This window comes from Salinimicrobium sp. WS361 (genome assembly GCF_050750585.1).
Classification (GTDB): Bacteria; Bacteroidota; Bacteroidia; order Flavobacteriales; family Flavobacteriaceae; genus Salinimicrobium.
In genome coordinates this window covers 227,587-285,257 of sequence record NZ_JBOJLM010000005.1, presented here as the reverse complement: position 1 = coordinate 285,257, position 57,671 = coordinate 227,587, and the positions used below count along the sequence as shown (strand labels likewise).

At 40.7% G+C, this 57,671-nt stretch carries 54 protein-coding genes (1 of these 54 running past the window's edge); 39 read left to right on the top strand and 15 right to left on the bottom strand.

Annotation, left to right across the window (positions count from 1 at the left end; translation table 11 throughout):
• Positions 1–27 precede the first annotated feature (27 nt).
• From ACQ93I_RS07375 to ACQ93I_RS07350, 6 genes are all read right to left on the bottom strand, one after another.
• A complete protein-coding gene (locus tag ACQ93I_RS07375; protein WP_189602849.1) occupies positions 28–660 on the bottom strand; it encodes a cation diffusion facilitator family transporter in 633 nt (210 codons plus the stop codon).
• Positions 661–670: 10 nt separating this feature from the next.
• Positions 671–2,674, bottom strand: coding sequence for a heavy metal translocating P-type ATPase (locus ACQ93I_RS07370; protein WP_189602850.1), 2,004 nt, complete (start codon positions 2,672–2,674; stop codon positions 671–673).
• Between the two features lie 164 nt (positions 2,675–2,838).
• Positions 2,839–3,255: a Fur family transcriptional regulator gene (locus ACQ93I_RS07365; RefSeq protein ID WP_189602851.1), complete on the bottom strand. Its 417-nt coding sequence runs from the start codon at positions 3,253–3,255 to the stop codon at positions 2,839–2,841.
• Positions 3,256–3,258: 3 nt separating this feature from the next.
• On the bottom strand, positions 3,259–4,461 hold the full coding sequence (locus ACQ93I_RS07360) for an efflux RND transporter periplasmic adaptor subunit (RefSeq protein ID WP_311499744.1): 1,203 nt from the start codon (positions 4,459–4,461) through the stop codon (positions 3,259–3,261).
• 29 nt (positions 4,462–4,490) lie between these two features.
• Positions 4,491–8,969 (bottom strand): CusA/CzcA family heavy metal efflux RND transporter, encoded by a 4,479-nt coding sequence (locus ACQ93I_RS07355; RefSeq protein ID WP_431697875.1) that lies wholly within the window; start codon positions 8,967–8,969, stop codon positions 4,491–4,493.
• Positions 8,970–9,062: 93 nt separating this feature from the next.
• Positions 9,063–9,383, bottom strand: a complete 321-nt coding sequence (locus ACQ93I_RS07350) for a DUF6660 family protein (protein WP_311686710.1) — start codon at positions 9,381–9,383, stop codon at positions 9,063–9,065.
• Between the two features lie 565 nt (positions 9,384–9,948).
• On the opposite strand from ACQ93I_RS07350, the gene ACQ93I_RS07345 reads away from it, so the two are divergent.
• From ACQ93I_RS07345 to ACQ93I_RS07155, 39 genes are all read left to right on the top strand, one after another.
• The gene (locus ACQ93I_RS07345) at positions 9,949–10,317 is read left to right on the top strand and encodes an ArsR/SmtB family transcription factor (RefSeq protein WP_189602855.1); all 369 of its coding nucleotides are present in this window, start codon (positions 9,949–9,951) and stop codon (positions 10,315–10,317) included.
• A complete protein-coding gene (gene merTP, locus ACQ93I_RS07340) occupies positions 10,314–10,913 on the top strand; it encodes a mercuric transport protein MerTP (protein WP_189602856.1) in 600 nt (199 codons plus the stop codon). Before ACQ93I_RS07345 ends, merTP begins: the two co-directional genes overlap by 4 nt.
• Positions 10,910–12,256, top strand: a complete 1,347-nt coding sequence (locus tag ACQ93I_RS07335) for a dihydrolipoyl dehydrogenase family protein (protein WP_266069612.1) — start codon at positions 10,910–10,912, stop codon at positions 12,254–12,256. Before merTP ends, ACQ93I_RS07335 begins: the two co-directional genes overlap by 4 nt.
• Positions 12,257–12,264: 8 nt before the next feature.
• Positions 12,265–12,471 (top strand): GDCCVxC domain-containing (seleno)protein, encoded by a 207-nt coding sequence (locus tag ACQ93I_RS07330; RefSeq protein ID WP_229793613.1) that lies wholly within the window; start codon positions 12,265–12,267, stop codon positions 12,469–12,471.
• Positions 12,472–12,979: 508 nt separating this feature from the next.
• Complete coding sequence (locus ACQ93I_RS07325) at positions 12,980–13,417, top strand: HYC_CC_PP family protein (protein ID WP_265164204.1); 438 nt, start codon at positions 12,980–12,982, stop codon at positions 13,415–13,417.
• Between the two features lie 148 nt (positions 13,418–13,565).
• A complete protein-coding gene (locus ACQ93I_RS07320) occupies positions 13,566–15,938 on the top strand; it encodes a multicopper oxidase domain-containing protein (RefSeq protein ID WP_431697874.1) in 2,373 nt (790 codons plus the stop codon).
• Positions 15,939–15,982: 44 nt separating this feature from the next.
• Entirely contained in the window at positions 15,983–16,603 is a 621-nt protein-coding gene (locus ACQ93I_RS07315; protein WP_431697873.1) for a DUF3347 domain-containing protein, read from the top strand.
• 3 nt (positions 16,604–16,606) lie between these two features.
• Entirely contained in the window at positions 16,607–17,062 is a 456-nt protein-coding gene (locus ACQ93I_RS07310) for a heme-binding domain-containing protein (protein WP_431697871.1), read from the top strand.
• Positions 17,063–17,260: 198 nt separating this feature from the next.
• Positions 17,261–18,046: a DUF6503 family protein gene (locus ACQ93I_RS07305; protein ID WP_266069610.1), complete on the top strand. Its 786-nt coding sequence runs from the start codon at positions 17,261–17,263 to the stop codon at positions 18,044–18,046.
• A gap of 18 nt (positions 18,047–18,064) precedes the next feature.
• Complete coding sequence (locus ACQ93I_RS07300) at positions 18,065–18,655, top strand: DUF2911 domain-containing protein (RefSeq protein WP_189602862.1); 591 nt, start codon at positions 18,065–18,067, stop codon at positions 18,653–18,655.
• Between the two features lie 34 nt (positions 18,656–18,689).
• Positions 18,690–19,301, top strand: a complete 612-nt coding sequence (locus tag ACQ93I_RS07295) for a helix-turn-helix domain-containing protein (protein WP_431697870.1) — start codon at positions 18,690–18,692, stop codon at positions 19,299–19,301.
• Positions 19,302–19,777: 476 nt separating this feature from the next.
• Positions 19,778–20,173: an HYC_CC_PP family protein gene (locus ACQ93I_RS07290; protein ID WP_431697869.1), complete on the top strand. Its 396-nt coding sequence runs from the start codon at positions 19,778–19,780 to the stop codon at positions 20,171–20,173.
• A gap of 105 nt (positions 20,174–20,278) precedes the next feature.
• Positions 20,279–24,115: an efflux RND transporter permease subunit gene (locus ACQ93I_RS07285; protein ID WP_431697868.1), complete on the top strand. Its 3,837-nt coding sequence runs from the start codon at positions 20,279–20,281 to the stop codon at positions 24,113–24,115.
• A complete protein-coding gene (locus tag ACQ93I_RS07280) occupies positions 24,115–25,407 on the top strand; it encodes a TolC family protein (protein WP_431697867.1) in 1,293 nt (430 codons plus the stop codon). Before ACQ93I_RS07285 ends, ACQ93I_RS07280 begins: the two co-directional genes overlap by 1 nt.
• Entirely contained in the window at positions 25,400–27,223 is a 1,824-nt protein-coding gene (locus ACQ93I_RS07275) for an efflux RND transporter periplasmic adaptor subunit (protein ID WP_431697866.1), read from the top strand. The genes ACQ93I_RS07280 and ACQ93I_RS07275 overlap by 8 nt, the downstream gene beginning before the upstream one ends.
• Before the next feature lie 43 nt (positions 27,224–27,266).
• Positions 27,267–27,806: a DUF3347 domain-containing protein gene (locus ACQ93I_RS07270; RefSeq protein WP_189602867.1), complete on the top strand. Its 540-nt coding sequence runs from the start codon at positions 27,267–27,269 to the stop codon at positions 27,804–27,806.
• Positions 27,807–27,888: 82 nt separating this feature from the next.
• Positions 27,889–28,329 (top strand): hypothetical protein, encoded by a 441-nt coding sequence (locus ACQ93I_RS07265; protein WP_431697864.1) that lies wholly within the window; start codon positions 27,889–27,891, stop codon positions 28,327–28,329.
• A gap of 374 nt (positions 28,330–28,703) precedes the next feature.
• Positions 28,704–29,078 carry a YHS domain-containing protein gene (locus ACQ93I_RS07260; protein WP_431697863.1) on the top strand — a complete coding sequence of 125 codons (375 nt, stop codon included), beginning with the start codon at positions 28,704–28,706 and terminating at the stop codon, positions 29,076–29,078.
• Positions 29,079–29,248: 170 nt separating this feature from the next.
• Entirely contained in the window at positions 29,249–31,648 is a 2,400-nt protein-coding gene (locus tag ACQ93I_RS07255; RefSeq protein ID WP_431697862.1) for a glycoside hydrolase family 65 protein, read from the top strand.
• Between the two features lie 150 nt (positions 31,649–31,798).
• Positions 31,799–32,035, top strand: a complete 237-nt coding sequence (locus ACQ93I_RS07250) for a hypothetical protein (protein WP_189602871.1) — start codon at positions 31,799–31,801, stop codon at positions 32,033–32,035.
• 4 nt (positions 32,036–32,039) lie between these two features.
• Positions 32,040–32,252: an SHOCT domain-containing protein gene (locus tag ACQ93I_RS07245; RefSeq protein ID WP_189602872.1), complete on the top strand. Its 213-nt coding sequence runs from the start codon at positions 32,040–32,042 to the stop codon at positions 32,250–32,252.
• 17 nt (positions 32,253–32,269) lie between these two features.
• Positions 32,270–32,542 carry a DUF5676 family membrane protein gene (locus tag ACQ93I_RS07240; protein ID WP_189602873.1) on the top strand — a complete coding sequence of 91 codons (273 nt, stop codon included), beginning with the start codon at positions 32,270–32,272 and terminating at the stop codon, positions 32,540–32,542.
• Between the two features lie 165 nt (positions 32,543–32,707).
• Positions 32,708–33,718, top strand: a complete 1,011-nt coding sequence (locus tag ACQ93I_RS07235) for a type II glyceraldehyde-3-phosphate dehydrogenase (RefSeq protein ID WP_189602874.1) — start codon at positions 32,708–32,710, stop codon at positions 33,716–33,718.
• A 27-nt stretch (positions 33,719–33,745) separates the two neighbouring features.
• Positions 33,746–34,081, top strand: a complete 336-nt coding sequence (locus ACQ93I_RS07230) for a P-II family nitrogen regulator (RefSeq protein WP_189602875.1) — start codon at positions 33,746–33,748, stop codon at positions 34,079–34,081.
• A gap of 16 nt (positions 34,082–34,097) precedes the next feature.
• Positions 34,098–34,928, top strand: a complete 831-nt coding sequence (locus tag ACQ93I_RS07225) for a universal stress protein (protein WP_189602876.1) — start codon at positions 34,098–34,100, stop codon at positions 34,926–34,928.
• A 2-nt stretch (positions 34,929–34,930) separates the two neighbouring features.
• On the top strand, positions 34,931–35,770 hold the full coding sequence (locus ACQ93I_RS07220) for an ATP cone domain-containing protein (RefSeq protein ID WP_189602877.1): 840 nt from the start codon (positions 34,931–34,933) through the stop codon (positions 35,768–35,770).
• Positions 35,771–35,784: 14 nt separating this feature from the next.
• Positions 35,785–37,161, top strand: coding sequence for an MBL fold metallo-hydrolase RNA specificity domain-containing protein (locus ACQ93I_RS07215; RefSeq protein ID WP_431697878.1), 1,377 nt, complete (start codon positions 35,785–35,787; stop codon positions 37,159–37,161).
• 21 nt (positions 37,162–37,182) lie between these two features.
• Positions 37,183–38,685, top strand: coding sequence for a thymidine phosphorylase family protein (locus ACQ93I_RS07210; RefSeq protein ID WP_431697860.1), 1,503 nt, complete (start codon positions 37,183–37,185; stop codon positions 38,683–38,685).
• Positions 38,686–38,694: 9 nt separating this feature from the next.
• Positions 38,695–39,588: a ribose-phosphate pyrophosphokinase gene (locus ACQ93I_RS07205; protein ID WP_431697859.1), complete on the top strand. Its 894-nt coding sequence runs from the start codon at positions 38,695–38,697 to the stop codon at positions 39,586–39,588.
• A complete protein-coding gene (locus tag ACQ93I_RS07200; RefSeq protein WP_189602881.1) occupies positions 39,585–40,229 on the top strand; it encodes a hypothetical protein in 645 nt (214 codons plus the stop codon). Before ACQ93I_RS07205 ends, ACQ93I_RS07200 begins: the two co-directional genes overlap by 4 nt.
• A gap of 6 nt (positions 40,230–40,235) precedes the next feature.
• Positions 40,236–40,541, top strand: coding sequence for a phosphoribosylpyrophosphate synthetase (locus ACQ93I_RS07195; RefSeq protein WP_189602882.1), 306 nt, complete (start codon positions 40,236–40,238; stop codon positions 40,539–40,541).
• An 11-nt stretch (positions 40,542–40,552) separates the two neighbouring features.
• Positions 40,553–42,697: a copper-translocating P-type ATPase gene (locus ACQ93I_RS07190; protein WP_189602883.1), complete on the top strand. Its 2,145-nt coding sequence runs from the start codon at positions 40,553–40,555 to the stop codon at positions 42,695–42,697.
• A gap of 197 nt (positions 42,698–42,894) precedes the next feature.
• On the top strand, positions 42,895–43,446 hold the full coding sequence (locus ACQ93I_RS07185) for a PRC-barrel domain-containing protein (RefSeq protein ID WP_189602884.1): 552 nt from the start codon (positions 42,895–42,897) through the stop codon (positions 43,444–43,446).
• 112 nt (positions 43,447–43,558) lie between these two features.
• On the top strand, positions 43,559–44,881 hold the full coding sequence (locus tag ACQ93I_RS07180) for an APC family permease (protein ID WP_189602885.1): 1,323 nt from the start codon (positions 43,559–43,561) through the stop codon (positions 44,879–44,881).
• Between the two features lie 60 nt (positions 44,882–44,941).
• Positions 44,942–45,184, top strand: a complete 243-nt coding sequence (locus ACQ93I_RS07175) for a heavy-metal-associated domain-containing protein (RefSeq protein WP_189602886.1) — start codon at positions 44,942–44,944, stop codon at positions 45,182–45,184.
• On the top strand, positions 45,181–45,429 hold the full coding sequence (locus ACQ93I_RS07170; protein ID WP_189602887.1) for a heavy-metal-associated domain-containing protein: 249 nt from the start codon (positions 45,181–45,183) through the stop codon (positions 45,427–45,429). The genes ACQ93I_RS07175 and ACQ93I_RS07170 overlap by 4 nt, the downstream gene beginning before the upstream one ends.
• A gap of 150 nt (positions 45,430–45,579) precedes the next feature.
• The gene (locus ACQ93I_RS07165; RefSeq protein ID WP_265164187.1) at positions 45,580–45,681 is read left to right on the top strand and encodes a heavy metal-binding domain-containing protein; all 102 of its coding nucleotides are present in this window, start codon (positions 45,580–45,582) and stop codon (positions 45,679–45,681) included.
• A 745-nt stretch (positions 45,682–46,426) separates the two neighbouring features.
• A complete protein-coding gene (locus tag ACQ93I_RS07160) occupies positions 46,427–47,404 on the top strand; it encodes an ion channel (RefSeq protein WP_189602888.1) in 978 nt (325 codons plus the stop codon).
• Positions 47,405–47,771: 367 nt separating this feature from the next.
• On the top strand, positions 47,772–49,085 hold the full coding sequence (locus ACQ93I_RS07155; protein WP_265164186.1) for a PQQ-dependent sugar dehydrogenase: 1,314 nt from the start codon (positions 47,772–47,774) through the stop codon (positions 49,083–49,085).
• 29 nt (positions 49,086–49,114) lie between these two features.
• Here the strand turns inward: ACQ93I_RS07155 and ACQ93I_RS07150 are convergent, their stop codons facing one another.
• The 9 genes from ACQ93I_RS07150 to ACQ93I_RS07110 all read right to left on the bottom strand — a co-directional run.
• Positions 49,115–50,485 carry an alkaline phosphatase family protein gene (locus tag ACQ93I_RS07150; RefSeq protein ID WP_311687356.1) on the bottom strand — a complete coding sequence of 457 codons (1,371 nt, stop codon included), beginning with the start codon at positions 50,483–50,485 and terminating at the stop codon, positions 49,115–49,117.
• 4 nt (positions 50,486–50,489) lie between these two features.
• A complete protein-coding gene (gene eboE / locus ACQ93I_RS07145; protein ID WP_431697857.1) occupies positions 50,490–51,695 on the bottom strand; it encodes a metabolite traffic protein EboE in 1,206 nt (401 codons plus the stop codon).
• A complete protein-coding gene (locus ACQ93I_RS07140) occupies positions 51,692–52,879 on the bottom strand; it encodes a 3-dehydroquinate synthase (protein ID WP_265164183.1) in 1,188 nt (395 codons plus the stop codon). Before ACQ93I_RS07140 ends, eboE begins: the two co-directional genes overlap by 4 nt.
• A 9-nt stretch (positions 52,880–52,888) precedes the next feature.
• Entirely contained in the window at positions 52,889–53,764 is an 876-nt protein-coding gene (gene eboC / locus ACQ93I_RS07135; RefSeq protein WP_265164182.1) for a UbiA-like protein EboC, read from the bottom strand.
• A gap of 5 nt (positions 53,765–53,769) precedes the next feature.
• Complete coding sequence (locus ACQ93I_RS07130) at positions 53,770–54,681, bottom strand: TatD family hydrolase (protein WP_265164181.1); 912 nt, start codon at positions 54,679–54,681, stop codon at positions 53,770–53,772.
• A gap of 10 nt (positions 54,682–54,691) precedes the next feature.
• Positions 54,692–55,531, bottom strand: a complete 840-nt coding sequence (locus tag ACQ93I_RS07125; protein ID WP_265164180.1) for an EboA domain-containing protein — start codon at positions 55,529–55,531, stop codon at positions 54,692–54,694.
• Between the two features lie 91 nt (positions 55,532–55,622).
• Complete coding sequence (locus ACQ93I_RS07120) at positions 55,623–56,015, bottom strand: transmembrane 220 family protein (protein ID WP_265164179.1); 393 nt, start codon at positions 56,013–56,015, stop codon at positions 55,623–55,625.
• A 110-nt stretch (positions 56,016–56,125) separates the two neighbouring features.
• Positions 56,126–56,641 carry a DUF305 domain-containing protein gene (locus ACQ93I_RS07115; RefSeq protein WP_311687350.1) on the bottom strand — a complete coding sequence of 172 codons (516 nt, stop codon included), beginning with the start codon at positions 56,639–56,641 and terminating at the stop codon, positions 56,126–56,128.
• A 255-nt stretch (positions 56,642–56,896) separates the two neighbouring features.
• Positions 56,897–57,671, bottom strand: partial view of a formate/nitrite transporter family protein gene (locus tag ACQ93I_RS07110; RefSeq protein WP_265164177.1) — the 3' portion only. The gene runs 35 nt beyond the window's last position; only the last 775 of its 810 coding nucleotides appear in the window; the start codon falls outside the window, past its right edge — the gene reads right to left on this strand; the stop codon is at positions 56,897–56,899.

Sequence of the window (57,671 nt, the reverse complement as noted above, 5' to 3'; positions counted from 1 at the left end):
CCTCTAAATAAACTAATAACAACCTATTCATGTGTCCGAACTAATATTTCTTCCATTTTTAAACGCCCCCCAACCTTCTTTTAAGGCATATGGTACAATAAGAAGAGCCGCCACAGGGTCAGCCCACCACCAACCTAAATATCGAACAGCTAATAAACCACCTAATACTGCCACTGTTTGGTAAAGGCATATGAAGGTGTCTTTTGAATCGGCAAGCAATTCTTTGCTGTCCAATTTTTTACCGTACTTTCGTTTGTAGTATATTAAAATAGGATTAACCACTAAAGAGACCAACAAAATAATTATTCCAAGGGTGCTCCAGTTGGGGGTATTTTCATTTATCAACTTGGTGATTGAATCGTAAGTAATATAACCACTTACAAGGAGAAAAGATCCTGCGATTACAAACAAAGTGATTTTTTCCCTTTTCCTGACTTTATTGTCCTCAATTCCCTCTATTTCACCATTTAGACGCCACCATAAAGTACTGGCAGAAACAACTTCAATTACACTATCCAGACCCCAACCAATAAGGGCTGCACTTCCAGAGGTAAATCCTGCAATTAAAGAAACTACGACTTCTATAATATCATAAATAATATTATAAACCTGAATTTTCCTGGCTATTTTTAAATCCTTTTTCCGGTGCTGATTTTTCATTTCGCTGGTTTTAGAATTTTATCCTTTGTAGTCTCACAGCATTCAAAATGGCTAAGAATGCCACTCCCACGTCAGCAAAAACTGCTTCCCATAAAGATGCTACCCCAAATGCGCCAAAAATTAGCACCAGTGCCTTTACTCCAAAGGCAAGGCCAATATTCTGCCATACAATCTGTCGCGTTTTTTTGCCGATCTTAATGGCCGTGCCGATTTTGCCCGGCTGATCTGTTTGTATCACCACATCTGCGGTCTCTATTGCTGCGTCAGAGCCTAAGGCTCCCATGGCCATTCCTACATCGGCTAAGGTGATCACCGGGGCATCATTTATACCGTCTCCTACGAATGCCACCTTTTTCCCCTGTTTCTTTAGTTCCTCGACCTTAGCCACCTTGTCCTGAGGCAGTAGTCCACCGTATGCTTTGTCGATCTTTAACTGTCGCGCTACTTTTTGAACAATAGAATCTTTATCGCCAGAGAGCATTACAATATTATCAATACCATACTCCCGAAGTTGCTTTATGGCTAACGCCGCATCTTCTTTAATTTGATCGGCAATAGTTATGTAACCTTCATATTTACCATCCATTGCTACCACAACAATCGTTTCCACTATTTCCTCTATCTCCGGGGCATAGGAGATGTTGAACTTTCGCAACAATTTCGCGTTCCCGACCAAAAGTTCTTTCCCGTCTACCGTTCCTTTTAATCCGTGTCCGGCAATTTCTTCTACGTTCTGCACTTTCAGCTGTTTGAAAGCGTTCCCGGAGTGTTCTACAACTGCCGAAGCAATAGGATGGGTGGACTTGCTCTCCAATGCCGCTGTCAGAGCCAAAAACCGGTCCTTTTCCAGACTTTGGACTTTTACCTCCTGTACTTTAAACACTCCTTCAGTGAGTGTTCCGGTTTTGTCCATTACCACGGTATCTACCTTTGTAATGAGGTCGAGAAAATTGGAGCCTTTAAAAAGAAGACCGTTGCGGGAAGCGGCGCCTATACCTCCAAAATATCCCAGGGGAATGGAGATTACCAGGGCACAGGGACAGGAGATCACCAAAAATACCAGGGCCCGGTATAGCCAATCCTCAAAAATATAAGCGTCGACAAAGAAATAGGGCAGCAACGCCAGACCTATGGCGAAGAAAACCACGATCGGAGTATAAATTTTTGCAAAGCGGGTGATGAATTTTTGGGTTTTTGCTTTCCTCCCACCTGCTTCTTCAACGAGTTTGAGAATTTTTGATAAAGCACTGTCTTCATAACCGGAAGTTACTTTTAGCTCAACCAGCTTATCTAGGTTTATCATCCCTGCAAGCACTGTCTCTCCTTTTTTCTTGGTATCAGGTTTTGATTCTCCTGTAAGGGCGGCAGTATTAAAGGAGGAGCTTTCACTAAGCATTTCTCCGTCAAGCGCTACTTTCTCCCCGGGTTTGATCTGGATGATTTCCCCAATGTTCACATTCTTCGGATTAACAATTGAAACTTGTCCATTCTTGATCAATGTAACCTCCTCGGGACGATTATCAATAAGAGCTTTTATTGAGCGACGGGATCGTGCAACCGCTGCTTCCTGAAAATGTTCTCCAATCACGTAAAACAACATTACGGCAACTCCTTCTGCATATTCTCCAATATAAAATGCCCCGAGAGTGGCAATGGTCATAAGAAAAAATTCATTGAAGATATTTCCTTTTGCGATGTTGGTCACAGCATGTTGTACAACTTTCCCGCCAACGAGAACATAAGCAACACCAAAAACAATTAAGCGCAGATATCCTTGAAACCATTCCACATCAAAAAAGTCCAGCCCAATACCAAACAGTAAAAGTATCAAGCTTACTATAGTCGGAATAAAGGAAGATCTTTCTTCCTCATTTTTACCTGCTCCATTATGCTGAGGTGGACAACAGCTATCTTCACCTTTTTCAGGTTTTGGTCCGGGTTCTTCAGCCGTTCTGGGAGAAGTAATTGTTGGATCTTGTAATTCTGCGTCTTTATAGTCCTTGTCTTTCGCCATAACTTCTTATTAAAGGTCTTTCAATAGAAAAAGCCAATCCATTAAAACTGGCATTTTCCTATCTAATAATTAATTACAGGAACGAAATTAATCTATATAGTCCTGCAACGGAAGTGCATTTTTTCCTGATGGATGTGCTTTAGAATCGCAAAGTTTAAAAATGCTTATTCCTTATTGCATTTGTCACAGGTTCCTTTGACTACCAAACTGGCGTCAGTTGCTGTAAAACCCGGCGGAAGGTTAATATGCGGAATCTTAGTTTCAGTTAAACATTGGGTTTCTTTACAAATTTCACAGTGAAAGTGAAGATGAAGATCGCTGTCGAGCTCACAATTACAGCCCGCCTCACAAAGTGCATACTTAGATACTCCACTTCCATCTTCTATGACGTGAACAATTCCGCTATTTTCAAAAGTTTTAATGGTACGGTAAATAGTTGTTCTTTCACTTTTTTCAAAAGCTATCTCTATATCAGCTAATGTTACAGCCACTTGTTTCTGTGCCAAAAACTTGAATATAAGCATTCGCATAGCAGTGGGTCTCACATGCTTCTCTTCTAAAAATTTTTCTATAGCTTTCATAGTTTAATCGTCATGACCTGTTTCCCCTTTCTTCATTTCTGCAATAAGGTAATAAGCATTGTTCCACGCCACCTTTGCATCTTCAGGTAAAGGCTGCAGTAACTTAATTTCTACCCAGCCTTCATTTTCTTCTCCTGTGATCACTTCCACCGGTTTAAACGACCATTCGGTTTCCCCGTTCTCCTCGTGCTTTTCAGCGGTGAAGATGTAGAATTTTCCTTCTTCCTCAATAATGGCCTCCTCCGGCAAAGCCGTCACCTCCGTACCGGTGCCTGTAATAATCCTGCCGTTGATATACATACCGGGAACAAGGTTTTCTGTTTCCTCCTGTATCTCTGCATGGACGTGAATAGCTTTGGGATTTTGCTCGAACTTTTTACCGACGGAATATATCTCAGCAGTATAAGATCTTCCTGGTATGGATTCCATTTGAAGTAAAACTTTTTGCCCTTCTTTAATCTTGTATACATCTTTTGCAAATACCATTAAATCGGCATGTACATGTTCGGTATTAATCACTTCGAATAGCTCGGTTTGAGGATCAACATATTGTCCTATCTTCACACTAACATCTTCAATGTTCCCCTGGATTGGACTTACCACAGGTATATTCTCATTAATATTTCCTTCTCGTATCGACGTAACATTTAGGTTTAACCGTCTTAGCTGTGACTCCAACCCCTTGACCTCTGCCTGTACCACCTGATAATCGGCCTGTGCCTGTTGAAATAATTTACCCGAACCAACTTCCTGTTCGTACAGCCTTTGCTGGCGATTAAATTCTTGTTCCAGGTTCTGCATACGACTGTAAGTTGTCATATAATCAGTCTGTAAACTTGTGAGGTTAGGGTGGGAAAGATACGCCAGGGTTTGGCCTTTTCTAACTTCATCGCCCTCAATAACTTCAATAGAAGTAACGTTGGCACCTAAAATTGCAGTTACTGTCGCCTCATATTGTGGCGGTACTTCCAGTTGCCCGGTCGCTTCCACTATCTCGGAAAGCGGACGGGTGGGCAGAGTGTCCACTTTTATGCCCAGACTATTAAACTTGAGTTCGGAGAGATGCACTTCTCCCATACCGCCTTCTTCTAGAGCCTGCTCTTCCTGAGCTGCAGTTTCCCCTTCTTCGCCTCCTCCATTATTACAAGCAACAAAAAAGCTTGTTGCAATAAATAGGGTGAACAATTTTATAAAATGTTTTTTCATTTTTTTATTCTTTAGCTATTAGTACCGATTTATTCTGAAGTGTTCATAAAATACTCAAGTTGGGAGCGGCTGTTGAGATAATTTGCTAATGCCTCCCAGGCATCAATCTCTATTCGTACAGCATCCCTTATATTTTGTAGAAAAGTGACATAATCAATTGCTCCTTCCCTATAGGCAATGATTGCTCCTTCCCGCTGTTCGACGGCTAATGGAAGCGCCTCCTCCTGATAATATCTCCAGGAGTTAAGCCATTTAAGGTATTCCTCGCGCGCTCTGGTGTAAGTTGTTTTAAGCTCCAGTTGGGTTTGTTGTAAATTTGCATCAGCTATCTCACGATTTAATCTGGCAGATTGTGTTCTCCCTAGCTCAGGTCCAAAGAACAAGGGAATACTGATGCCCACCTGATATTGATAAAAGCCCGTTTGGCCGTCAATTTTCTGCCTACCGTACTGCGCCTGAAATTTTGGAAGAAACTGCGCCCGCCTTTCCTTAAAAGTTGCATCAGCCACTTCTACTCGTTGCTCAAATACATCCAGGAGGGGATGATTGCCGAGAGGTTGTAATAATTCGGAAATGGGCTCATCAATCTCTTCGGTAGGAACGTTAGGTACCGTATAAAGAGTGTCACTGGCAAACCACAGGTTGAATCGCTGTAAGGCTTTAAGATAATCCCTGTATGCCTGCTCTTTTTGAATTTCAACCTCATTGCCCTGGTTTACGGTGGCCAAATATTCCAACCTTGAGATTGTTTCTGTTTCCAGCCTTATTTGTGCAGCCCTTTCGATATCGGTAAATGAGGAATCCAGGCTCCGCAGTGTTTCATATGCATTTTTAGCAGCATATACCGAAGCCCAGGCCCGACTTACCTCCAGTTCTACTTCAAGAATGGAAAGATCAAGGGCTTCTTCTGCCAGGGCCACTCTTTCTTTCTGCAACTTCAGGCGCGGGGCAATTACGAAGATGTCAATATTCTGTTGCTGAACTCCAATTTGTGTATAAACCCCGAGGTCAGCATTATCCGAACCACTACTAATTTCTTCCGCACCGGTAAATAACTGGGTATTACCAAAGTCCCATGCCGTTTTCTTTAAGGCCTGCTGACTTTCTATCTCCAGGGCAGCGGCTCTTATTCTCGGAAAAACTTCAATTGCCCGCTTCTGGGCCTCTTCTAAGGTTAAGGTTTGTAGTGAATCCTGCTGCTGAACTGTCTCAGACTGCACCGGAATATTTTTCTGTAAAAAATTATTTTCCTGTGCCCCTGCACGGGTGCTAAAACCTAAAAGGCTTCCGACAGAAAGCAATGCCACCAATATTGCCGGAGCTGGTGCAAAGCCATTACTATTATTACTACTTCTTCTTCTGTTTTTCATATTTTCTATTAAAGTATAAAGCACAGGTAACACCACCAGGGTAAGGAGGGTAGCTGTGAGCATACCACCTATAACCACCGTTGCTAATGGCTGCTGCACCTCTGCTCCTGCTGATGTGGAAAATGCCATAGGCATGAACCCTAAAATATCGGTTGTAGCCGTGAGCATGATCGGCCTGATTCGTTCTTTGGTACCTATTAATATCCGATCCTTAATACTTGTTACTCCTTCTTCTTTTAATGAATTGAAGCGATTCACCAGCACAAGTCCGTTTAATACTGCAACTCCAAAGAGCACGATAAATCCTACACCTGCCGAAATACTAAAAGGCATGTCCCGAAGCCAGAGGGCAAAAATACCCCCAATGGCAGCTAATGGGATGGCCATATAGATCATGATAGATTGCGAAAAAGATTTAAGTGCAAAATAAAGTAGTACAAAAATCAGGAAGAGGGCGATAGGAACAACAATGGAGAGTCGGCTTTTTGCACTTTGAAGATTTTCAAATTCTCCACCATATTCAATGTAGTATCCCGGGGGTAAATCCAGTTCGGCATCCAGTTTTGCCTGAATGTCATTGACAACAGACTCGACATCGCGCCCCCGGGTGTTCACCCCAACATAAGTTCTTCGATAGGTGTCGTCACGTGATATCTGCATCGGTCCGGGCACATAACGTATATCGGCTATTTCATTGATAGGAATTTGAGTACCATCGTCAAGATCAATGTATAAAGTTCTTAAATCTTCAATACTTTGTCGGTGTGCTTCATCAAAGCGAACCACCAGGTCGAAACGCCTTTCTCCTTCAAAAACAACCCCGGCTACTCCGCCTGCAAATGCAGTGCTTATGTACTCATTGATTTTTTGAATATCCAGATCGTATTGAGCGAGTTTATCCCGGTTATAACGCACCGTCATTTGTGGGAGACCAGACGTTCTTTCCGCATTCACATCTCCGGCTCCGGGAACGGTTTGAATAATCTCTGCCATTTCCTGGACCTTTGTAGAAAGTACCTCTAAATCCTCCCCATAGAGCTTTACTGCAATATCTTCTCTTACCCCTTCCAGAAGTTCATTAAACCTCAGCTCTACCGGCTGAGTGAAAACAAAGTTGACACCGGTAAGGTTTTTATTGAGTAGTTCTTCGATTTGTTCAATGAGTTCCTCTTTGGTTTCAGCAGATACCCATTTGTCCCTGTCCTTATCGAGAATTAGATACATGTCTGCTATATCCATCGGCATGGGATCTGTAGGAATATCGGCCACCCCGATACGGGCTGTTACCGTTTCAATTTCAGGGAAGTTTTCCAGTAGCAAAGTTTCTATTTTTTTGGAGACTTCTATGGATTCAGTCAGCGAACTACCGGGTCTGATCAAAGCCTGCATGGCAATGTCCCCTTCATCTAACTGAGGAATAAATTCTCCCCCCATCGTGGAAAAAACATAACCTGCAGCCCCTAATAAAACAATAGATCCTATGATTACCGCTGCTCTAAGGCGAAGGGAAACTTTTAAAATCGGAAGGTAGGCACGATGGATACCACCAATGATTTTATCACTAACTTTTTCCAGCCAGCGCTCCAACTTGCCATACCAGTTTTTCTTGTTTTGAATCGGCTTCATAAATAATGCAGTCATCATAGGAACGTAGGTAAGGCACAAGATGATGGCACCTATCATTGCAAAACCAAAAGTGTAAGCCATTGGTTTGAACATTTTGCCTTCCACCCCGGTAAGGAATAAAATAGGTGCAAACACAATCAGGATAATAATTTGACCAAAAAATGCCGACCTCATCATAGTGCTTCCGGAGTCGTAAGCTACCTCGTCCATTACAGTCTGATTAAACTTGGCTTTTCCGGCTTTAATCCTTTTATGGATTTCATAAACGGCACCTTCTATGATAATAACCGCACCATCAATGATTATCCCGAAGTCGATGGCACCCAGGCTCATCAGGTTTGCCCAAACGCCAAACTGCTTCATAAGAATAAAAGCAAAAAGCAGAGAAAGAGGAATGGTGGTAGCAGTAATTAAACCTCCGCGCAAGCTACCAAGAAGAAAAACCAAAGCAAAAATTACAATTAAGGCTCCTTCCAACAGGTTTTTAGTCACAGTATCGGTTGTTCTGCCAATTAGCATACTTCTGTCAATGATGGGCCTGATTTCAAGTCCTTCCGGCAAGGATTCTTCCACCTCTGCCATCCTGTCTTTTACATTCTGTATCACTGCATTAGGATTGGAACCTTTCAGCATCATAATAATACCCCCCACAGCTTCCTCTCCATCCTGGGTAAAAGCACCATAACGCACCTGACTTCCAAAATTCACTTCTTCGGCTATATCTCCAATCGTAACAGGAGTATTATTTTCATGGGTAACCACTATTTTCCTGATGTCATCTAAGGACTGGATCAGGCCTTCTCCCCGAATGAAGTTGGACATTCTGTTCCTCTCAATGTAGGCTCCACCGGTATTTACATTATTCCGGGCCAGGGCCTCATACACCTGAGAGATACTTACATCCAGCGCGTTTAATTTTTCAGGGTTGATGGCTACTTCGTACTGCTTGATTGATCCACCAAACGAATTGACTTCCACAACCCCTTCCAGCAGGGTTAACTGCCTTTTTACAATCCAGTCCTGAATACTGCGAAGCTCAACAGGAGTATATTGCGTCTCAAAACCGGGTTGCGGCTGAATGGTATATTCATAAATCTGTCCTAGCCCGGTAGAAATTGGACCCATCGATGGGCTACCAAAGTTTTCCGGAATGGTTTCCTGCAGTTCGGTCAATTTTTCCTGAACCAGCTGTCGGGGTAAATAAGTGCCCATGTCATCTTCAAAAACGATAGTTACCACCGAGAGTCCGAAGCGGGAAATAGACCGTAATTCAGTCACCCCAGGAAGATTACCCATTGCCAGTTCGACCGGATAAGTGACAAACTGTTCAATATCTTCAGTACCTAAGCTGGGAGATTGGGTAATAACCTGCACCTGATTATTTGTAATATCAGGAACCGAACCCAGGTTTACGGTCATCATAGACCATACTCCGGCTCCAATAAGTGCCAATGTTAGCAAACCTATTATAAACTTATTGTTTATAGAGAATGCTATAATTTTGTTAATCATTAATAATAGAATTTAATTCAACATAAATAGATGAGATGGCCATTAATGAAGTCAATGGCGTAAGGATATAATTATCCTATCACAAAAGTTGAATTAAACGCGGGGTGGTTGAAAGTGAGAAAAGGCAATTTCTTTGCCGACACGCTCTCCAAACAAAGGTGTCAAAAAAGGTATTTTTGGTTCAAAAATTTCGAAGGCACTGGGAGTGCTTCTCACCAAATGGATATGACAGCAGTGACACTGGCAAAAAGGAGGACAGTCATCAGAAGTCCCCTGCTGGTCTCCCGGCTGATCCTGGTATATTTCCATACTAACGGAGACAGTATCCTGATTTTCAGACACGGCTGTATCATCACAGGGTATAAAGTTTAGCCCCAGGAAATAAACGGATAATATGACTGCGAAAAATTTCACATTGCAAAGGTATTAAAATATGAATGCACAGGAAGTGCAATTAATAGATAGATGAGCTAATGAAAGGTTACTTAACCTAAGTTTAGAAACGGTGGCAGGCTTGTACATATTAATGTTGTGTTTAAAATGGCAATTACGGGAGGGAGAAGCCTAATTTTGAAATTCCTTCAGTAATAAAGATTGCCCCATCTAAGTTTTCCATCTAACCACTTTAGCGATGGTTTTACGGAAATTTCATTATTGAGTACTTTCTTTTACATCACAGTAACGGCATTGAGAATGGAAAACAAAGGGATTTATATACCAGCCATCCAGAAAGATATTTTCTATCTCAATGGGAATTTATTCTACATCCTATCCTACTTTTTTATTTTAATTATCAGCGACAAAAATGATTCAGCGATTTTCTTTATTTTTTCCTCCAGATAACTGATTAGTTGAATTAAAATGATGCCATTTGTAAAATAAAAAATAGTCCTACACCCTCGGATGTCAAAAATAATTAGCCGAACAAAATATTTCATGTATTTAAGTACTTGCTTAAATAATTTTTTACCTTTGTTTTATGGAAGAAAATAGTTGCATACGGAAAGAGGCCGATTTGAACCAAATCAAACGGTGTAAAGAACAAATATCAGAAGTTGAAGAGGCAGTAGGTGCCTTAACCAATAAGCTCTCTTTAGTAAGTAATAGCGTAAGATTAAAGATTCTTTATGTCCTTCAGGCAGAGGAAAGGTTATGTGTTTGTGATTTAAGTGATATTCTGAACATGACCATACCAGCAGTTTCGCAACACTTGCGAAAGTTGAAGGACAGGGATTTTGTAAAATCGGAAAAGGAAGGTCAAACAATCTTTTACTCGCTACGGGATGACCATCGGGAACTTCTTGCTCCTTTTTTTAATTTGTTGAATCGGCAACCTGAAGCCATATGAATGCTAAAAACAGTTTACTTGGAGTGGGAATTTTAACTGGTATCTCCAGTTCCCTTTGTTGCATAACTCCCTTACTTACTATAGTAGCAGGAACGGGAACCATGGCAGGTGCATTTGAATGGTTGGAGCCTTTTAGATGGCCTCTTGTCGTGATTTCCCTTTTTGCTTTGGCTGTTGCCTGGTATCTTAAGATTAAACCTGTCAAGGTTGAGGATTGCGGTTGCGACACAGAATCTCGAACATCATTCTTCCAATCCAGAACATTTTTGGGTGGAGTGACTGTTTTTGTTGCCTTGAGTTTAGCATTTCCTTACTACGCAGAAGCTTTTTATCCTTCCAATGAAAGAGAAGTTGTGTTCGTGCAGGAGAAAAACATTCAAACCATGGAATTCTTAGTGAGCGGTATGACCTGCGCAGGATGTGAGGGTCATGTAAAATCCGAAGTTAACAAGCTGAATGGTATTGTTTCCTGCAAAGTATCTTACGAAGATGGTAACACGGTTGTCGAATTCGATAATACACGTACTAATGTTCAAGAGGTAAAAACGGCTATTGCACGAACAGGATATAAAGTAACAGAAATTAGAAAACAATGAAACAATATGATGTTATAGTAATAGGTTCAGGTATGTCGGGTATGACCGTTGCGAACAAGTGTGCTTCCAAAGGATTAAAAGTAGCTGTGACAGATGAGCTACCCTATGGTGGAACTTGTGCTCTTCGTGGTTGTGACCCAAAAAAGATAATTATTGGTGCTACCGAAGTGAGAGACTTCGCTCAACGTCTGGTAGGAAAGGGTATTAATACGGTTCCTCAAGTAGAATGGAAGGACATTATGGCCTTTAAACAGGAATTTGTAGATGCAATGCCTGAAAAAATTGAAAAAGGATATAAACACAATGATATCGACACCTATCATGGTGCCGCTCGCTTCATCGGCAGTGATGCAGTCGAAATTGCATCGGAAGTTTTAAAGGGAAGCAAGATTGTTATTGCAACTGGAGCACGTCCACGCCAGTTGAAATTTGACGGTGGTCACCTTGCATTGACAAGTACAGATTTTTTAAATCTTCAGGAACTTCCTAACTCATTAATCTTTATAGGTGGTGGATACATTGCCTTTGAGTTTGCACATATAGCTAAGCGATGTGGAGCAGAAGTTACCATCATACATCGGGGACCTCAGCCTTTGGAGAATTTTGATAAGGATATAGTTCACCATTTGTCGGAGGCCACCAGAAAACTTGGAGTAAGATTGATGCTCGAAACAAACGTCACGGGAATCAAGCAAGATGCAAAAGGTTATACGGTAATTGGTGAAACAAATGGTTCCGAAACAGAGTTTACAGCTGAAGCTGTTTTCAACAGTGCGGGAAGAGTACCCCATATTGATGACTTGAACTTGAAGAAGGCTTCTGTAAATTATAACAAGAAAGGAATTGAGGTCAATAAGTACTTACAAAGTACCTCCAATCCATCCATATATGCTGCTGGTGACGCTGCCGATACTGATGGGCTTCCATTAACCCCGGTAGCTGTTTATGAAGGTAATATCATTGCTTCCAACATATTAAAGGGTAAAAATAAGAAACCGGAATATCCACCTATGCCGTCAGTTGTCTTTACCCTACCACCTATGGCTTCGGTAGGTCTGACTGAAGTGGAAGCGGAGAAAGCTGGGTTAAATATCAAAGTGAACACCAAGGCAGTTCCAGGGTGGTTCAATGCTAAACGTCTTAACGTTCAGGAATATGCTTATAAAACCATAATAGACACTGATAAAAGTACTTTGGTGGGAGCTCATCTCATTGGTCCGGGGGTAGAAGAAACGATTAACTTTTTCTCACTTGCGATGTACAAAGAGGTGCCAGTACGAGACTTAAAGAAAATGATTTATGCCTATCCGACAATGGGCTCGGATATCACATCAATGTTATAAACATACCTATGGAAACTATTTTAAAATCTGTTTTGACGTGTTCTAATTGCGGCCACTCCAAGCAAGAAGAAATGCCAACAGATGCCTGCCAGTTTTTTTATCAATGTGAGCAATGTAAAGAGGTTTTAAGGCCCAAAGAGGGTGATTGTTGTGTGTTCTGTTCATTTGGAAGTATTCCCTGTCCTCCTATTCAGGAGAATAAAAGTTGCTGTTAAATTCCCTTTTATAATTTGATTTCCACCCGGGGATATGTTTTTAAAATTAATAGTCTCCGGTAAAAAATCAAGATCGTTCCGCCAAAGGCAAAACGGCAAGAGAGAGGAAGTAAGACTAGGTTTTAATTATCTGATAAACAGATGGTTATAGCGTAAATATTTTTTACAACAGGCTAATTATCAGCAGAATTTATAATGCTTTAAAAGCAAGCTGTATAATTGAAAATACTCTTCAATGCCTCATTCATCAGGGATTTTAGCTGTTACCCAAAAAAACCCGGCTACAGAGCATTAATATAGTTCTTAAGAGGGAGAAGAATTGTCGTAGTCTTGACGGTATATTGAGGTTCGCCGAGATGCCGCTCAAAAGAGTTTTATATAATGAAATTAAGAAAGCTTATTTCGCTTAGCCAATTAGTACAACATTTTTCCATAATAGTATAACACTAGCTGCTATTTTATATTTAATTTCGCTTTTTAAGCGAAAAAATTAGGAGATCATTCTATTATGGGAATGTTTTCTCCATTGACGATGAAAAGTACATTGCGTAATATTGTCTCTATTTTGATGGCACTTGTGGTGTTGTTGTCTACTTTATCTTTTACTGTAGAAAAACATTTCTGTGGAGGTCTTTTAATGGATCTGGCTGTCTTTTCTGAAGCTAAAAGTTGCGTAATGGGAATTCATGATCATTACAATATGGCCACTTCCATGAAGAAGGATCATTGTTGTAGTAATGAAAAAATTTTAGTTGAAGGTCAGGACGAGTTGAAAAATTCGTTTTTATCGCTGGATTTTAAACAACAGGTGTTTTTAGGTGCTTTTGCGAATTCCTATGTGTCTCTATTTAATTATATACCTCGGCAGGTGCCGGCTTACACATTTTATTCTCCTCCTTTGCTGATCCATAGTATTTATCTTCGGGATCAGGTGTTTCTTATTTGATTTAATATTTTTGTCAATACCAGTTACTTACTACTGGTAAGGTATATCTGTTTTAGGAGTGAATTAAAATATTCATTGAGATTATACTTTATTTGAAATAGCCACTACAAATGACTTCATGTTCAAATATTAATTAAATTAATAGGAAATGGAAAAACATCTTTTTGCAGTATTATTAATAGTTGTATCAATAAATCTTACTAATGCCCAACAAACCCCCTCATTAGAAGGGAATGTGGATAATTTACCTGTACGGGAGTACCATTTAACCCTAGATGAAGAAATGGTCCATATTGCAGGAGAGGAAAGCATGGGCATGACGATTAACGGCAGCATTCCCGGTCCAACTTTAAACTTTAAAGAGGGGGAATATGCCGTTATATACGTTAAGAATGAAATGGAAGAGGAAACTTCAATTCATTGGCACGGCCTCCTGCTACCCAATTTTTACGACGGAGTGCCTTACCTCACTACACCACCCATAGAGCCCGGTAAGATACAGAAGTATGAATTTCCCCTCATTCAGGCTGGGACTTACTGGTATCACTCTCACACCATGCTGCAGGAACAAAGTGGCGTATACGGTTCAATTGTCATAGAACCACAAATACCATCGGCCGCTTATAATTATGATCACGACGAAGTACTGGTTCTATCGGATTGGACTTTTGAGAAACCGCGGAATGTCCTGCGGAACCTAAAGCGCGGCAACGAATGGTACAGCATTAAAAAAGGAACTGCGACTCCCTTGAACCGTGTAATTGCCAGGGGCGCTTTGGGTGCCCAGCTGGATTTCTGGCGTCAGCGCATGGAAGGTGCAGATATCGCGGACATATATTATCCTGCTTTTTTGACTAACGGGGATACAGTACAACATTACACCAAATATGAAGCCGGGGATAAGGTAAGGCTACGCATTATAAATGCAGCCGCATCAACGCAATTTTGGCTTACCTTCGGAGGCACTCCGCCTCTTTTAGTTTCGGCCGATGGCCTGGATGTGGTCCCGGTGAACAAAGAAAAACTTTTTATTTCCATCGCAGAAACCTATGACCTAATCATTACCATTCCTGAAAACGGACAGATTGAAATGCGGGCCGTAGCCCAGGATGGTTCAGGGGCTACACATGCCTATTTCGGAAGTGGAGACATACTACCGGCAGAGGTGCTGCCAAGGCCGGATAAAATAGGTATGATGATGCAGATGGCAGAAATGGACATGCGTATGGGAGCTCCCGCCATGAAATTCAATCCGGGCAAAGTCGAGCCCTACGAGTTTATGAAAGAATGGGGAATGGACATGGAACATGGTGAAAAAATGGAGGGGGATATGGGTATGGACCACGATAAAAAAATGGGGAATATGGACAGGCAGAGAATGCCCGAGATGGATCATGACGCACATGAACCGATGACTGACAGCCTTCGGGCAGAGCGTTCCTCTTCAGAGAAGACCCAAACTTCAGAAAAAGGACAGCAGAGGGGGGGATCCAATATGTCAAAAATGGGAATGTTTGCAGATTATAATTATGATTTTCTACAGGCTCCTGTCCCTACTACTATTGATGAGACGAAATCCGAAAGAGAGATTTTGCTGAACCTTACCGGCAATATGTGGCGCTACATCTGGAGTATGAATGGAGTACCCCTGGCCGAAGCCGATATGATTAAAATTGAAAAAGGTGAAAAAGTGCGAATAATATTCAACAACCTCACCATGATGCACCACCCCATGCATTTTCACGGCCATTTCTTTCGTGTTCTTAATAAGCATGGAGCCTATTCTCCGCTCAAGCACACAGTGAATGTAGCACCTATGCAAAAGACCATCATTGAATTTGAGGCCAATGAGGACAGTGATTGGTTTTTACACTGCCATGTGCTGTATCACATGGTTGGGGGCATGGCCAGGGCAGTAACCTACCAGACCGAGCGCAATCCACTAATGAAAGAACATCCCAGAGAAATTCTCTTTCAGGAAGGGAATCACTTTTTTACCTGGGGCTTAGCAGATGTAGCCTCTCACATGACCGAAGTGAATGTGGTTTCCAGCAATATCAGGAACCAGTTCAATTTAATTGCAGAATACGGCTGGAACGAAAATTTAGAAGCTGAGTTTTCTTACGAATATTACCTGAACGACTGGTTTCGGGTATTTGGTGGGGTGAACGTGGAAAATGAAATGAAAGATAACCTGGATGAACTAAGTACTACTGCCGTTGCCGGGGTACGCTATTTTACGCCATATATGTTCAACCTGGATGTACGGTTGGACCATAAGCTAAGACCGCAAATAAGTTTAAGCCGGGAAATTATGTTATTTCCAAGATTCGTCATATTCGGGGAATATGAGTTCCAGGCCGATTTTGGCTGGGTAAATGAACTGCCCGAAGGCACTGACTTTGAAAAAGAACAGGTGTACACTGTGGGTGCCGAATACTTCCTTTCCAGGAATTTTTCTTTAATGGGAAGTTATGACAACCGGTTTGGTGCGGGGGGCGGGCTTAGCATAAGATTTTAGTGAAGTATCAATATCAATTAATATCAGTTTAAAACAATTCAAAAATGAAAAATCTAAAAGTGAACTTAGGAATTGCAATGCTAGTAATTGCGAGCTTAACAGCAGTATCCTGTAAAAACAACAATGAAGAAGGAAACGTTGACCATTCAGGAATGGACCATGAAAATATGAGCGAAGGTTCAGAAATGATGGAAGATGGGGAACAAACTTCCGAAGAAATGCCTGGCAGTGAAAACCAGGATTCACAAACCGGAATTATTATTAATGATTATCTTGAATTAAAAGATGCCCTGGTAGCCGATAATTCGGAGGGGGCTGCGCAAGCCGGTGAAAGCCTCGTAACAGCTTTTGAAAATTTTGATAGGAGCGGTTATGAAGCTGCCGAACAGCAGGAGCTAACCGAAATTATTGAAAGCGCCAAGGAACACGCCGATCATATTTCCTATAGCGATATGGCACACCAAAGGGAGCATTTTGAACTAATGAGCATTGACATGGTCGATATGCTGGCCATTACCGGTTCCCCCGAAACGCTCTATCAGCAGTTTTGCCCTATGTACAACGACAATAAAGGTGGGATTTGGTTAAGCACCAGTGAGGAAATAAGGAATCCTTATTTTGGGCAAAGTATGCTTAGCTGTGGAGAGGTCCAGAAGGAAATTTAACGAATGAAATTCCTGAAGATCATCGGTCTGGTTTTATTGGTTGCCTTTGTGGGGATACAGTTTATCCCCACAAACCGCAATCATAGTGATTATATTCCTAAATCAGATTTTACGGAGATTTACGAGGTGCCCGAAAACATCAATACCATCCTGCAAACCTCTTGTTATGACTGCCATAGCAATAATACCAATTATCCATGGTATAATAAGATCCAGCCGTTTACCTGGTATTTGAACGACCATATTGAAAAAGGCAAGGCAGATTTGAATTTTAGTGAATTTGGGGAATATTCCTCCCGGCGGCAAAGAAGTAAGTTGCGCTCTATAAGCAGCCAGGTGAAAGATGGGGAAATGCCTTTGCAATCATATACCCTGGTGCATTGGGATGCGAAACTTTCTGACAAGGAGAAGGAAGAATTCACAGTTTGGATGGATTCTTTGGCCATGGAAGTAAGGTAAAAGAAAATAATCCCCCGGCCCTGTGCCTGGAAATTGTCTGTTTAATTAGTTAACACTTCAGGTGCAGGGTCTTTATAAAAAGTTTTCAGCAACAAATAAAAATTATAATTATTGGTCAAAAGAAAAACAGGGGTAAAATTGAGGAAAGCCCATCGTTATCTGGGACTTTTCATAGGGATCGAATTTAAGTACTTTAAAATGGGAGAAATCAAAATGAACACCTTTCACAAAAATACAGTTCTAACTGCTATACTGGTTTCAGTATTATCGCTGTCTTGTGGCACTTCCGAAAAAAAATCAGAAGGTGAGAAAATTATAGAGAAAAGTATTGAGGCCTCCGGTGGAGAAAACTATGTAAATGCTGAAATCGATTTCACTTTTAGGAACAGGAGATATAAGAGTAAACGCAATGGGGACATCTTCCGGTTGGAGCGTATTGTAAAGGATTCCGCCGGTAACACCACACATGATGTTCTAAGCAATGAGGGTCTGAAACGTTTTGTAAACAGCAAAGCTGCTACTGTTCCAGATTCGATGGTCACCCGGATAAGTGATGGGGTAAATTCTGTTCATTATTTTGTCCAGGTGCCTTTTGTGCTCAATTCGCCTGCGGCCAACAAAGAACTGTTGGGGGAAGATGAGGTGGAAGGGGAGACCTATTACGAAGTTAAAGTTACCTTTCGTGAGGAAGGTGGAGGGACAGATTTTGAGGATGAGTTCTTATACTGGATCCACAAGGAAAATTTCACGGTAGATTATTTAGCTTATAGGTTTTTTACCAATGACGGGGGAATAAGGTTCAGGAAAGCGTTGAATCCCAGGGTGGTAGAAGGAATCAGGTTCGTAGATTACCAAAACTATAAAGCCAAAGAGTTTTCCACACCGTTACGTGATTTGGACTCCCTATATGAAGCAGGAAAACTGGAATTTTTCTCTGATATCCAAACTGAAAATATTAGCGTAAGCATTAATAAAAACAATTAATTAAACACAACATTTTCCATGAAAACCACAAAATATATTATTTACGTGCTGCTTGTATTATTTTCCACAAGTGGGATGCAGGCGCAACATGAAAACCACCAGGCCGAAAAGGTGACAACACAAAACAAAGAGGTGTTAAGTCCGCATACCAGTACCATGGCCATAATTGATGGGGCTCATATTCATATAGATTATTCTTCACCACGCGTGCGTGACAGGATAATTTTTGGCGGACTGGTAGGCTACAACACAGTTTGGCAGGCCGGAGCTCATAAAGCGACCTGGATAGAAACCAATAAGGATTTGGTAATTGGTGATGAAATATTGCCTGCCGGGAAGTATGCTTTTTTTACAGTTCCCGGTAAAGAAAATTGGAAAGTCATGTTCAATTCCCGTTGGGATCAGCATGGAAAGGATGAATATGATGAAAAAGAAAATGTAGTTGTTTTGGAAGTTCATTCTGAGACGCTGGAGAATGTCCAGGAGGCACTGACTTATGAAGTTCAAAAAATAGAAAATGATGAAGGAGTAATTTCTCTCACTTGGGAAAGAAAGAAAATTAGTATTCCTTTTCAAGTCAGTGCAGATGAACAAAGGATGAATGACTAAGTATAAAACCTAAAGAACTAACCAACCATCAACCATGAAAAAGGAAATTTTAATTGACAGGAATTCTATGAATGTTGAAAATCAGAGAGTTATTCAGATTAAAAATGTAGTTTGCCAGCGATGCAAAAGGAGCGTAAGAGAAATACTGACTACATTAAAAATTCCTTTCAAAAGAGTGTCTTTGGGAGAGGCAGAGTTGGAAAGGAGTCTCTCAGATTTTGAGTTCACATTGTTTCAGGAAGAGTTACGTAAAGTGGGATTTGAGCTCATTTTCGAAAAAAATGAACGCCTGGTGAACCAGATAAAATCAATAATCATTGCGCGGGTTTACAAGGAGGAAGATTTTGGGAAACAGAAGATTTCAGATCTGTTGACCAGCCGTCTACACTACGACTATAGCCATCTTACCCATATTTTTACAAAACTTGAAGGGAAAAATATTCAGAAGTTTTATAGTGAAGTAAAGATAGAAAGAATAAAGGAGTTATTGGAGTATAACGAGCTAACTGTTTTAGAGATTGCTCATGAAACGGGGTACAGCAGTGCTACCTACCTATCAACCCACTTTAAAAAAGCTACTGGTGTAACTCCTTCGGATTATAAAAATAAAGAAGAAAAACGTAAAACAGATCTCAATAGGTTCTGAGATAGTAAGGAATTGATCTTTTGTGAAAAGAAACATTACAATAAGTTTTTTGTTGAAAGCCATGGGAAAATAGAAGGTTTGGCCGCCTATATTGTCTCAATTTTTAGATACTGGTAATTTAGGTAAAGTAAATATTCTCTTTTCTAAACGTCATATGATTCTTCTATATTTTATAATCTTTTCATGACCATTTTTCGTAGTCTTTACTGTTAAATAATTACAAACCCTTAATAGTGAATGTTTTTTCTGTTATATTAAAAGTGCTTTTGAACCTTTTGAGCTATCTTTATTCTGGATAAGGAAAATGCGTCCTATGTTTAGAATTCTGAGAGAAAAGGGAAAATATGACTTTGATCATATTTGAAAAAAGAGCAATTAATTATTTTTGTTATTGAATTATTAAAATGCTCCAAATATAATTTCAACCTTATTTCAGTGGTAATTAGCTAATGAATAGAGGAAATTAGAAGAGTGTTATGAAAGCCTTCCTATTAAAAATATCATCTTTGGTCCTGGCATTTTTAATGTTCCTATCGACAATGTCCTTTACTGTGAATAAACACTTTTGCGGGGATTTTCTTGTGGACCAATCAGTCTTTTTTGAAGCTGATACCTGCGGAATGGAACATGATTCCGGAGTAGCTGATGAGAAAGGTTGTTCTGACGATTCTATAGCTATTGATGGTCAGAAAGATTTGAAGATATCCTTTTATGATCTCAACTTTGATCAGCAAGTATTTCTTGTAAGTTTTGCTTATTCATTTAACGGGCTTTTTGAAGAACTGCCTGCGAAAGATATTCCTTTTGTGAAGTATATACCTCCCTTAATCGTTCAGGAAATCCACATATTGAACAAGACCTTCTTAATTTGATTCTGAATTAATATTTAGGCTCTGGTGCTTTACCGCCGGAGCAGAGTTTTTTTGATGTTGCAAACGTGCAGCTTCAAAAGAGTATTAATTCAGAATTAAAACCAAATGCTTAATAAAACTATAAAGTTCTTTTTAGAGAACAAATTGGTGACCGCTTTACTTACGGTTGCCTTAATGGCCTGGGGAGTAGCTACAGCACCGTTTAACTGGGACTTAGACTGGATGCCAAGGGATCCCGTGCCAGTGGATGCCATACCAGACATTGGTGAAAACCAACAAATCGTCTATACCGAATGGATGGGGAAATCTCCTCAGGACATCGAGGACCAAATAACCTATCCCCTTACTACTTCACTCTTGGGAGTGCCAGGCGTAAAAACTATTCGAAGTAGTTCCCTTTTTGGTCTTTCAAGCATCTATATAATTTTTGAAGAGGATGTGGAATTTTACTGGAGCCGCTCGAGAATTCTTGAGAAGTTAAATTCTCTGCCCGCCGGAACACTCCCAGCAGACGTCCAGCCCGCCCTGGGTCCTGATGCTACAGCATTGGGACAGGTGTTTTGGTACACTCTGGAGGGAAGAGACCCAAAAACCGGTGAGCCAACCGGGGGGTGGGATCCTCAGGAGCTTCGTACTATTCAGGATTTTTATGTCAAGTACTCTTTATCTGCTGCCGAAGGTGTATCTGAAGTAGCTTCAATAGGAGGATTTGTCAAGGAGTATCAGGTGGAAATTGATCCTACCGCGATGAAAAGCTACGGCGTAAATGTCAAACAAATAATGGAGGCTGTGCGTGAAAGTAACCTGGATGTAGGAGCACGCACCATTGAGTTTAACCGGGCAGAATATCTGGTTCGTGGATTGGGCTATATAGAAAGCCTGGAGGATCTCGAAGAAGCTGTTGTTGCTGTCAATGAGAATACTCCTATTCGCCTCAAAGATGTGGCCAGGATACAGATGGGGCCAGCTACCAGGCGCGGCGGGCTGGACAAAGGGGGCGCGGAGGCAACAGGAGCGCTGGTTGTCGCAAGATATGGCTCGAACCCTCTCGCAGTTATTGATAATGTAAAAAAGGAAATAGAGAATATTGCTCCCGGATTGCCAAGTAAGACGCTGGCAGACGGAACTGTCTCCAAAGTTACAATCGTGCCTTTTTACGATCGCTCCGGATTAATTTATGAGACTTTAGGAACTCTGGAGGAAGCACTTATCCTGGAGATCTTGATTAGCATTATAGTCGTCATAGTTATTGTTCTGAATTTAAGGGCAGCCATTATGATCTCAAGTCTGCTGCCTATTGGAGTACTTATGACATTTATTGTCATGCAGTATGCAGGAGTAGATGCCAATATTGTGGCACTTTCCGGGATTGCCATTGCCATTGGAGTCATGCTTGATGTTGGGGTGATTTTCACAGAAAACATACTTCGACATCTTGAGCTACCTGAAAATAAAGATCGCCCTAAAATGGCCGTCATCTATGAAGGAACCATAGAAATTGCATCAGCCGTATTAACCGCCCTGGCTACAACAGTAATTAGTTTTATACCTGTTTTTGCCATGACAGGTCAGGAAGGGAAGTTATTTGGGCCACTGGCTTTCACCAAAACTTTTGCACTTATATCTGCAATGTTCGTCGGGCTTGTTGTTATTCCAGCACTGGCACACGGGCTCTTTTCTATGAACTTCGGAAAAAAAAGAACCCGGAGGATCTGGAATTTTGCCCTTATTGCATTAGGAATTTTACTATTGTTTAAGGTAGCCTGGGTAGGATTAATGTTTATAGCACTGGGAGTTAACAATCTTCTGGAGCCGCGATGGCCTGAAGAAAAGCGTAAATATCCAACCTATCTAAACATTGGAATTGTATTAGTTGGGGTCCTGTTTTTCTTAAACAGAGAATGGTTGCCACTTGGTGCAGATCAATCTGAATTTACCAATCTCATTTTTGTAGGAGGGATTATAGTCATAGTGCTGGGATTATTAATGGCGATGGTAAAATATTACCAACCCATCCTTAGGTGGGCTTTAGAAAATAAATGGAAATTTTTGTCGCTTCCCATTTTGATAATTCTCTTCGGGCTTTTTACCTGGCAGGGTTTTGATAAGATCTTTAGTCCTGTTGCTACAGGCTTTGATAAACTTGGATATAACGTAAGGCAAACTGAGGTTTGGCTGGGAATAAGTGAGACCTTCCCGGGTGCGGGGGAAGAATTTATGCCCCCTTTAGAAGAAGGATCTTTCTTATTGATGCCCACAACTATGCCACATTCCGGAGTAGAAGAAAATATTGAGACCGTACGCATTCTGGATAAAAGATTGACTGCAATTCCAGAAGTAGACATGACTGTGGGGAAATGGGGAAGGGCTGCCACGGCTTTAGATCCCGCGCCAATTTCTATGTATGAGAATGTCATAAACTACAAATCGGAATATGTGCTTGATCAAAATGGGCGGCGAATGCGATTTGAAGTTAACGATGACGAGCATTATGTTTTGCAGAACGGTGAAATCTTTGACCCTGAGACGATGCAGCGAAAAGATCTGGATGTTTCCCTATTAATTCCAGACGCCGGCGGGGAATACTTTCGGCAGTGGCGTGATCACATTAAATCACCTAATGATATTTGGGATGAAATAGTTGGCACTACCAGCTTACCAGGAGTCACATCTGCACCAAAGCTACAGCCCATAGCCACTAGGTTAATCATGCTCTCCACAGGAATGAGAGCCCCCATGGGTATGAAAATATTCGGACCCGACCTGGAAACACTTGAAGAAGTTGGGCTACAAATGGAAGGGATCTTACAAGAAGTGCCGGGTGTAAAAGCTCCATCTGTTTTTGCCGACCGGGTAGTAGGAAAGCCCTATCTGGAACTCGATATAAACCGGCAGGCGATAGCTCGGTATGGCTTATCTATTGGTGATGTGCAGCGCATCATTAGTGCTGCTGTGGGAGGTATGTCTATGACTACCACCGTAGAAGGTCGGGAAAGGTATGGGGTCAGGCTAAGATATGCCCGGGAATTCAGGGATAACCCTGAAGATGTTAAGAGCATCCTGGTACCAACCCCAACCGGAGTTCAAGTCCCTTTAGGAGATTTGGCAGAGGTACAGTATGTACAGGGACCTCAGGTCATAAAGAGTGAGGATACTTTCTTGCTCTCTTATGTCATTTTTGATAAGGAAGCTGATGTTGCGGAGGTAGATGTAGTAGAAAATGCACAAGCTCTGATCAATGAGAAAATTGAATCAGGAGAATTTGTAGTACCTCCCGGAGTGAGCTACAAGTTTGCAGGGAACTACGAAAATCAATTAAGGGCTGCAAAAACTTTGTCTATTGTTATTCCTATCAGCTTGTTAGCTATTTTTCTGCTGCTTTACTTCCAGTTTGGCAATTTTCAGACCACATTAATGGCCTTTTCAGGTGTCTTCGTGGCATTGTCGGGAGGGTTTATCCTGCTCTGGTTGTATAACCAGACGTGGTTCCTGGATTTCAATCTTCTTGGAGAAAATATGCGGGAGGTCTTTCAAATAGGGCCTATAAACTTAAGTGTTGCTGTCTGGGTAGGTTTTATTGCCCTTTTTGGGGTGGCAACAGACGACGGCGTACTTATGGGAACCTATCTCAAGCAGGTTTTTGCTGAAGAAAAAACGACGGACAAAAATTCCATTCGAAGAGCTGTTGTAATGGCAGGGAGCAAAAGGGTAAGACCCGCTGTAATGACCACTGCAACTACTCTCATCGCTTTAATGCCAATTTTAACATCCACAGGGAAGGGGTCTGATATTATGATCCCTATGGCCATACCGACATTTGGAGGAATGTTGTTCCAGACAATAACTATGTTCGTAGTTCCCGTCCTATACAGTATGTGGCAAGAGAAGAAATGGTCAAATCCTAAATTACAGGAGCAACAAATAAATGAATTAGACAAGTAATGAAAAAAAATATCATAAATATAGGCGCTTTAATCATGTTTTTTCTCGCTTTGTGGACGAATAACTCCCATGCCCAGGAAGAAGAAATAGGAATCGGGTATTTAGATGAATATCTGGTACTGGCTGCTGAAAACAATCCGCAGATAAGATCCCTCTACAAGGAATATCTCGCTGCGCTGGAAAAAGTAGTCCAGGAAGGAACATTACCAGATCCACAGATAAGTTTTGGCTATTTCATCCAACCAGTAGAAACCCGTGTTGGAGCTCAACAGGCTACAGCTTCCTTTAGCCAAATGTTCCCCTGGTTTGGGACCCTTGATGCCCAGGAGCGGGTCGCGGCTGAAAGAGCGCAGGCACGGCTACAGCTTTTTGAAGATGCTAAACTCGAACTTTTTAGGGATGTGAAAATTACCTATACAGAGTTGTATTACCTTGAAATGGCGATACAAGTAACAGAAGAGAACCTGGCGCTGCTTAGTTCCTTTAAGAGCATCGCTGAGGTGCAGTTCGAAAGCGGAAAAACAAATTTTTCTTCTGTTCTACAAGTTGAACTGGAAGAGGAAGAGTTGGAAAGCAGACTAGCATATTTAAAGGACAGCAGGATTCCCCTGCTTACAGAGTTCGAGGAGTTACTAAATGAAGAACTACAAGAGCCTCTTGGGTTCCCTGACAGTCTTTGGGAGGAACAGCTTCTAAATGAAAAGAGTATACTTCTGGAAATGATCTTAGCTGAGAACCCACGCCTGGAACAACTCGAACATCAGGCAAGGAGTTTCGAAGAGCAGCTAACTGTAGCCAAAAAAATGGGTTTACCATCTTTTACTCTTGGGGGGACCTATACCAATATTGCTTCAAGAACAGATTTAGACCCGGATATGGCACTACCAGACAATGGGCAGGATGCATTTATTTTTCCACAAATAGGAATACGGGTGCCGCTTTACAGAAAAAAGTATAAAGCCATGCGCCAGGAAGCTATTCTGCAACAAGAGGCAGTGCAGTTGAAAAAGGAAAACCTGGAGAATGAATTGGAGACAAAGCTTGAGCAGTTGTATCGGGATTACGTGGACGCAGTACGAAACGTTGAACTCTACAGTCGGTTGACAACAATTGCCAAACAATCACTGGAGCTTTACCATACAGAACTATCTACAGGTAGAAACAATGTTTTGGAAATAATTCGAATGGAACGCCAACTTTTAAACTACGGTTTGGAACTGGCAAGGGCCAAAACAGAACGAAATAACAATGTGTACAGAATAAACTACTTAATAGGAGAAAGTTATGAATAAAATAAATAAAAAAATGATATACGTGGGGCTGGGCTTTTTAGCAGCAGGCCTACTCTTGGGGTGGCTTTTTTTTGGTGGAACATCAGAAAATTCAGCCACCACCGAAAATCAGCCGGAGGAAGCACATGCTCATGAGGAAGGAGAATCAGAAATCTGGACTTGTGCAATGCATCCACAGATTAGACAGGAGGAACCGGGAAATTGTCCTATATGCGGCATGGAATTGATTCCCGTAAAAGCGTCTGCAGCTGTCAATGACTCTGAGATACAAATGAGTGAAGCCGCAGCCAGGATTGCCGATATTCAAACCGTAACTGTAAAGGCAGGCTCACCTACTAAAGAGATATATCTTACGGGGAGGGTGACCGCAGATGAGCGCAATGTTTCGGCTGTGACTGCACGTTTTCCGGGACGTATTGAGAAGTTATTTGTGAACTTCACAGGACAAGAAGTAAGAAGAGGAGAAAGGTTAGCCTCTATCTATTCCCCGGAGTTAGTACAGGCACAAAAGGAACTCCTGGAGGCTGTACGGTTTAAAGAGACTAATCCTTCTTTTTTAGAAGCTGCGGTAAGGAAATTAAAACAGTGGGATTTAACCGATACGCAAATCCAGAATATTCAGGAGAATGGAAAGGTGCAATATAATTTTGACATTTATTCTACACAGTCTGGAACCGTTACCAGTAGAAATATAAGTGAAGGAGATTATGTGGGCGAAGGTCAGCCGCTTTTTGATATCGCTAATTTAAATAAAGTATGGGTCCTTTATGATGCCTATGAAAGCGATCTTGCATGGATTAAAGAAGGAGATAAAGTTACTTTTTCTGTACCCTCGATGCCTGGACAATCCTTTTTCAGTACTGTTACTTTTATTGATCCTGTTATTAACCCCCAAACGAGGGTAGCTTTGGTGCGAACTGAAGTAGATAATCCTAAAGGAAAACTCAAACCGGATATGTTTGCTCAGGGAGTAATTAACACTGAGTTGGATAATTTAGAAAACGCTCTCGTTATACCAAAATCTTCCATCCTGTGGACCGGTAAAAGAGCCATTGTCTACTTAAGGAGGCCCGAGTTTGAAGAGCCCACCTTCGAGTTTAGGGAAGTAGTTCTAGGACCCGAGGCAGGGGATTTGTATGTGGTCACTAAAGGCTTGGAAGCAGGTGATGAAGTTGTGGCCAATGGCGTATTTAAGGTAGATGCTGCCGCGCAACTGCAAGGGAAACGAAGCATGATGAGCCCGGAAGGTGGTCCTGCCATGACAGGACACAATCATGGTGGAATGGAAATGGAAGAGGGTAACGACATGCCGGAGCAAACAAAAACTTCAAAATTTGTTCAGGAAGATGTGATGGATATGAGCAAAGATGTCCCCAAAGCTTTCAAAAACCAACTTAATGAAGTAATCGAAGCCTATCTGGAACTTAAAGAAGGGCTGGTAAGGGCTAATATAGATGAGACACAGGAATCGAGTACTGAGCTATTGGCTGCTCTTGATAAACTTGATGGCAATTCCCTCTCTGGTCATGCTAAGAATTTTTGGGATGAAAAAAAGGCCTTCTTGTTCAAACACACAAAATTGTGTAAGGAGGCGAATACAATAGAAGGGAAACGCGAAAACTTTATTTTCCTTTCACAGCCTTTAATAAAAATCGTAGAGGCTTTTGGAGCTAACCAGAAGTTGTATGTGAACTTTTGCCCCATGGCCAATAATAACAAAGGTGCCTACTGGCTAAGTAACAGCAAAGAAATCAGGAACCCGTTTTTTGGAGAAGCCATGCTTACCTGCGGTGAAGTGAGATCGACAATAAACTAAAAACTGAAAGATAAATTAAATACTAATATCTAAAATCAAAACTATGAAGATTTTAAAAGTAAAAATTGCAGCAGTATTATTTATGACGGTAAGCCTGGGTTACAGCCAGGAGAAAAAAATGATGCACCAGGACCATCATAAAATGGAGAAAGGTGAGATGAAAATGATGGACAGTAAAATCCCAAAATTTAATAACGAAAAAATAACTACAGCTTATGAAGACTATTTAACCCTTAAAGCCGCAATACTCAAGTCTGATCAAGAACTGGCGAAGGAGGAAGCAGAGCAACTTCTAGGCGCTCTCGGAGAGTTTGAAGGGACTGGTCAATTAAAGAAAATTGTAACAAAGGTGACTACCAGTCCCAATCTGGAAGCACAAAAAGGAGCATTTTCTGAGTTCAGCAATGCATTTGCAAGTTTTCTTGAGGGAAAAATTGCTGACAACCAATTATATCTTGCCCGCTGTCCAATGGCTAATAATAACTCAGGAGGTTTTTGGCTAAGCCACGAAGAGGCAATTCAAAATCCATTTTTCGGAGGAAAAATGCTGAAGTGTGGTAGTATACAAGAAACTATAAAATAAAAAAGACCTGCGTAAGTGGACCGGTGGTTTCCCCTACTATCCCCTCAAGACTTATCCGGTCCATAAAGCAGGCGCAAGAAATATGAAAGCTAAAATAAAAATTTTCGCATTAGCGATAATAGGTACAATGTTTTTGTCCGGTTGTAATTCGCAAGAGAAAGAAAAAGTGCAAACAACGCAAACGGAGGTTAATCAAGTAGCAGAAAGTACTGTGAAAGCAGAGCACAATTATAAAATTGGAGATCGGATCCCAAATAATTTAGTATGTATGGTCAACGATGCATATATGGCCAAAATCCAGATTCCAATCGGTGTAAATGGTAAGATCTACTATGGCTGTTGTAACATGTGCGTTGACACCCTTAACGAAAAAGAAACGGCCCGCGTGGCTGTTGATCCTGTAACCGGCGAGGCCGTGGACAAATCTGAAGCTTTTATTGTCCTGCTAAACAAAAAAGGCGAAGTAGCCTACTACAAATCGGAAGCTACATACAAAAAAGCTTTGAAAACAGGAAAAATTTGAAGTTAGATAATATTAAGTCCTGCATAAATGGGCCGGAGGTTTTTCCCATTCCCCTATATCGGTTACCGGCCCATTGGCAGGCACAATGTATGAACAACAGCACTTTTTGAATAAAGTTTTCGAAAAAGGATCAGGAAGATTTTGAACTAATTAGAGATAATAAGTACCATAAAATTCTATCATGAGATCTTACAGGGAACAAAGGAGAAAATCAAGAAAGAAAAAGAAAAAGCGGTATCGTTCCAAGGCCAAAAAGAGTGATAAATTTCTGGCAATATGTGCTTTCGTAATACTCTTTCTTCTAGCTCTGTCCATGGCATTTTTGAGAGACTGGTACTTATAGTGGTGGAATAAAAAATAGTAAAAATAAAAAGATGAAATCGATTTTTGCGAGCACCCTCAGAAAAAGAAATTTTCTAATCATACTCTTGATTTGGATTACCGCCCTGCTCACCTTCACCTCTTGTAGCAGCAGCCGTATAGATTTAGCTCAAGGTCAACACGTGGATCCTGTATGTGGGGTAGTCGTTAGCGAGAAAAGTGCTATAAACTTTAAATACATGGAAAACACGCACTATTTTGATTCTGAAGAATGTCTGACAGTTTTTAGAAAGAATCCAGAAAAGTTTCATAAATCCCAACAAAAAAGAAGGTCTACAAACTGGATGCACATGGGCCTGGCTCCAGTCGGCGGCATCGTAATGGTTTTAGGAATGACGGCAGCTATGATTATTGGAGTAAGTCATTAAGAGAAAAAGATTACCTATTAAATATTGGAAAAACAATTGGAATATGAACTTTAGAGGTATTAACTGTAAGGAGAATTAATGGTATTATAAACATGATCAGAATGTTATGTAGGTGATGGCGGCCTCTAGAAACTTAGATCGTCAGAAAGTTTAAAAAAATAATAGAAGCTATGCAAAACTGGAAGCTGAAATATGACGGTTTAAGAAAAGAACAAGAGGGTCTCCGGGAAGCTCTATGTACCCTTGGCAATGGCTATTTCGCCACCAGGGGAGCAGCAGAAGAATCAAAAGCTGATGGCACTCATTACCCGGGCACATACCTGCAAGGTGGTTACAACAGGCTCAAATCGCGAGTAGCAGGAAAGACCATTGAAAATGAAGACCTGGTCAATTGGCCTAACTGGCTGCACCTTAGCTTCAGGCTGGAAGGAGATAAGAATTGGTTTCAGTTAGAAAAATTACAGGTCTTGAATTATGTTCAGGAACTTGATATCTCTGCAGGTATCCTGAGAAGGGAGATGCACTTCATCGATGAACAACAGCGGGAAACAAGGATTATCAGTACAAGACTGGTAAGTATGGATAATCCTCACCTTGCCGCCATAAAATGGGATTTTGTGCCGGTAAACTGGTCCGGAATGGTAGAAGTACGCTCTACCCTTGACGGATCAACAAAAAATGAGGGCGTAAAACGATATAAACCTTTAAAGAATCAGCATCTAAAAATAATTAAAAAAGGAGAAGCAGAAAATGCCATTTACATTCTGGTTCAAACGAATCAATCCCTCCTCTATATGGCTCAGGCAGCTAAATGCGTTATTTTTTCTAAAACTCAAAAGCTGGATGTAATACGAAAATTTTTTCGGGGAAAAGAGGTAATTGGTGAAATATTCACTTTTCACGTGACTCTGGGAGAACAAGTTTCTATAGAAAAAACGGTGTCCCTTTTTACCTCCAAAGACGATGCAATAAGTGAACCGCTCAACGATGCTTTGAAGCAAGTAAATGGTCAGGCAGATTTTTCTGTTGTAAAAAGAAGACATTCTGAAGCCTGGAAAAGATTGTGGAACAAGTTTGATATTTTCGTCAATGCATCGGGAAACTCTCAGCTCCTCCTCAGATTACATATTTTTCATTTGCTTCAAACGGCTTCTAAACTTACCATTGGTCGGGATGTTGGATTACCGGCGCGAGGTTGGCATGGAGAGGCTTATCGTGGCCATATTTTCTGGGATGAGTTATTCATATTCCCAATTCTTAATTACCGCCTACCTGACCTTACCCGTTCCCTGCTCCTCTATCGATATAAACGCTTAGAAGAAGCTAAAAAACTCGCTAAAAGGGAAGGTTATGATGGAGCTATGTTTCCCTGGCAAAGCGGAAGCAATGGACGGGAAGAAAGCCAGGTGGTTCATTTAAACCCGAAATCTGGACAATGGGTTCCAGACAATACATACCTCCAGCGTCATGTTAATCTCTCTATAGCTTATAATATCTGGCAATATTATGAAGTGACGGCAGATAAAAACTTCATGAAATTTTACGGTGCTGAGATGTTAATTGAAATCGCTCGTCTCTTTGCTGAACTGGCCAGCTGGTGCGATTTAAAAAAGCGCTACGAAATAAAAGGAGTAGTAGGCCCCGACGAATTTCATACCGCCTATCCTGGAAATGATAGCCCAGGAATAAATAACAATGCCTACACCAATGTCATGGCTTCCTGGCTTTTTTCCCATACCCTTAAAGCATTTGATTTAATTGGAATTACCCGTCGGGAAGTCTTAAAACAAGAGCTGCAGTTGGATGACAGGGAGTTGGAAAAGTGGAAAGAAATGGGAAGCAAATTATTTATTCCATTTATTGAAAAAGGGATCATCGCCCAGTTTGAAGGCTATGAACGGTTGGAGGATTTCGACTGGGAAGTCTATCGAAAAAGGTACAGCGATATTCACCGGCTTGACCGAATATTAGATGCCGAGGGTGACTCTGTTAATCGCTACAAGGCTTCAAAGCAGGCAGATGTGCTTATGCTCTTTTATCTTTTTTCTTCTGAACAATTAGTACAGCTATTTAAAGGTTTAGGGTATGATTTCAATACATCCAACATTCCTGATAATATTAACTATTATGCTACCCGAACCTCAGATGGTTCTACTCTTAGCCGAATAGTTCGCTCCTGGGTTGTGGCCAGATCCGATCGTAAATGTGCTTGGCATTGTTTCAGAGAGGCACTTGTTAGTGATTTTGAAGATGTGCAGGGCGGCACCACACCCGAGGGTATACATCTGGGCGCTATGGCAGGTACCATAGATATTGTACAAAGGTGTTTTACAGGTTTGGAGATCCGAAATGATGTGCTTTGGCTAAATCCCCAATTACCCAAAGAGATAAATTCCCTCAGTATGAAGATCAATTATAGAGGTGTATGGTTACAGTTAAACTTTTCGGCCAATAGTTGTCGAATAGAGCTTCTGGATGAAGTTGAATCCGACATAAAAATTCAATTTAAGAAACAATCTTTTACAATTTCCAATAAATCAACTAAAGTGATTCAATATCAACAAAACTAAAGATAAATAGATGAGAAAATAACCTATACAGTCAACAAAGAGTATTGAATGTTGGGCAGAATTGAGCAATATCATGTTTTTAAAACATCTTTTTTGTTAACTTATAATATACTCTGTGAAGTAATTGTTTAATCATTAAAATAAATTAAAATGAAAAATCACTGGTTATGGATGATCATCGGATGTGTTTTACCTCTTTTGCTCATCTTTTTGGCCCCATCAATTGGATTGGGTGGTGATGTCTGGCTTTTCACATTTATCATCATAATGTTTGCCATACATCTAATGATGCCTATGCGGCATGGAGATCATACTCACGGGTTAACCGATGAGAATTTAAAGAAAAAAAGCAAAGATCAAGTAACAAACCAACATCAAAAAAAATAAAGACATGCACAATTATGATGGATTTTTTGGAATGCACCTCATCTGGTGGTTCATCTGGATAGTTTTTCTTATCTGGGTTTTCATGATACCAACACAATGGGGAAAAAAAACAAGAAGAGAAGAACCACTGGACATCCTAAGAAAACGATTTGCACGTGGCGAAATTTCGAAGGAACAGTTCGAAGAACAAAAGAAGCTATTAGAATCGGATAAATAATTTTAAAATCTGAAAATATGTATCGATTAAACATAAAAAAATTTGGTTTGGCACTCGGTCTTACCGGAGCTCTCCTTTATGTGGGGTGTGTACTGGTGATGGCCACAGTGGGGCGGGAAGGAACAGTAAAGTTCTTTAACAGTCTTTTACACGGACTGGACACAAGTAGTATAATAAGAATGGATGTGCCTGTACTGGAGGTGTTCTTTGGAATTATCCAGGTTTTCATCTTAAGCTGGCTAATCGGTGCTTGTGTAGCGGCATTTTATAATGCTCAAGTAAAAGGTTAAAGGATACTGCTGCATTTAATGCTTTTGTAATTAAGGATCTACTTGAAATACACTTTTAATCGAGATAAGCCACTCGCCTGGTACATCCAAAGCATAATCAGGTTACTTTAAACACGAAAGTAATGTGAAACAAAGGAACAAGATCAAATTAAAAAATTGGAAGTCATGAAAAAAATAGCAGTAGTAGGTTATGGAGTCATCGGCAAAAGAGTTGCCGATGCCATTGACAAACAACATGATATGGAGTTAACCGGCATTTGTGATATCATAAGTGACTGGCGCATAGAAAATGCGGTAAGAAAAAACTACAATATTTACAGCGCGACACAAGAAGCAGAAAAGGAAATGAAAAACGCCGGATTCTCCGTTAAAGGCGGAATGACAGAGCTTTTAGATCAGGTGGACCTGGTTGTGGATTGCACCCCTAAAAAAGTTGCCGCAAAAAACGTAGAACGATACAAAAGTCAAGGTAAAAAATTTATTGTACAAGGAGGTGAAAAGCATGAAACTGCGGGCCATTCCTTCAGTGCCGAAAACAATTACCAAACCGCTCTAAACATAGATGCTACGCGGGTGGTTTCGTGCAACACCACCTCCATTTTAAGAACTCTTACGGCTCTAAAAAGGGCAAATCTGTTACAAAGTGCCCGCGGTACTCTTTTACGAAGAGCAACAGATCCCTGGGAAAGCCATATGGGGGGAATCATGAATACAATGGTTCCTGAAAAAGATATTCCCAGTCATCAGGGTCCCGATGCTCAAAGTGTAGATCCCGAACTGGATGTTATTACTGCTGCAGTAAAAGTACCTGAAACCCTGAGCCATATGCACTACTGGAATGTGCGACTGACAAAAAAGGCCTCAAAAGATGAAGTTTTAAATGCTTTTAAAACGTCGACAAGAATTAAGATGATTCGGTACGAGCAGGGTTTGGTTTCAAACAATACTATAAAAGAAATGTTCCTGGATATGGGAAGACCCTGGGGGGACATGTACGAAGTTGCACTTTGGGAGGATATGTTGAAAGTACAGGGAGACGAACTCTTCTATGCCTATGTGGTAGACAACCAGGCTATTGTAATCCCCGAAACTATTGATGCGATAAGAGCACTCACAGGTATCATAGAAGATGGGCACGTATCCATACTTAAAACCAACCGCACGTTAGGAATATGATTTATCAATAACAATAAATAAGAGGTTATGAAAGAAATAAAAGCATTCATACGGCCAAATAAAATTAAGGAGGTGATTTCTTCCTTGAGGAGAGAGGGCCATTGCTGTTTAACAGTCTTTGAGGGAGAAGGAACCGGCGATTACACAGATCCTGGAGAAGATTGGCCTTCCCTCAAACTACCATTCCTCCACAGCAAGATCTATAAACTGGAAATCGTCTGTGAGGACAGTAAAGTGGCGGCTATTTGTGACATCGTTCGTCAAAATGGCAAAACAGGAAAAAGTGGTGATGGTCTCATATATGTTTCTGATGTCCAGGATATATTTAAGATAAAAAATACCAAAAACGATAATGTGAAATAACTAATAATTTTAAATTATGAACAATATACTTGTACCTACCAATTTTTCTGAAAATTGTCAAAAAGCAGAGGAGCTGGGGCTCAAAATGGCTAAATTTTACAATTCGGAAATCCATTTCTTCCATTACGTAAAAACCCCGGTTGACTGGGTTCGACTGGACAAACAGAAGGAAGATCTATACCCCGAAACAAAATTAAAGATTGGCAGCGCGAAGGCAGATTTGAGAGAATTAGAAAAAAAAGCAGAGGGCCTTGGACTTAAATGCAGAACCTTTTTGGAATATAATGGTGAAATAAGCAACATCCTAAGCCACTGCGGTCATTTTGAACATGATTTTATAGTTACCGGTAGTAGTGGCACAAAAGGAGGAATTCGTGAATTACTGGGAAGCAATGTAGAAGAAATAGTGAGAAAAGCCGAGGTGCCTGTCATCGTAGTTAAAGATAAGGATGTTTCTTTTCCTTTTAAAGACATTTTGTTTGTCTCAGATTTTAAAGAAGATGTGACAGAAGAATTTCAACACGTAAAATCACTTGCTGAAAAATGTGATGCACGTATCCATTTATTAAAGGTGAATACTACAACAGATTATAATAGTATTGAAAAGAGTCTGCAACCTATAAAAGATTTCCTTGAAAATTTCCCAGGGCTCACAACTTACTCAATGAATGTCTATAACGAATCGGGTGTAGAGGAAGGAATAAATGATTTTTTGATCTACAAAAATGTGGATCTTATTGCCATGTGTACGCACGGGCGCACGGGATTTTTAAGTCTCTTCTCCAGTAGCACCGTTGAAAAGGTAACCAACCATTCTGAATTGCCCGTTATGACAATTAAAATGTGACTATGAAAAGATCAGTCCTGGTTAAAAAGTCTTCGGGTGAGTATGAGGATTTCCAAATTGAAAAACTCATCAATTCCCTTAGGCGGGCGGGAGCAAATGAGGTTATTGTTAAGGATATAGCTCATAAGGTGTATGAACAGCTTGAAGAAGGGATGACCACTAAAAGGATCTATGAGGCAGCGTTTAAAATGCTTAAGGCAAAATCGAGAGTAAGTGCCTTTAAATACAAGCTTAAAAAGGCATTGATGGAATTAGGCCCTTCTGGCTTCCCATTTGAAAAGTTGGTAGGCAAATTATTGGCACACGAAGGATTTGAAACAAAGGTTGGTGTGATTGTACAAGGCAATTGCGTTCAGCATGAAGTGGATGTGATAGCGCAAAAAGGTGAAAAACATTATATGATTGAATGTAAATACCATAGTGATCAAGGCAGGTTTTGCAATGTAAAAATTCCTTTGTACATCCATTCCCGTTTTTTAGATGTGGAAAAACAGTGGAGACGTAAAAAGGGTCACCAGAACAAAATCCACAAAGGAGGTTTATATACCAATACACGTTTTACATCTGATGCCATAAACTATGGCAATTGTGTTGGCCTGCTAATGACCAGTTGGGATTATCCAAAGGAGAGTGGACTCAAAGATAGAATTGACCAGGCGGGATTGCACCCCTTAACAGCCTTAACAAGTTTAACGAAAGCTGAGAAAACAAAATTATTGGATGAAGGCATTGTTCTCTGTAAAGAACTCCACGAAAGTCCGAACTTGTTGGATAAAGTAGGGATTCCCAACTCCCGACACAAAAGAATTCTGGAAGATTCACTTGAACTATGCAAAATCTAATCCTAGAACAACCGATGAAAACTAATCAAATAAACATTCACTTTTTGGGGGCAGCAGGTACAGTAACCGGCTCAAAATATTTAGTGGATACAGGAGATAAAAAGATACTCATAGACTGCGGACTTTTTCAAGGGCTAAAGGAATTACGCCTTAAAAACTGGGAGTACCCACCTGTTAATGTTGCAAATATTGATGCTGTTTTGGTCACCCACGGCCATATGGACCATACAGGTTATCTGCCGAGGTTGGTGAAACAAGGCTTCAATGGTTCCATCTATGGTACGAATCCTACTTTGGACATTGCAAAAATCATATTGAACGATAGTGCAAAAATTCAGGAACAGGAAGCAGAACGTGCCAATAAAGAAGGCTATTCCAAACACAGTCTCGCAGAACCGCTTTACGATTTAAAGGATGTAGAAAAAACCATTCCGCATTTTAAGGGCATTCCACAAGCACAATGGATTCCGTTATTTGATGGTATCAGGGCTCGGTTCCAGTACAGCGGGCATATTCTGGGTGCAACTTATATTGAGTTGGATATTTATGGAAAACGCTTTGTCTTCTCTGGAGACATTGGTAGAACCAATGATTTATTGCTCTATCCACCCCTTAAACCAAAAAAAGCGGATATACTTTTCGTTGAATCCACTTACGGAGGAAGGTTTCATCCTGATGAAGTAGAAGCGCTTCCAAAAATCGAAAAATTAATCAACGATACCATCAATAGAGGTGGCAGCTTATTTATTCCCAGTTTTTCGGTAGAGCGTGCCCAACTAATGATGCTTATCTTTTGGAAATTACTCAAGGAGAACAAAATCCCTAAAGTTCAAATGATTATGGATAGCCCAATGGGTGCCAACGTATTGGAACTGTTTCATAGAACTCGGGATTGGCACAGATTGGAAGACAACGAATGTGACGAAATGTGTTCACATTTTACACTTGTTAGCAGTTATCGCGAAACAATGGAATTAAGAACTGATAACAGACCAAAAATTGTAATTGCAGGGAGTGGAATGCTCACAGGCGGAAGAATGCTCAACTATCTTGAAACACAGGCACAAAATCCAAATAACACCTTGCTTTTTGTAGGCTATCAAGCTGAAGGCACACGTGGTAGAAAGCTGTTGGAAGGTGAGAAAGAACTAAAAGTCTATGGAATATGGGTGCCTTTCAATATGCAGGTCGCTGAAATTGAAGGTCTCTCGGCACACGCAGACCACGCAGAACTTATAGAATGGATGGGCGACATTAAAAATAAGCCCGAACGTATATTCATTGTCCACGGTGAAAAAGAAAGTGCAGAAGCATTACAAAAAGGTATCAAGGAAACCTATGGATGGAATACAGAAATTCCGCAATTATACACCATCGAAGAAATAGAATAAATCCCAGCAATCAATAAAATAATGGACCCACACTCAAACATACTAAAATATAAACATCTCGGGATTTACACCCAAAACGAATATGTAGTGTATATGCGTGAGGATTGCCACGTCTGTAGTTCTGAAGGGTTTGTAGCACTAACAAGGATCAGGATATCAAATGCAACCACCTCAATCGTCGCAAGCTTGAACGTTTTGAGTTCCGGCCTTCTTTTACCAAATGAAATAGGCCTTTCGGATGCTGCAGCAAAAAAACTGAATGTTTCCCAAAATGAAATGCTGTATGTTTCCCATTTGGAGCCTATTGAATCGTTAAGCCACGTAAGAGCTAAAATCTATAATCAAAAACTGGATTTTAAAGCCTATAACAACATCATCAACGATATCGTAGAAGGCAATTATTCTAACATTCACCTATCGGCATTTATTACAGCCTGTGCGGGCGACCGAATGGATATTGATGAGATATGCGACCTTACTAAAGCAATGATAGCTTCAGGAAGACAGTTGGACTGGAGTAAAGATATTGTGGTCGATAAACATTGTATTGGTGGTTTACCAGGCAATAGAACAACCCCATTGGTAGTAGCTATTGTTGCCGCTTATGGACTTACAATGCCTAAAACTTCGTCACGTGCCATCACTTCACCAGCTGGTACAGCAGATACGATGGAAGTATTGACCAATGTAACGCTCTCTTCCGAGGAAATAAAGACCGTAGTAGAAAAAGAAGGCGGGTGTTTTGTTTGGGGCGGTACAGCACAGTTAAGTCCTGCCGATGATGTGCTCATTAAAATTGAAAAAGCCCTGGATATCGATAGCGAAGGTCAGCTAATTGCTTCTGTACTTTCTAAAAAAGCTGCGGCAGGTTCCACACACGTGGTCATTGATATTCCCGTGGGAGAAACCGCCAAGGTTCGTAGTACCGAAATGGCAGAAAAACTAAAAAATCATATGGAAACCGTTGGAATTGCTGTTGGGTTGAATGTAAAAGTTGTAGTTACGGATGGCACGCAGCCTGTTGGAAGGGGTATCGGTCCAACTTTAGAAGCCATTGATATATTAAAAGTTTTAAAAAATGAGGAAGATGCACCTAAAGACTTAACAGAAAGAGCATTGCTTTTAGCTGCTGAACTATTAGAACTTTCTGGAAAAGTAGATAAAGGACAGGGATTGGAAACCGCACATCAAATTCTCAAATCTGGAAAAGCATATGAAAAATTCATAGCTATTTGTAAGGCGCAAGGTCAATTTTCAAAACCAGTTTTAGCGCCTTATAAAATTGAAATTACAGCTGAGAAGTCAGGTTTTTTAAAAAGAATTGATAACCGAAAAATAGCGAAGCTCGCAAAGCTTTCAGGTGCGCCTAAATCTAAAGCGGCAGGGATCCTTCTAAATGTTCATTTGGGAGAACCCATTGAGGAGAACCAATTGCTTTATACCATATATGCTGAATCCAAAGGTGAACTTAACTATGCCTTGGAATATAAAAACAGCCATGACGACATCATAACTATAATGTAAAAACATACTATGAAAACAATATTATTCAGTCTTCCCGGAAATGAAAAACTCACAGAACTGTTGGCTACAAAAATGGATGCCGACGTGGGCGAAGCCATTTTGCGCAATTTTCCGGATGGGGAATCATACACACGTATATTATCTGATGTTAAAGATAAATGTGTGGTACTGGTATGCACCTTGCACGAACCGGACGAGAAACTGCTGCCTCTATATTTTTTAAGCCACACAGCCAAATCCTTGGGAGCAATGTGCACCTGCTTGGTAGCACCCTATTTGGCGTATATGCGTCAGGACAAAGTATTTAATGAAGGTGAAGGAGTGAATTCCGGTTTTTTTGGAAAATTGATTTCAGGTTTTGCCGATAGCATTATCACAGTTGACCCTCATTTGCATAGAATTAGTTCTTTGGGAGAAGTGTATCAAATTCCAAATAAAGTAATTCACGCTGCTGATGCCATTTCAGAATGGATCAAGAAATACATCAAAAACCCGGTACTTATCGGGCCCGATTTGGAAAGTGAACAATGGGTTTCCGAAGTCGCTAAAAATGCTGGCGCACCTTTTACGGTATTACAGAAAGTACGTCACGGCGACCGTGACGTGGAAGTCTCTGTTCCTGATATGGATAAGTACAAGAATGCCACACCCATTTTGGTAGATGATATTATTTCCACCGCGCGAACAATGATTGAAACCGTACAACATCTGAAAAAAGCAGGAATGAAACCCCCTATCTGCGTAGGCATTCACGCCGTTTTTTCAGGAAATGCCTATCAAGATTTATTGGATTCCGGAGTAGAAAAGATAGTTACCTGCAATACCATTCCGCATCCATCCAATGGCATAGATTTAAGCAATATTATTGCAAAAGAGGTAAAGAAATTAATGCACCATATATGAGAAAACAAGGATTTATAGTACTATTTATCTTATTCAGCATCACAATGACTGGACAAACGGAAATGCTTATAGGGCAGATTTCAGGCAGAGTGGTCATTCGTGAGAATTTTGATGAAAAAGGTGCTTTTCTCAATAAACAAATATTTGAAGCGGGTGAAACAATAAAGAAAAATGGATATTATGAAATTGAGGTAGTTACAGAATTGTTGGATAAAGACAAAAAATTGACCGATAAATACACCACGACCTATCTCTGTAAGCCTGATGAAGCCAGTATTATAATAATGGCTTTGCCGTTTTCCAACCCAAAATCAAGGCAGACCAAGGTTAATACCACCTCTGAAAAATTTAAAAGGCTTTACGATTTGGACAACCTTGAAAATATAGAATTGGAAATGACTTTTGATTCGGGACTGCTCGATTTTTTTGGTTCCAAAAGTATTATAAAGATATATGACCGAAAGTTCAATGACAACAAAAAAACTATTAATTCAAAGATCAATATTAAGACCTATGCGTGGGGGATTCGCATTAAGCAACTAAATTATACTGTTAACGAGAAATTAAATGGACAAGGTCTATTGAACTTTCAAGAATTTATCGAAGAAGACAACAGTTATTTTACAATGACTTATAAATAAAAGAAAATGAATAATTATGACACCCTTTCAGAAGCTGTGAATGGCCTCCAGGCCAGAGGTTACAAATATGATTTTAATTTAAAGCCTCACTGTCTTGAGTGCCCCTCTTTAAAGCTGGAGATACACCCACAGGATTTTTTGGTCAATGAAGTATATAGATTTGAAGGAATGAGCAGTACAGATGACAACAGTATATTATTTGCTATCTCTTCCCGTTATGGGGTCAGGGGGATTTTGGTAGATGCATACGGTATCTATTCAGAAAATATTTCGGAAACAATGCGAACCAAACTAAGACAAATTAACCAGTAAATTCAGGAATTATGGAACATCACGACGAACACAAGGAGGAGTCAAAGAATTCAGCGAAGCGGGAAGCAAGAAAAGAAGAAGCTAACTTAAAGGATGACCTTGCTGAAAAAACAAAACATGGGCACAATAAGGCGATGGACCGGGACATGATGGATCATGACAGGGGGAAACATGACGATGATGAACCCGCTCATGGCCATGCAGGTCATGATCACCATAAAATGATGATTGAAGATTTTAAGAAGCGTTTTTGGGTAACTCTTGTTTTAACTATCCCAATCCTCTTTCTGTCGCCAATGATCCAGGATTTCTTTGGGTACAAATATCTTCTACCAGGAAATAAGTACATCCTTTTTGCCCTCTCGACTGTTGTTTACTTCTATGGAGGCTGGCCATTTTTGAAAGGCTTTTGGTCTGAAGTGAAAAAAGCTGCCCCAGGGATGATGACCCTCATTTCTATGGCAATTACAGTGGCTTATCTCTACAGTTCTGCCACGGTCTTTGGTCTCGAGGGTGTTGACTTTTTCTGGGAACTCGCTACGCTTATTGCTATTATGCTGGTAGGGCATTGGATTGAAATGAAATCTGTTTTGGGTGCTTCCAAAGCTTTACAGCTTTTGGTGAGTATGATGCCTGCGGAAGCGCATCGGGTAAACGGAGATCAGATTGAAGATGTAAAGCTGGATACGCTAAAAAAAGGAGATATAATTCTTGTTAAACCTGGTGAAAAAGTGCCTGCAGATGCTATAATCGTGGAGGGTGAAAGCTACCTGAATGAGTCGATGCTTACCGGGGAATCAAAACCGGTAAAGAAAAGTACAGATCAAAAAATAATTGGTGGATCTATTAACGGCAATGGATCCTTAAAGGCTAAAGTCGAACATACCGGGAAGGATAGCTATCTCAATAAGGTGATCACTATGGTGGAGGAAGCGCAAAAATCCAAATCCAAAATGCAAAACCTTTCCGACAGGGCCGCAAAATGGTTGACCTACATAGCATTGGGTATTGGTTTTGGCACTCTTGCGGTTTGGTTGATCTTAGGCTTTCCTTTTGTGTACGCACTTGAGAGAATGGTGACGGTTATGGTCATTGCCTGCCCCCATGCGCTAGGACTGGCAATTCCACTTGTAGTCGCAATTTCTACAGCAGTATCTGCCCAAAATGGATTGTTAATTCGTAACCGAACGGCTTTTGAAGAATCCCGAAAAATTACCGCCTTACTTTTTGATAAAACCGGAACCCTTACTAAAGGGGACTTCGGCGTCACCCGTATCGAATCTGTGAATGATAAATTCTCCAAGGAAGAGATTCTAAGGCTTTCCAGCGCGTTAGAACAGAGTTCTGAACACCCTATTGCTGTTGGGATCATCAAAAAAGTAAAAGATGATAAAGTCCCTATTCCAAAACCAGAAAACTTTAATGCCATTACCGGCAAAGGAGTCGAGGCCACTGTAGAGGGAAAAGAGGTGAAAGTAGTAAGTCCTGGATACTTGCGGGATGAAAATATCAACATCCCCGAAGATGCCTATAGCGATGCAGCCGAAACTGTGGTTTTTGTATTGATCAACGGTGAATTAGCCGGGTATATCGCGCTTGCCGATGAGATTAGACCCGAGTCTGCAGACGCCATCAGGATATTTAAAGAGAACAATATTAAAGTTTTTATGGCAACAGGGGATAATGAGAGGACCGCTAAAGCAGTTAGTGACAAACTCGGTCTGGATGGATATTATGCAGAAGTCTTACCCCATCAAAAAGTGGAAATAGTTAAAGAATTGGAAAGTAAGGGAGAATTTGTGGCCATGACCGGTGACGGGGTTAATGATGCGCCGGCTTTGGCTCAGGCGAACGTTGGTATTGCAGTAGGTTCGGGAACAGATGTGGCTGCAGAAACTGCCGATATCATCCTGGTCAACAGTAATCCTCAGGATATTGCCAATCTAATCCTTTTTGGAAAAGCTACTTATGATAAGATGATTCAGAACCTGGTATGGGCAACGGGTTATAACGTTGTAGCCATTCCATTAGCTGCCGGAGTACTTTATTCCACAGGTTTTGTGTTAGGACCTGCCGTTGGGGCCGTGTTTATGAGTTTGAGTACAGTTATTGTTGCAATTAATGCGCAGTTACTGAAGAAAAAGATTGGAAAATAAGTGAAAAAGTCTTGGTAAATATCATTTAATTTTCACGAAAAATTCTTCAATAGAGACACTACAAAGGCTAAAATATGTCTTTCTCCCTGATTAGAATTTTAAAAGGAAATTAAGGATTCTATTTTTACTTTGAAAAATAAAATGTTTAGTTTTAAATGAAATGTGTTGAAATAATTAAACCCGTTTAAAATTGAGATATGACGAGACACAGAATAATGATACAGAAGTGGAAATATGATGAGGTTGGTCAGGATATAAAAAGAAGTACCTCAAGAGATCCTAATGAGATTTCTGCACCACTTGAACATTTGGAAGAGCTTAAGAACAGCGACTACAAAATTGATGATCATTTTTCCAGGATTTATGGAAGGCAGATAGTTGATGCTACTGGAACAAGAGTGGGAAAGCTGAAGGATTTTTTGTTCGACAAAACCCAGAAAAGAATAAGATACCTCGTTGTGGGATTAGAGATAAATGTAAAAGAGGATAAGGATGTTTTAATTCCCATAGGAAGAGCAGAACTAAATCAAGAGAAACAAAAAATTGTTGTTCAGGAACAAGTAAGTGCTGAGAAACTAAAAACATTGCCCACCTATAAAAACTTAAAAAGTCTCGCTATTGAAGATGAAAAGAAGACTCTGCTAATTTTTTCCGCAAAACAAAAGGAGGAAATCAGTTATACGCAAGGGAATTTTTACAACCAGGAGGATTTCAATGAAAGGACTTTTTTCGGTTCTGATGAAGAATGAGGAAATGCAGGTCTACTTATAGTCAAAGGAATTCAGCTTATTAAATGAAAGCCCGGAATTTCCTTTTTTTGAAGTTATATTGAAGGTTGATTGATTTTTTTTAAAGAATTATATGTCTGAATATAAAAAGAACAGCCTTTCCCTTACCGGTGCGGTGGCAATGGGAACAGGTGTAATGATTGGTGCAGGGATTTTTGCGCTCCTTGGGCAGGTGGCCGAACTCTCCGGGGAATACTTTGCATATGCTTTTATCCTGGGAGGAATTATTTCCGGTTTTAGTGCCTACTCTTATATTAAAATGTCCAATGCTTATCCTTCAGCAGGAGGGATAGCTATGTACCTGCAAAAAGCGTATGGCAAAGGAACTATTACAGCTGCCGCATCTTTGCTCATGGCCTTTTCTATGATTATTAATGAAAGCCTGGTCGCCAGGACATTTGGGAGTTACACCTTGCAGCTATTTGATGCTGGGGAAAGAAGCTTCTGGGTTCCAGCCTTAGGGGTAGGATTGCTTATAACAGCCTTTGTTGTAAATATTCTTGGAAATAAAGCAATTGGAAAAATCTCCCTTTATATGGCAGCTTTAAAAATTGGAGGTTTAATTATTTTTGCAGCTGGAGCCCTTTGGGCTTCCGGGGTGGATCTGGATGCGGCTGTTCCTTCTGAAGAACGCAAAAACAGCATTGTTGATTATGTTGCTGCACTTGCCTTATCTATTTTGGCATATAAAGGTTTTACTACTATAACCAATAGCGGGAGTGAAATTGAAAAGCCTCACAAAAATGTTAGTAGGGCCATAGTAATTTCTTTATCAACTTGTGTGGTAATCTATTTTTTAGTAGCTCTGGCTGTAGGATCGAATCTTTCTATTACTCAAATAATAGAAGCAAAAGATTACTCGCTTGCGGAAGCTGCTCGGCCCCTGTTCGGGGATTTTGGATTAATCTTTACCGTTGGAATTGCTATTATAGCAACGGTTTCCGGGGTGATCGCCAGTATTTTTGCAGTTTCCCGGATGACAGGAATGCTCACAGATATGCATTTAATCCCCCATAGCCATCTTGGAATGTCTGGAACTATCCAAAGGCATATGCTGATATATATAGTAGTAATTGCAATTATCTTGACCATATTCTTTGACCTAAGCCGAATTGCTTCTTTGGGTGCTATTTTCTACCTGGTCATGGATATAATCGTTCATGTGGGGGTTTTGAGATATCTGAGAAAGGAAGTAAAAGCAAAATCAGCTATTTTGATTACAGCAATTATTCTTGATGTTGTTGTTCTTCTTGCCTTCTTGATTGTAAAATCTCAAACTGACATATTTATAATTTATGTCGCGGTTCCTTCTATTATTCTAATTTTTATTGCTGAATTTTTCTTTCTGAAAAACAGGTTTGACGAAGGGGAAGCTGATATGCATTCCCATGAGTAAATACAAATTCTACTTTTACAGAATAGTAGCGTAAATTATTTTAACTAAAAACGTAATTAAATGACCCATAAATATAAAATATCAGGAATGACCTGCAACGGCTGCCGAAGTACGGTGGAGAAAGCTTTGCAGGGAGTTGAAGGAGTATCTAATGTTGAAGTAAACCTTCAGAATGAACAGGCAGTTATTGAGATGAAGCAGCATGTGCCCGTGGCAAAGCTACAGCAGGCACTGGAAGAAACGAAAGGAAGCTATTCTATTGCTCTACCACTTGAGGATGAAGGTAGTTCTCAAACAATATGACGCATACCTATGCTGTTCACGGGATGACCTGCAACGGCTGCCGTAGCCGTGTCGAAAAAACCTTAAATGAAGTAGAAGGAGTCACAAAGGCTTCGGTAGACCTAGAAAAGGAAGAGGCGATGATAGAGATGGATAAACATATTCCACTTAAAACCTTTCAGAAAAAGCTGGAGGAAGATGGAGGAACTTATTCTATCACTGTGCCGGGAGAGAAACCCAAAAAACCGTCTAAAGAAAATACATAAAAAGCGACGGGAGGATCTGGAACCTTTTATTATCCAATGTACTGCGAGGAGGAAAAAACCTACAACAAACCCGGGGATTGCACGGTGTGTAGGGTGAATCTTGTGGAAGTACCGTTTTCGCAAAAGATGCCTCAGTGATTTACCTCCCTCATGCATCCTAAAACAGTAGAGGATGAAATGGGTTCCTGCCCAATTTGCGGGATGGATCTTGTGCCTATGGAAGGAGGTGTGGATGGAGATGATAAGACTTAAGAAACTGCTGAAGAAGTTCTTGACTGCTACTGTCTTCACCGTTCCTAATTTAATAGCAGCGATGTCTGAGGAAATGTTTTCAGATAATCCACTGTTAGAGCTAATGGATTGAAAGTACCGGAAATGGGTTCATTTAGGGCTATCTGTTCCTGTTGTTTTTTATGCCACCTGGATGTTTTTTGAACGAGCTTATTGAAAACAAGACCCTGGGTATTCCAGTTGCAGCAGGATTGCCGTAGTCATTTTTAGTAATACTTCTTTCACCTATAATTGCTGCCTTGGCTATTGCAGCCCTGTTGCGGTAATAGCAAATGCTTGGCGTCTTAGAGCTGCAAAGGTTTAGCATATAATGAAAATCTATGGTTCCTTGACAAAGACATTACAATCTAAATTACCATTATCCTGGGATAGTGAATGTATTTTCTAAAATAATAGAACAGGGCGAAATCCATAATAACTAATTTGTTCAAAATTGATACAAATTACGTTATGGATTTCAAAAGAGAGAGAGATGCGAATAAGCGGCTATGGTGTCTGATTTTCGCTTCAATAGTAATTGTAGAGTTGGGATGGTGGATAGCAGAAGAAGTTTTCTGTGAGCCTGTAATAGAGGTTGATTCTAAAGGAGAGAAAGAAATTTCACCTAATGATTCTTTTTTTTGTAGGATTTCAGGATGAATTTCAGGGTCTATTTATATTGGCTTCTCAAAAATTATAACATAGATAAAAACAAATAAATAATAAAATGTCAGAAACATTGCTAATCCTTGGATTCATTATACTATTAATAGCTATACATGATTTCTTTTACACTACTCTTTCCGCCAGTGGGGCGGGTTTTATTTCTGAAAATGTGGCAATTTTATCAGATAGGATACTACAGTTCTGTGTGGGGATTTTTGGGAGAAAGCTTTATAACTATCACGGGCTATTCATAAATCTCATGATCCTCGCAGTATGGCTTTCTATGATTTGGTTTGGACTTTTCCTGGTTTATTCTTCCAACCCCGAGGATATTACTAACAGTAGCGGCAGAGTAGCAAATTTCTGGGAACGGCTCTATTTTACTGGATATATACTTTCTACTCTGGGGATGGGAAATTTTAAACCTATATCGCCTTTTTTTGAACTGGTTACGAGCTGCTTTTCCTTCTTTGGATTCATTTTTTTCACCAGCTCGATGACTTATTTTCTTTCAGTTTCATCTGCTGTGGTAAAGAAAAGAACCCTGGCGAAAAGCATCCATAATTTGGGTAATAGCCCCCAGGCCATAGCAAATAAGTTACTTAGACTAGATTCCCCCTATAGTTACCTACAGATCCTTGACCTTCAGGAGAAGGTAGACGAACATTCCGTAAGTCATCAGGCTTATCCTGTTGTTCATTACTACAGTCGGTCCCAAGTGAAAGACTCGTTCAGTATTAATATCACAAGATTAGATGAGGCTTTATCAATTCTTCTTAAATCTAACAAGGGAGAAAATTTTCGGGAGGAATTGAAAATTTTGCGTTCTTCTCTGTCAGATTTTCTTCGAAATCTAGATAAAAATTTCTCCCGCAGCTTGCCTAAAGCTGAAGTTTCCCCAGGCAATGAAGATTTACCGCGCAGTTTGACTCAAAGAAACTCACAAGAGTTGGTTGAGCGTAGGCGTATTTTGGGGAGCTTGCTTAGAAGCGAGGGCCTTAGCTGGCACCAGGTCGTGGAACAGGATCAAGAAAGCTAAAAAATATGTCATAATTAACAATTATATCCTCTATTCTGAATAAAAAACTTAAAAATAAAATGTCTCTCCTAGCGGAATCGATTTTTACTATAGATAGCCATGGATAAAATTACATTCAAATATTCTTCTTTTTTTTAAAATAAAATGATAGAAATACTATTGAAGAACTAATACTTTACTCTCTTTAAAGTTAATAAGAGGATAAGTTTAAATCATAGTTAAATAGAGCGGTTAAATGTCGATTTAGTATTTATAGACTTAACAGTCATATGTCAGTCTTTAACAGCCTGTTAACCACTGCTGTATATGGTTTTGTGTACCTTGCTAACAGATTGATAACAAGGAATTCCACTAAAAATAGACCATTATGAAAATCAAATCCTTTTTCTCTTTAATCTGCTTATTAACTATATCCTTCGCAACTTTTTCGCAGGAATCGGTAGGACTGGAGGTTGTAGCAGATAATCTAGTTTCCCCTGTGGCATTTGTTGAATCTCCTGATGAATCTGGAAGGTATTTCATCGTTGACCAGGTAGGGGTGATCCGAATTCATACTCCCCAAAAAGGACTTTTGGAAGAACCATTCTTAAATCTGAAAAATAAGATAGTTGAACTAAAAGATGCCCATGAAGAACGAGGTTTGTTAGGACTTGCTTTTCACCCCAATTATAGTGAAAACGGCAGGTTCTTCGTCTATTATAGTGCACCCCTGAGTGGGGATGGTCCCGAGAACTGGGATCATACCAGCCACATTTCAGAATTCAGGGTCTCTCCGGATAACCCCGATATGGCTGACAAAGCTTCAGAAAAGATCATTCTGAAGGTCGATCAGCCACAGGATAATCACAATGCTGGGACTTTGGCCTTTGGGCCAGACAATTACCTCTACATTGCCCTTGGCGATGGTGGTGGGGCAAATGATATCGACATGGGACATGTACCTGATTGGTATGGGGAAAATGCCGGTGGTAATGGGCAGGATGTAGAGCAAAACCTGCTGGGCAGTATCCTGAGAATTGACGTAAATGGAGATGCTCCTTATAATATTCCTGATGACAATCCTTTTGTAGATAAGGAGGGAATGGACGAGATCTACGCCTACGGGCTCAGAAATCCGTACAGGTTCTCGTTTGACATGAAAGGAACCAATGATCTCATTGCGGGAGATGCAGGACAGGTACTTTGGGAAGAAGTAAGTGTGATCACAAAAGGTGGCAATTATGGATGGAACGTGATGGAAGGAACACACTGCTTCAATGCCTATAATAACGATAAAGAGAAGGAGAAATGTCCCGAAAAAGATAAGATGGGCAACCCTTTAATAAGTCCTGTGATTGAATTTAAACAAGGCGGGACCGACCATGGAGGCAAAGGCCTGGTCGTCATAGGAGGTTATGTTTACAGGGGTGAAGACCTTAGAAATATGGACGGAAAGTACATTTTTGGCACCTGGACGCAGCATCATGGAAAACCTGCGGGAGCCGTGTTCGTTTCAACTCCAAAAGAGACCGGCATGTGGGATTTTCAAGAGCTGAAAATTGCTCAGACCAACTCTACTTCAATCGGCCATTATTTATTGTCTTTCGGTCAGAACAAGGAAGGAGAAATGTTTATTCTTACAACCGATGAAGAAGGCCCTATAGGTACTACCGGCAAGGTTTTTAAAATGGTTGCTCCTTAAATAAAGTTAGCTTTATGTGATGAGCTAGTTCATTCTGAAAGTACCGCGGATCTAATCTCGTCAAAGACAGCCACAGGTTTTAAGGTTGCTTCTTTTCCCTTAGAAGAAGAAATGAAGATCGGCCAATCCCCGGTTGATTCAGGACGGCGGCCGTGGGAACCTTTTACCAGCTCAGGCTTTAACGGAACTACATCCATGAGTGTCCGGAAGCCCATCTTTTTCCGTAGTAATTTCAGACCTATTTTCAGCTTGGGGAATTTTATGTCAGGATCGATAAAAAGCTCGGCAGGGTCATATCCCGGCTTTCGGTGAATGTCGACTGTTCGGGCGTAGTCAGGAGCTTTTTTGTCATCCAGCCAGTAATAGTAACAAAACCAGGAATCCTTGTCGGCAATAGCAATAATATCTCCGGCACGTTCATGATCCAGGTGATACTCCTTTTTCTCTTCTCCTGTAATTAACTTTTCAATTCCGGGTAGCTCCCCTAGCAGTTTTCCTATTTCAGAAATCCTGCTTTTGTCCCTGACGTAAATGTGGGCGAGCTGGTGATCACAAACAGCAAAAGCTTCACTGGCGCCAGCATCAAAAACATCATAACCCAGTTCCTCCCTGACAGCGATACAGTTTTTTTCCCTTAGCAGTTTGTTGATATAAACAGGACGTTCTACTTCAGTTATTCCATATTCAGAAAGTAAAATTACTTCAGCACCTTTAGATTCATAGTAGTTGATAAGGTCCTGACAAATTTCGTCCACCTGTTTCAGGTCTTTGTCAATATTGGGATGATGTGAATCCAGGCGCTGAAAATTATAATCCAGGTGTGGAATATAAATGAGAGTCAAAGTGGGATCATTTTGTGCATCGACCATCTTCGAGGCACGGGCGATCCATTTTGAAGCCTCAATTGAGGTGGCAGGGCCCCAGAATTTGAACAGAGGGAATTGTCCTAATTCCTTCTGGAGATCTTCTCTTAAATGGGAGGGGAAGGTATAGATATCCGGAATTTTCCTGCCGTCTGCAGGATACATGGGGCGAGGGGTGATCGAGTAGTCCACAGAAGAATACATATTATACCACCAGAAAAAATTTGCACAGGTGAAATCCGAATCTTTTTTCTTCAGCGTTTCCCAAATCTTTTCGCTTTGTACAAGCTGGTTGGGTTGCCTCCAGAATTTCACTTCATTTTCCTCTTTAAAAAACCAGCCATTTCCTACAATCCCTGTCTCTTCAGGATATTTCCCTGTAAGGTAAGTAGCCTGGGCGCTACACGTAACAGCGGGAAGTACCGGATCTATAGCTCTTACGTGTTTTTTTCCTGCCCACCCTTTTAAGAAAGGTGTTTTGTCTCCCACTAAATTCTTTGAAAGTCCAACTACATTAATAACGACTGTTTTTTTCATTTTTTTACAGGTTGCTTAGCACCCAACGATATTCATGGGCAATAGATTCGGTTAAAGAGCTTTGATTCTTTTCGGGCAATACATCCCAGGTGTAGGTCTCTATCTCAAGATGAGAAGTGATCTCCTTCAGGTTTGGTAGGGAGAAAACCCTTTCTATTTGTTGCCGGGTAGAGCAGATCCCATCATATTCCGCAGCAAAAATGGGAACGTGGAAATGAATTCGCCATTCGGTGGAATGGGTCACGGGCAAACTTTCTAAGGCAGCCGGGAGATCTTTATAACGTTCAAAAGAACCGTCGGGTAGTAAACCCACTACCTGATGTAAATAAACAGAATCTGCAAAAGCTGTCAAACGGTCCTGAATTTTTTTCCGCTCAGGTTGCTCCAGGGGAATAGCGATCTTCAAGGCTGAACTTATTTGGATTTTTCCAATCTTTATTCCTGCTTTCTCAAAATTTGCCATGACTTCAGATGGTTCCTCATAAAGAAGGGCAGAATGGCAAACATCATAGCAGATCCTAAGATGATCCAAAATGATGGCATGTGCTTTTTCCGCCGGGACCCTGAGCTTTTTTTGTAGAAGCATCCCAACATCCTGTACTAAATATTCAAAGAATGCTACCGCCTCGGCTGAACTTTCTACCATTCCATCCGGTTCGGGTTCTATATCCAGATGAATCTCTGTACCTGTACTTTCCTTCAGCTGAAAAAGCAGCTCCACAACAGCAGCGAAATTTTCAGTGATCTTCTGTTCAGTCTCCTTATTATTTTTAATATTTTTCTGAGTAAACCTGTAAGATACGGGAGATGTTGAAATGCTGCCTGAACTAATTTCCGCAGGTAAAAGCCTGGCCAAAATATGGATAAGGTCCCTGGTATATTTTATTCTTTCCTTAGTGCTCCAGTCGGGGTCATGTACCTTTTCCTTAACATGCGTGAAGTGAAAAGCGCCGTAAGGGAAGCCATTCATGGTGAATACGTACAGATCATTTTCCTTAAGCCATTTTTGAAATTCTCCCAGCCCGTTATTTTCCAGGAGACCGGCTGCAGCTTTTGCCGACAATCTCAGGCCGATGCCAAAGGGTGTCTCGGGTGATAATCTTTCCTTTAAAGGCAGGACATGCTTCTTTAGCTGTGAGAACGTGGTTGCCCAGTCTTCCGCGGGATGCACATTGGTACAGTAGGTAAGATGGTAGTTTTTGTATTTCAAGATGCCCCAATTTTTTGATCTTCCTTCTCAAGAAAAAGGATGGATTCTTTCATTTTCTCCTGATCTATTTGATGTACCTCTTTCCCCACGCCGATTTCTTCAAGAAGCATAATAGTGAGGTCCCCGCCTAAATGTTCCCGAAATTCCTGAAGGCCTTCGAGCACCTCAAATTCTTTTCCTTCGGATCGAAGTAATTCCGGCGTATATAATCTGAAACCCAGATTCCAAAGTAATTGAAGCACCTCGTCACAAGTAGATTTTTTTATCAAGCCGGTCTTCCATGAATAGACACAATCCAGAGCGATTCCTATAGCAACAGCTTCCCCGTGTCTTAAGGAGTAATTGGTGAACTGTTCCAGTTTATGAGCTGCCCAGTGGCCAAAATCAAGAGGCCGGGAGGAGCCTGTTTCAAATGCATCTCCCGAAGAGATATGTTTTAAATGAAGCTCTGCACATCTGTAAATGAGGTACTGCATACTTTCATTATCCCGGTTGACCAGTCTTTCGGTGTCATTCTTAATCCAGTCAAAAAAATTCCTGTCTTTAATAAGAGCCACTTTCACGGCTTCAGAAATGCCGCCTCGCCAGTCTCTTTCTTCTAAAGTTCGTAAAAACTGCTGATCATTGATGACAGCGAAGGGAGGGGTGAAGGTTCCCAGGAAATTCTTTTTGTTGTACCAGTTTATTCCATTTTTGACGCCCACGCCCGAATCATTCTGGGATAAAACAGTGGTGGGAACTCTTATCAGCCTTACTCCGCGATGCGCAATGCCTGCTGCAAATCCTGCGGCATCGAGCACGGCGCCTCCTCCAATAGCTACTACGAACGAATGCCTGGAAATGCCATATTTATTAATTTGATCCAGAACAGAAGTAACGTGATCTAAATTGTTCTTGCTCTCTTCGCCACCCGGTAGAATGATGGGATCGGGAAGGTCCTCGAGTTGTAAAATATCTTCGCAGTAAGTCCTGATTTTTTCCTGAAGGCCCGGTGTTTTTTCAAGTAAACCACTGTCAACCACAAATAAGAGCTTTAACTTTTTTTCTGTCTTTCGACTGAATACCTGCTTAAAAGTGGGATTTGCAGGGGCAAAAAGATCTTCGGTAAAATACACGTCATAGGCTACAGGTAGAGTGAAGCTTTGCCGGATGTTTGTTTTTTGAGCACTTATTTTGGTATTCATAACAAGGTTTTAAGTGACCGGGAACAATTTTCCGGTCAGGAAAGAAAAGGGTAAAAGAGTCAACACCACAAGCCCAAAAAAAAGACCTGCTGAGGAAGCCGCAATGGCTGCGTTCATAACAATCAGGGAGATAATCCCCACTTTTACAGCCAGGCGTATTTTTTTAGCTGAAGGTTCTTTAATAGCCCGAACAAGGGGAGGCAGGATAAGAGCTGCAAACAGTATTACAAACAGAACAGTGGAAAAGAAGTCGCTGGCTTCTGATTCATATCCCAAATATGCAATAGCTGTAATGACCAAAAGATAAAAAAAAGCTGCCACATATAAGGGTTTCCGGGTAGAACCTGTAACCTCACCTTTGCTAATGGAGGTTATGGCTGCAATGTAAATTACCGGAATGAATAGCAGGTACCAGTTTTCCGCGGTGATAGCAGGAAGTATTGACATTCCCAGGAGGAGATTTAAACCCCTGCAAAGCCCCATATTTATGGGGCCTATCCAATCAATATGTTTCCCTTTGGCGTCATAAGCGGTGGCTAAAACTGCAATAGCCACTGCCAAAAACCCTGAAACTACATTAACCACAAAAGAAGCTGCTATTCCTATCAGAAAAAGCACCACTCCCAGGGTCAAAGCCTCGCTTTTGGTTACCTGTCCACTTGGAATAGGCCGTTCCGGTCGTTCCTGTTGATCTATTTCGGCATCAAAATAATCGTTCAGGACTACCCCGCCACCATACAAGCCTGCTGTCGCCAACAATAACAGGTAGAGATCTGCACTATAAAACACGATTAAACCTCCGGCAACGATTGATGATCCCGCAAGTATATCTGCAAAAGCGGTTATGATATTTGCAGGCCTCATTAGCTTCAGGTATGGCAACATTTATTCTACTTTATTAGGATGTCCTCTTCGTTAGATTGAGAAGTCGGAATTTGTTCCCCACGTAGAACCGAATTCCCCGAGAATTTAGCATTGAGATCAATTTCTTTTTCTGTTTCCCAGTCCTCTTCTTTCATTTGTCCGCTGCGTCCAAATGCAACCAGTGCATTGCCGTAGGTTACCTTTTCAATATCCTTTTGATCAATACCTCTTCTTTGCATTAGGGCAGCTGTTTTTGGGACTGCGAGAGGATCACTAATCCCCCAGTCGGCGGCACTGTTTATGAATATATTCTTTGAACCGTATTGCTTCACAACCTCCACCATACGTTCATTTCCCATTTTGGTGTTGGGATATATAGTAAACCCTGCCCAAAAACCTCTGTCCAGAACTTCTTTGACTGTCTCTTCGTTGTTGTGGTCTATTACTACCCATTCCGGGTCAAGTCCATGCTCCAGGCATATATCCATGCTTAAAGAAGTACCTTTTTTCTTGTCCCTGTGCGGTGTATGGATCTGCACCGGTAGTTCCAGCTCTTTTGCCAGGTCCAGCTGTTTTCTGAAGTATTTTTCTTCTGCTTTTGTTTGTTCGTCAAATCCTATTTCCCCTATTCCCACAACACCTTCCTTGAGAGCAAACCGGGGCAGCAGATCCATCACTTGTTCTGCCAGTTCTTCATTATTGGCTTCCTTTGAATTAAGGCCGATGGTGCAATAGTGTTTGATCCCGAACTGACTCGCCCTGAACCTTTCCCAGCCTATAAGGCTACTGTAATAGTCTTTAAATGTGCCAACATTTGTTCGTAACTGGCCAAGCCAAAAAGAAGGTTCAATTATAGCTACAATTCCTGCCTCGCGCATACGGCTGTAGTCATCTGTAGTTCGGGATGTCATGTGAATGTGTGGATCTATAAATTTCATATGTCAATATTTAGGTGTGTATTTGAGTTTCCCATTTTTCAAGTAATTCTTCCCACTTTCGGGAATCCGGAGTTGAAGAATTTTTATGTTGCTCATAAGCAAGAACAACAGCTTCTTCATTTATGGGATCCATTTGTTTTGCCCTTGTTTTAAATTCCCGAAAGCGATTTTCAGTTAAGGCAGGAGTAATTAATCGCCAGACGAGTGGATTAAACTCCCTGCCGGCAGACCATCTTTCTGAGACCAAATCCAGCAGTAACTCAGCAAGTACCGGATTGGCACGTTCGGGGATGCCGACAATTTTCCAAAAAGGCCTCTCCATAAAAGCGGCTTTAAGTACCAGCCGATTATAAGCTTCTTCTGAAAAATGTTCATAAGGATAAGGATTTTCCAATGTAATGGTGTCAAAGACAGAGGTAGCATTAGAACGGGTACCGCTGTAAGCTATTTGGAGAAATCTTTCAGGATTAGGAAACAATGGTAGAGCTGAATAAATAGTGATTTGTTCATTTAGATCTGCAGTTTCCAACAATTTTTCAACTGTACCTGAAAATTCTTCCGGCTTCTCTGACGCAAAAGAAAGCAGAAGCAGAATTCTTGCCGCCTGCTCTGAATCAAGATTCTCCGGATGCCAATTCTTTTTCAGCGTTTGCGCCTTAAAGGTTTCTTCAGGCCCAATATTCAGATCTTTTCGGGTAATTTTTCGAGGAACCTTAGAAAAAGCTAATACCAGATCCCTCTCATTTCCTTGAGATCTGAACTTTTTTTCTTCCTCCTCAAGCCATTTTACTTCTTCTGAAGAACAAACCTCAGCGATCCAATCTAGCAGTAGTTTTTGTGGCTGTTTCATTGTGATTAAATTTTTGGTTGCAGTTCGATGTGCCAATGCCTTTTTAATATAAGAAATCTAATCTTCATCCTCTGTTGTATTTATCTTAATTTCAGCTATAGGAAGAGGTAGAGCCTTTTCTCTGTTTTCGAAAGATCAGGTTTAATAAAAGGGCAAAACTGAGAATAAGAAGCCCGAAAAATTCCCGGGTGGCTTCAATCCATGGTTTTTCATCTGACATTGATCCGGTGATATTTTCTGCAGAATGCAAGCTGAACCAGGTGTAGACGCCGTTATGAATAAAAAACAAATACACAGCGTAAGAAACGAAAACGGCCAGGCCTGCATAATGTAAAATCCTACTATCCTTCCGGAAAATCGCCAGGGTACAGATCAGTGCACCGTAGCCATATATTGACATCCATAAAAGTGGATCCGGGTCGTTGTGTTGTATAGCGGCAGAAACAAGAAAAATTACTGCAAAAAATCCATTGGCTATTTTCACGAAAAGTTGGTTTTGAACATTAGTCAGCTTCGCCCCACAAGGTGCTGGAGGTTCTCATTTAAAGTTATAAACGTGATTTAAGAAGATTAGCCGATTTAGCAAGAATTTAGTTATTCATATAGATCTATGGTCTCTTTCTCGACCGTACCTTCAAAATCTGGAACCGGACGTTCCTTTTTTTCTTCCTCTGTTTCTACTATGCCGTTTTCTCTTATGTCATTTATTAGCCATTGCATTTCCATGATCTCCCTACGCTGCGCCTTAATGATTTTATCTGCAAGCTCTCTTACCCTAACATCTTCTATTTGAGAACGTTCGCTGGTTAAAATTGCGATTGAATGGTGAGGTATCATGCCTTCCATGTAATCTGTATCTGAAACAGTTACCTGGCTTCGTACCAGCCATATCGAACCACCTATTAGTATAACTCCGAAAGCAAGAGTGAGCATATTAGCTTTTTTGTTTTTGTACATGTTGAGCATATACAATAACATAATAATGATCATTGCCCCTCCCATGATCATTGTCATAAACAATCTGGTTTCACTATACCAAAAATGATCTATAATTTGGTAAGAATGAGCATACATCAGAAAGAACATGGCAATCATTGAAGTTGCTATCATTAAAAAAAACTTTATGTAAGGCTTTTTGTTGTTTTGATTATTTTCCATTTTTAGATTATTTGGTTAGAAGTTATTTCTGATTTAAGCTTAATTTGATTGAGTATTAAACGCTTTTACAAATTAAATAGCTTGAAAATTTAATTACATAAAAATTGTGTTAAATGTAATTTTTGTCTTTGGGAGTGATTTTTTAGAATGACTTCTTTACCATTAACTTTAAAGAACTGTAGCCTTTTAGTTTGCCAGGAGTTTTTTTTAATTATCTGATTTTACCTGAGCGTGATTAATTCCTGCCACAATCATTACGCCCCCTATAATGTTTCCGATAAGGGCAGGTAGTGTATAGTTGCCGAGGACGGACCACCATCCTACCTTGTTCATAAAAGCCAGAGTAAAAGTTTCCACAGAGCCTGCTATTACATGACTAAAATGTCCGATTCCAATAATATATGACAAAATTACTATTACCCAAAAACCTGTAGTTTTCTCGTATGGTATAAGCCAAACAATCAATGCGATGAGCCATCCGGCAAATATACCCCGTAGCAAGGTCGTTTCAAACCCAGGGTCCATTGCAGTACTTCCAATTTCTGCAAAGGCCTTTTGTACGTGCGGGTCAAAAACCTCTGTACGGGCAGCCACGTAAGCTACAATAGCAGCTCCTACTAAATTAGCAACAAGAACAATTCCCCATAGGCGTAGGACGTTTAAAAGCGTCCTATAGCTTTTTTTTTCCAGAAGAGGTAATATTGGTGTTAGCGTATTTTCTGTGAACAACTGCTGCCTTCCCATAATCACAATAACAAAGCCTACGCTATAGCCGAGGTTAGAAACCAGGAAGCTCCAATCGGCATCAGGTAAATATGCCTTTAACAAGCCTTCTGAAATCATAGAAAATCCCATAGATAATCCGGCTGCAAGTCCTGACCAGAATAATGCCGAGGATGAACGGGAAAGTTCTGAGATTGCTTCTTTAAAAATAGCATCATGTATGACTTTGGCGGAAGGAGGTTTACGCTCCTCTGCTTCC

Coding starts and splice junctions, on each gene's coding strand:
- ACQ93I_RS07375 (WP_189602849.1), bottom strand. CDS start 660: ATGAAAAATCAGCACCGGAAAAAGGATTTAAAAATAGCCAGGAAAATT.
- ACQ93I_RS07370 (WP_189602850.1), bottom strand. CDS start 2,674: ATGGCGAAAGACAAGGACTATAAAGACGCAGAATTACAAGATCCAACA.
- ACQ93I_RS07365 (WP_189602851.1), bottom strand. CDS start 3,255: ATGAAAGCTATAGAAAAATTTTTAGAAGAGAAGCATGTGAGACCCACT.
- ACQ93I_RS07360 (WP_311499744.1), bottom strand. CDS start 4,461: ATGAAAAAACATTTTATAAAATTGTTCACCCTATTTATTGCAACAAGC.
- ACQ93I_RS07355 (WP_431697875.1), bottom strand. CDS start 8,969: ATGATTAACAAAATTATAGCATTCTCTATAAACAATAAGTTTATAATA.
- ACQ93I_RS07345 (WP_189602855.1), top strand. CDS start 9,949: ATGGAAGAAAATAGTTGCATACGGAAAGAGGCCGATTTGAACCAAATC.
- merTP (WP_189602856.1), top strand. CDS start 10,314: ATGAATGCTAAAAACAGTTTACTTGGAGTGGGAATTTTAACTGGTATC.
- ACQ93I_RS07335 (WP_266069612.1), top strand. CDS start 10,910: ATGAAACAATATGATGTTATAGTAATAGGTTCAGGTATGTCGGGTATG.
- ACQ93I_RS07330 (WP_229793613.1), top strand. CDS start 12,265: ATGGAAACTATTTTAAAATCTGTTTTGACGTGTTCTAATTGCGGCCAC.
- ACQ93I_RS07325 (WP_265164204.1), top strand. CDS start 12,980: ATGGGAATGTTTTCTCCATTGACGATGAAAAGTACATTGCGTAATATT.
- ACQ93I_RS07320 (WP_431697874.1), top strand. CDS start 13,566: ATGGAAAAACATCTTTTTGCAGTATTATTAATAGTTGTATCAATAAAT.
- ACQ93I_RS07315 (WP_431697873.1), top strand. CDS start 15,983: ATGAAAAATCTAAAAGTGAACTTAGGAATTGCAATGCTAGTAATTGCG.
- ACQ93I_RS07310 (WP_431697871.1), top strand. CDS start 16,607: ATGAAATTCCTGAAGATCATCGGTCTGGTTTTATTGGTTGCCTTTGTG.
- ACQ93I_RS07305 (WP_266069610.1), top strand. CDS start 17,261: ATGGGAGAAATCAAAATGAACACCTTTCACAAAAATACAGTTCTAACT.
- ACQ93I_RS07300 (WP_189602862.1), top strand. CDS start 18,065: ATGAAAACCACAAAATATATTATTTACGTGCTGCTTGTATTATTTTCC.
- ACQ93I_RS07295 (WP_431697870.1), top strand. CDS start 18,690: ATGAAAAAGGAAATTTTAATTGACAGGAATTCTATGAATGTTGAAAAT.
- ACQ93I_RS07290 (WP_431697869.1), top strand. CDS start 19,778: ATGAAAGCCTTCCTATTAAAAATATCATCTTTGGTCCTGGCATTTTTA.
- ACQ93I_RS07285 (WP_431697868.1), top strand. CDS start 20,279: ATGCTTAATAAAACTATAAAGTTCTTTTTAGAGAACAAATTGGTGACC.
- ACQ93I_RS07280 (WP_431697867.1), top strand. CDS start 24,115: ATGAAAAAAAATATCATAAATATAGGCGCTTTAATCATGTTTTTTCTC.
- ACQ93I_RS07275 (WP_431697866.1), top strand. CDS start 25,400: ATGAATAAAATAAATAAAAAAATGATATACGTGGGGCTGGGCTTTTTA.
- ACQ93I_RS07270 (WP_189602867.1), top strand. CDS start 27,267: ATGAAGATTTTAAAAGTAAAAATTGCAGCAGTATTATTTATGACGGTA.
- ACQ93I_RS07265 (WP_431697864.1), top strand. CDS start 27,889: ATGAAAGCTAAAATAAAAATTTTCGCATTAGCGATAATAGGTACAATG.
- ACQ93I_RS07260 (WP_431697863.1), top strand. CDS start 28,704: ATGAAATCGATTTTTGCGAGCACCCTCAGAAAAAGAAATTTTCTAATC.
- ACQ93I_RS07255 (WP_431697862.1), top strand. CDS start 29,249: ATGCAAAACTGGAAGCTGAAATATGACGGTTTAAGAAAAGAACAAGAG.
- ACQ93I_RS07250 (WP_189602871.1), top strand. CDS start 31,799: ATGAAAAATCACTGGTTATGGATGATCATCGGATGTGTTTTACCTCTT.
- ACQ93I_RS07245 (WP_189602872.1), top strand. CDS start 32,040: ATGCACAATTATGATGGATTTTTTGGAATGCACCTCATCTGGTGGTTC.
- ACQ93I_RS07240 (WP_189602873.1), top strand. CDS start 32,270: ATGTATCGATTAAACATAAAAAAATTTGGTTTGGCACTCGGTCTTACC.
- ACQ93I_RS07235 (WP_189602874.1), top strand. CDS start 32,708: ATGAAAAAAATAGCAGTAGTAGGTTATGGAGTCATCGGCAAAAGAGTT.
- ACQ93I_RS07230 (WP_189602875.1), top strand. CDS start 33,746: ATGAAAGAAATAAAAGCATTCATACGGCCAAATAAAATTAAGGAGGTG.
- ACQ93I_RS07225 (WP_189602876.1), top strand. CDS start 34,098: ATGAACAATATACTTGTACCTACCAATTTTTCTGAAAATTGTCAAAAA.
- ACQ93I_RS07220 (WP_189602877.1), top strand. CDS start 34,931: ATGAAAAGATCAGTCCTGGTTAAAAAGTCTTCGGGTGAGTATGAGGAT.
- ACQ93I_RS07215 (WP_431697878.1), top strand. CDS start 35,785: ATGAAAACTAATCAAATAAACATTCACTTTTTGGGGGCAGCAGGTACA.
- ACQ93I_RS07210 (WP_431697860.1), top strand. CDS start 37,183: ATGGACCCACACTCAAACATACTAAAATATAAACATCTCGGGATTTAC.
- ACQ93I_RS07205 (WP_431697859.1), top strand. CDS start 38,695: ATGAAAACAATATTATTCAGTCTTCCCGGAAATGAAAAACTCACAGAA.
- ACQ93I_RS07200 (WP_189602881.1), top strand. CDS start 39,585: ATGAGAAAACAAGGATTTATAGTACTATTTATCTTATTCAGCATCACA.
- ACQ93I_RS07195 (WP_189602882.1), top strand. CDS start 40,236: ATGAATAATTATGACACCCTTTCAGAAGCTGTGAATGGCCTCCAGGCC.
- ACQ93I_RS07190 (WP_189602883.1), top strand. CDS start 40,553: ATGGAACATCACGACGAACACAAGGAGGAGTCAAAGAATTCAGCGAAG.
- ACQ93I_RS07185 (WP_189602884.1), top strand. CDS start 42,895: ATGACGAGACACAGAATAATGATACAGAAGTGGAAATATGATGAGGTT.
- ACQ93I_RS07180 (WP_189602885.1), top strand. CDS start 43,559: ATGTCTGAATATAAAAAGAACAGCCTTTCCCTTACCGGTGCGGTGGCA.
- ACQ93I_RS07175 (WP_189602886.1), top strand. CDS start 44,942: ATGACCCATAAATATAAAATATCAGGAATGACCTGCAACGGCTGCCGA.
- ACQ93I_RS07170 (WP_189602887.1), top strand. CDS start 45,181: ATGACGCATACCTATGCTGTTCACGGGATGACCTGCAACGGCTGCCGT.
- ACQ93I_RS07165 (WP_265164187.1), top strand. CDS start 45,580: ATGCATCCTAAAACAGTAGAGGATGAAATGGGTTCCTGCCCAATTTGC.
- ACQ93I_RS07160 (WP_189602888.1), top strand. CDS start 46,427: ATGTCAGAAACATTGCTAATCCTTGGATTCATTATACTATTAATAGCT.
- ACQ93I_RS07155 (WP_265164186.1), top strand. CDS start 47,772: ATGAAAATCAAATCCTTTTTCTCTTTAATCTGCTTATTAACTATATCC.
- ACQ93I_RS07150 (WP_311687356.1), bottom strand. CDS start 50,485: ATGAAAAAAACAGTCGTTATTAATGTAGTTGGACTTTCAAAGAATTTA.
- ACQ93I_RS07140 (WP_265164183.1), bottom strand. CDS start 52,879: ATGAATACCAAAATAAGTGCTCAAAAAACAAACATCCGGCAAAGCTTC.
- eboC (WP_265164182.1), bottom strand. CDS start 53,764: ATGTTGCCATACCTGAAGCTAATGAGGCCTGCAAATATCATAACCGCT.
- ACQ93I_RS07130 (WP_265164181.1), bottom strand. CDS start 54,681: ATGAAATTTATAGATCCACACATTCACATGACATCCCGAACTACAGAT.
- ACQ93I_RS07125 (WP_265164180.1), bottom strand. CDS start 55,531: ATGAAACAGCCACAAAAACTACTGCTAGATTGGATCGCTGAGGTTTGT.
- ACQ93I_RS07115 (WP_311687350.1), bottom strand. CDS start 56,641: ATGATAGCAACTTCAATGATTGCCATGTTCTTTCTGATGTATGCTCAT.